The sequence below is a fragment of the Collinsella sp. AM42-18AC genome (assembly GCF_003467965.1).
In the GTDB taxonomy this organism is placed as follows: domain Bacteria; phylum Actinomycetota; class Coriobacteriia; order Coriobacteriales; family Coriobacteriaceae; genus Collinsella.
In genome coordinates this window covers 1-47,302 of the sequence record NZ_QSFY01000017.1, presented here as the reverse complement: position 1 = coordinate 47,302, position 47,302 = coordinate 1, and the positions used below count along the sequence as shown (strand labels likewise).

General features: G+C 59.4%; 32 protein-coding genes and 3 rRNA genes. 4 read left to right on the top strand and 31 right to left on the bottom strand.

The window, feature by feature from the left end:
* Positions 1 to 143: 143 nt before the first annotated feature.
* The 25 genes from DW913_RS09070 to uvrA all read right to left on the bottom strand — a co-directional run bounded on the left by DW913_RS09070 (position 144) and on the right by uvrA (position 31,570).
* A complete protein-coding gene (locus DW913_RS09070; protein WP_117564866.1) occupies positions 144 to 1,172 on the bottom strand; it encodes an ABC transporter ATP-binding protein in 1,029 nt (342 codons plus the stop codon).
* Positions 1,173 to 2,264, bottom strand: a complete 1,092-nt coding sequence (locus DW913_RS09065; protein ID WP_117564867.1) for an ABC transporter ATP-binding protein — start codon at positions 2,262 to 2,264, stop codon at positions 1,173 to 1,175.
* 2 nt (positions 2,265 to 2,266) lie between these two features.
* On the bottom strand, positions 2,267 to 3,202 hold the full coding sequence (locus DW913_RS09060) for an ABC transporter permease (protein WP_117640785.1): 936 nt from the start codon (positions 3,200 to 3,202) through the stop codon (positions 2,267 to 2,269).
* A gap of 14 nt (positions 3,203 to 3,216) precedes the next feature.
* Entirely contained in the window at positions 3,217 to 4,254 is a 1,038-nt protein-coding gene (locus DW913_RS09055) for an ABC transporter permease (RefSeq protein WP_117640784.1), read from the bottom strand.
* 157 nt (positions 4,255 to 4,411) lie between these two features.
* Positions 4,412 to 6,088: an ABC transporter substrate-binding protein gene (locus tag DW913_RS09050; protein WP_117758575.1), complete on the bottom strand. Its 1,677-nt coding sequence runs from the start codon at positions 6,086 to 6,088 to the stop codon at positions 4,412 to 4,414.
* 293 nt (positions 6,089 to 6,381) lie between these two features.
* Positions 6,382 to 6,636 carry a preprotein translocase subunit SecG gene (gene secG / locus DW913_RS09045; RefSeq protein WP_006236144.1) on the bottom strand — a complete coding sequence of 85 codons (255 nt, stop codon included), beginning with the start codon at positions 6,634 to 6,636 and terminating at the stop codon, positions 6,382 to 6,384.
* 165 nt (positions 6,637 to 6,801) lie between these two features.
* Positions 6,802 to 8,355, bottom strand: coding sequence for a 2,3-bisphosphoglycerate-independent phosphoglycerate mutase (gene gpmI / locus DW913_RS09040; RefSeq protein ID WP_117798294.1), 1,554 nt, complete (start codon positions 8,353 to 8,355; stop codon positions 6,802 to 6,804).
* 5 nt (positions 8,356 to 8,360) lie between these two features.
* A complete protein-coding gene (tpiA, locus tag DW913_RS09035) occupies positions 8,361 to 9,128 on the bottom strand; it encodes a triose-phosphate isomerase (protein WP_089572945.1) in 768 nt (255 codons plus the stop codon).
* A complete protein-coding gene (gene pgk, locus DW913_RS09030) occupies positions 9,121 to 10,311 on the bottom strand; it encodes a phosphoglycerate kinase (RefSeq protein ID WP_117564871.1) in 1,191 nt (396 codons plus the stop codon). The genes tpiA and pgk overlap by 8 nt, the downstream gene beginning before the upstream one ends.
* 140 nt (positions 10,312 to 10,451) lie before the next feature.
* Entirely contained in the window at positions 10,452 to 11,477 is a 1,026-nt protein-coding gene (gene gap, locus DW913_RS09025) for a type I glyceraldehyde-3-phosphate dehydrogenase (RefSeq protein WP_099431436.1), read from the bottom strand.
* A 193-nt stretch (positions 11,478 to 11,670) separates the two neighbouring features.
* On the bottom strand, positions 11,671 to 12,600 hold the full coding sequence (gene whiA, locus DW913_RS09020; RefSeq protein WP_117798293.1) for a DNA-binding protein WhiA: 930 nt from the start codon (positions 12,598 to 12,600) through the stop codon (positions 11,671 to 11,673).
* 6 nt (positions 12,601 to 12,606) lie between these two features.
* Positions 12,607 to 13,527: an RNase adapter RapZ gene (gene rapZ, locus DW913_RS09015; RefSeq protein WP_117798292.1), complete on the bottom strand. Its 921-nt coding sequence runs from the start codon at positions 13,525 to 13,527 to the stop codon at positions 12,607 to 12,609.
* Positions 13,528 to 13,628: 101 nt separating this feature from the next.
* Positions 13,629 to 14,315, bottom strand: a complete 687-nt coding sequence (locus DW913_RS09010; protein WP_022094877.1) for an N-acetylmannosamine-6-phosphate 2-epimerase — start codon at positions 14,313 to 14,315, stop codon at positions 13,629 to 13,631.
* Between the two features lie 140 nt (positions 14,316 to 14,455).
* Entirely contained in the window at positions 14,456 to 15,421 is a 966-nt protein-coding gene (locus tag DW913_RS09005; protein ID WP_117798291.1) for an ROK family protein, read from the bottom strand.
* A gap of 172 nt (positions 15,422 to 15,593) precedes the next feature.
* Positions 15,594 to 16,514, bottom strand: coding sequence for a dihydrodipicolinate synthase family protein (locus DW913_RS09000; protein ID WP_117798290.1), 921 nt, complete (start codon positions 16,512 to 16,514; stop codon positions 15,594 to 15,596).
* A gap of 68 nt (positions 16,515 to 16,582) precedes the next feature.
* Entirely contained in the window at positions 16,583 to 17,434 is an 852-nt protein-coding gene (locus DW913_RS08995; RefSeq protein WP_117798289.1) for an acetylxylan esterase, read from the bottom strand.
* Positions 17,427 to 18,404, bottom strand: a complete 978-nt coding sequence (locus tag DW913_RS08990) for an acetylxylan esterase (RefSeq protein WP_117798288.1) — start codon at positions 18,402 to 18,404, stop codon at positions 17,427 to 17,429. The genes DW913_RS08995 and DW913_RS08990 overlap by 8 nt, the downstream gene beginning before the upstream one ends.
* 80 nt (positions 18,405 to 18,484) lie before the next feature.
* Positions 18,485 to 19,312, bottom strand: a complete 828-nt coding sequence (locus tag DW913_RS08985; RefSeq protein ID WP_089573612.1) for an ABC transporter ATP-binding protein — start codon at positions 19,310 to 19,312, stop codon at positions 18,485 to 18,487.
* Positions 19,313 to 21,328, bottom strand: a complete 2,016-nt coding sequence (locus DW913_RS08980; RefSeq protein WP_035138893.1) for a dipeptide/oligopeptide/nickel ABC transporter permease/ATP-binding protein — start codon at positions 21,326 to 21,328, stop codon at positions 19,313 to 19,315. It lies immediately after the preceding gene.
* Between the two features lie 3 nt (positions 21,329 to 21,331).
* The gene (locus DW913_RS08975) at positions 21,332 to 22,288 is read right to left on the bottom strand and encodes an ABC transporter permease (protein WP_055251823.1); all 957 of its coding nucleotides are present in this window, start codon (positions 22,286 to 22,288) and stop codon (positions 21,332 to 21,334) included.
* A gap of 157 nt (positions 22,289 to 22,445) precedes the next feature.
* Positions 22,446 to 24,059: an ABC transporter substrate-binding protein gene (locus DW913_RS08970; protein ID WP_117798287.1), complete on the bottom strand. Its 1,614-nt coding sequence runs from the start codon at positions 24,057 to 24,059 to the stop codon at positions 22,446 to 22,448.
* A gap of 365 nt (positions 24,060 to 24,424) precedes the next feature.
* Positions 24,425 to 26,365, bottom strand: coding sequence for an excinuclease ABC subunit UvrC (uvrC, locus tag DW913_RS08965; RefSeq protein WP_311774759.1), 1,941 nt, complete (start codon positions 26,363 to 26,365; stop codon positions 24,425 to 24,427).
* Positions 26,366 to 26,371: 6 nt separating this feature from the next.
* The gene (gene murJ / locus DW913_RS08960; RefSeq protein ID WP_117564878.1) at positions 26,372 to 27,952 is read right to left on the bottom strand and encodes a murein biosynthesis integral membrane protein MurJ; all 1,581 of its coding nucleotides are present in this window, start codon (positions 27,950 to 27,952) and stop codon (positions 26,372 to 26,374) included.
* Between the two features lie 105 nt (positions 27,953 to 28,057).
* Positions 28,058 to 28,558, bottom strand: coding sequence for a Cys-tRNA(Pro) deacylase (gene ybaK / locus DW913_RS08955; RefSeq protein ID WP_117798286.1), 501 nt, complete (start codon positions 28,556 to 28,558; stop codon positions 28,058 to 28,060).
* A 132-nt stretch (positions 28,559 to 28,690) separates the two neighbouring features.
* A complete protein-coding gene (gene uvrA, locus DW913_RS08950) occupies positions 28,691 to 31,570 on the bottom strand; it encodes an excinuclease ABC subunit UvrA (protein WP_099431427.1) in 2,880 nt (959 codons plus the stop codon).
* 193 nt (positions 31,571 to 31,763) lie between these two features.
* Here uvrA and DW913_RS08945 point away from each other — a divergent pair, with 193 nt between their 5' ends.
* The 4 genes from DW913_RS08945 (at position 31,764) to DW913_RS08930 (ending at position 37,885) form a co-directional block, all read left to right on the top strand.
* Positions 31,764 to 33,917 carry an LTA synthase family protein gene (locus DW913_RS08945; protein ID WP_158566229.1) on the top strand — a complete coding sequence of 718 codons (2,154 nt, stop codon included), beginning with the start codon at positions 31,764 to 31,766 and terminating at the stop codon, positions 33,915 to 33,917.
* 145 nt (positions 33,918 to 34,062) lie between these two features.
* Complete coding sequence (locus tag DW913_RS08940) at positions 34,063 to 34,893, top strand: Mrp/NBP35 family ATP-binding protein (protein ID WP_117798284.1); 831 nt, start codon at positions 34,063 to 34,065, stop codon at positions 34,891 to 34,893.
* Positions 34,894 to 36,165: an NAD(P)/FAD-dependent oxidoreductase gene (locus DW913_RS08935; RefSeq protein ID WP_117798283.1), complete on the top strand. Its 1,272-nt coding sequence runs from the start codon at positions 34,894 to 34,896 to the stop codon at positions 36,163 to 36,165.
* A gap of 79 nt (positions 36,166 to 36,244) precedes the next feature.
* Complete coding sequence (locus DW913_RS08930; RefSeq protein WP_117798282.1) at positions 36,245 to 37,885, top strand: NAD(P)/FAD-dependent oxidoreductase; 1,641 nt, start codon at positions 36,245 to 36,247, stop codon at positions 37,883 to 37,885.
* 65 nt (positions 37,886 to 37,950) lie between these two features.
* Here DW913_RS08930 and uvrB read toward each other — a convergent pair whose 3' ends face one another.
* The 6 genes from uvrB to DW913_RS08900 all read right to left on the bottom strand — a co-directional run bounded on the left by uvrB (position 37,951) and on the right by DW913_RS08900 (position 46,790).
* Complete coding sequence (gene uvrB / locus DW913_RS08925) at positions 37,951 to 40,191, bottom strand: excinuclease ABC subunit UvrB (protein ID WP_117798281.1); 2,241 nt, start codon at positions 40,189 to 40,191, stop codon at positions 37,951 to 37,953.
* A gap of 51 nt (positions 40,192 to 40,242) precedes the next feature.
* Positions 40,243 to 40,824 carry a lytic transglycosylase domain-containing protein gene (locus tag DW913_RS08920; protein ID WP_117798280.1) on the bottom strand — a complete coding sequence of 194 codons (582 nt, stop codon included), beginning with the start codon at positions 40,822 to 40,824 and terminating at the stop codon, positions 40,243 to 40,245.
* Positions 40,817 to 41,650: a dephospho-CoA kinase gene (gene coaE, locus DW913_RS08915; RefSeq protein ID WP_233542043.1), complete on the bottom strand. Its 834-nt coding sequence runs from the start codon at positions 41,648 to 41,650 to the stop codon at positions 40,817 to 40,819. The genes DW913_RS08920 and coaE overlap by 8 nt, the downstream gene beginning before the upstream one ends.
* Before the next feature lies 1 nt (position 41,651).
* A 5S ribosomal RNA gene (gene rrf / locus DW913_RS08910) occupies positions 41,652 to 41,767 on the bottom strand.
* Between the two features lie 145 nt (positions 41,768 to 41,912).
* A 23S ribosomal RNA gene (locus DW913_RS08905) occupies positions 41,913 to 44,887 on the bottom strand.
* Positions 44,888 to 45,284: 397 nt separating this feature from the next.
* Positions 45,285 to 46,790 (bottom strand): 16S ribosomal RNA (locus DW913_RS08900).
* The 16S, 23S and 5S rRNA genes sit together here, the layout of an rRNA operon.
* Positions 46,791 to 47,302 lie beyond the last annotated feature (512 nt).

Here is a 47,302-nt window from a genome sequence, read left to right as displayed (position 1 = left end):
ATTCTAAAAAACACCTTGCCAAATAGGAGCGTCAGACCAGGAAACCCCCTTATCCACAGCTCCGAAGGAGCAGGATAAGGGGGTTTCCATGGTCGAGGACGTTCTGAAAACTAAGTCCAGCACGGGCCCGGACAAACAGCCGACTACAGGTCGATGTGCGATTCCTTAATCGGGAACGGCTCCGCGAAGTGGCACGCGCAGCAGTGGCCCGGGGCAACTTCCTTAAACTCAGGAAGCTTCTCGGAGCAGATGCCCTGCGCGATCGGACAGCGCGTGTGGAAACGGCAGCCGGTCGGCGGATCTAGCGGCGACGGCGGATCGCCAGCGAGGATGATGCGCTTGCGGGTCTTCTGAATATCCGGATCGGGCACCGGCACGGCAGACAGCAGCGACTGCGTGTACGGATGGTGAGGCTCGCTATAGAGCGTCTTCCAATCCGAAACCTCGACCATCTTACCCAGATACATAACGGCAACGCGATCGGAGATGTGCTGCACGACGGACAGGTCGTGGGCGATAAAGAGATACGCCGTACCAAACTTGTCCTGCAGTTCCTTAAGCAGGTTCAGAACCTGGGCCTGAATGGAAACATCCAAAGCGGATACCGGCTCGTCACAGATAATCAGCTTGGGCTTCAGCGCAAAAGCGCGGGCGATGCCGACACGCTGACGCTGGCCGCCCGAGAACTCGTGCGGATAGCGGTTGATGTGCTCGGGGTTCAGACCGACGACATCCAGCAGCTCGCGAACACGCTCGATACGCTCTTCCTTGGTGCCCACACCATGAATGGTCATGGGCTCGGAGACGATCTCACCAATCGTCATACGAGGGTTCAGCGAAGCATAGGGATCCTGGAAGATAAACTGCATCTCGCGACGCATATCCTTGATCTCGTGCTTGCTCATCTCGGCAACATCTTTGCCCTGGAAGAACACCTTACCTGCCGTCGGCTTCGTCAGGCGCATGATGGTGCGGCCCGTGGTGGACTTACCGCAACCAGACTCGCCGACCAGGCCAAAGGTCTCGCCCGGATAAATCTCGAACGAAATGTCATTCACAGCAGAGACGACGCGCTTGGAAAAACGCTTGGCGAACATGCCGGACTCTGCGGGGAACTCCTTAGAAAGATGCTCGACCTTCAGCAGCGGAGTGCGCTCGTTATTGTCTGTCATTTACGCCTCGCCTCCCTTCTTGGAATCCTTGCGCGTGCGGGACGTCTCAGGGGCGTTCTTGAGGAACTCGGGGTCACCGGAATAATGGCACGCAGAATAGTGGCCGGACTCGGTAACAACGCGCTCGGGGCGCTGCTTGCGGCACTTGTCCGTCGCATAGGGGCAGCGAGGAGAGAAGACGCAGCCCTCGGGCAGGTTCATGAGCGAAGGCGGGTTGCCGTGAATCGGCGTCAGCGGCTTCTTCTCATCGATGGCCTGCTCCGGGATGGAGCGAATAAGACCCCAGGTGTAGGGATGGCGGCTCTCGTAGAAGATTTCCTCAGCAGTACCGAACTCGACGGGACGGCCGGCGTACATAACCATGATTTTGTCGGCCATATCGGCGACAACGCCCAGGTCATGGGTAATCATGATAATGGCGTTGCCGTTCTTCTCCTGCATCTCCTGCATAAGCTCAATAATCTGAGCCTGAATGGTAACGTCCAGGGCAGTCGTGGGCTCGTCGGCAATCAGGATATCGGGGTCGCAGGCAAGAGCCATAGCGATCATGACACGCTGACGCATTCCGCCGGAGAACTGGTGCGGATATTCATTGACGCGCTTCTCGGGCTCGGGGATACCCACGAGGTCCAAAAGCTCGGTAGCGCGCTTGAGCGCCTCCTGCTTGGAATAGCCACGGTGCAGACGAAGGCCCTCGCCCACCTGCTTGCCGATCTTATAGACCGGGTTCAAGGAGGTCATAGGATCCTGGAAGATCATCGCGATATCGTTACCGCGAATGTGCTGCATCTCTTCCTCGGTCATTTCGAGGATAGAACGACCGCGATAGCGAACGTCGCCGCCCTCGATCTTTCCCGGAGGCATCGAAATGAGGCCCATGATGGTCATGGCGGTCACGGACTTACCAGAGCCGGACTCACCGACGACACCCAGGGTCTCACCGCGATCGAGCGTGTAGGACACACCGTCGACGGCGCGAACGACGCCATCCTCGGTGTGGAAATACATCTTAAGGTCATCGACCTCGAGCAGATGCTGGCCCTCGGGAACCGGCTGGTCCTTCAGGTCCACATAGTTCTTGTTCTTCTTCATCCTTATGCGTCCTTCATCTTGACGTCGAGGGCGTCGCGCAGACCGTCACCCAGCAGGGTGAAGGCGAGCACCGTCGAGAGAATTGCCAGACCGGGCATGATCATCATCCAGGGAGCAGTCAGAAGATACTGCTGACCGTCCTGAATCATGGAGCCCCACGAAGGCGTAGGCGGGATAACGCCCATGCCGAGGAAGGACAGGGCAGACTCGGTCAGAATAGCGCCGCCAATGTTCATGGTCGCATAGACCACGATAGAAGCAACGGAGTTCGGGAAGATATGGCGCATAACGATACGCGCATCGGATGCACCCATAGCGCGAGCGGCGTCAACATAATCGTTCTCTTTGACCGTTAGGATCGCAGATCGGAAGACACGGGCAATCGAGGGCCAGCCGAGAATGCCGATGGCGATAAAGACATTCTGAAGACCACGACCGATAACGGCAATCATGGCAACAACGAACAGCACGTACGGGAACGCCAGGAAGATGTCCGCACAGCGCATGATGATCGTATCCCAGATGCCGCCATAGAAACCGGCCAGGGCGCCCATGACCAGACCGATCACCGTAGAGATGGCGGTGGCCATAATACCGACGGAAAGCGAAACGCGTGCACCGTAGATAACACGGACGAGAATGTCACGACCAAGAGAGTCGGTGCCAAACGGATGCTCGGCACACGGAGCCAGCAGCGACGTCTCGGCCATGGTGGTCGAGTCGGAAGCCGTCGGCGAACCGAGCCAGGGCTTAGCCCACAGATCGGCGGTCAGGGCGACCACAACAACGATGATGATCCAGCAGACACCGATAACGGCGAGCTTGTTCTTACGAAGACGCTTAAAAGCGTCGCCCCACAGCGTGCGGGACTTGGCGGGAGCAGATGCGGCCTTGGTGGCGGTAGCCTGCTCCTGAGACTGAGAATCAGTTTCCTGCATGAGACGTACCTCCCTTAGGCCTTATCCGACGGACCGCCAAGGCGGATGCGCGGGTCGAGGAATGCATAGCTAATGTCGACGAGCAGGTTGATCACCATAACGACGACAACAATGAGCGTAACGCCGCCCATAACGATGGGCCAGTCGCGCATGCTAATGGCGCGGTAGACCTCGAAGCCGATGCCGGGCCAGTTAAAGACCGTCTCGGTCAGGATGGCGCCCGAAAGCATGCCGCCGAAGTCGACACCAATATAGGTAACGACGGGGATGAGTGCATTCTTAAGCGCATGCTTGATAATGATCGCGCGATTGGAGAGACCCTTGGCCTTTGCCGTACGGATGTAATCCTGGTTCATGACGTCAAGCAGCTGCGAGCGCATAATGCGGGCGGCATAAGCGGTCGAAACCGAAGCCAGCGTAATGGTCGGAAGCACATAGTGCATCCAATCCTGATACTGAGAGCTGGAACCGCCGGCACCCGAGATCGGCATGGAGAATGCACCGCCGGTGGCATCCTTAAGGATGACGCCAAAGAACAGCTGCAGCAACATACCGAGCCAGAAGGCCGGGACGGCAACGAGAATCGACGTGGTGAGCGTTACCAAAATATCCCAGAAGGAATAACGCTTAACCGCCGAAATGATACCCGCACCGATACCCATGATCGCCTCGAGCACGATGGCGCACGCGGCAAGTTTGACCGTATACGGATACTTCTGGGCAAAGATTTCCGTAACCGGCAGCTTGCGCTGGTACGAATTGCCCAGATCGCCATGAAGCAGGCCGTTCATGTAATACAAGTAACGGTCCACGAGCGACGTTTGAACGGGATCGCCGTTCTCGTCAAGGATCGCGTTGCCGTCCTCGTCCGCCTGGACCAGGTGATAGCGCACGCGAAGTTGAAGCTCCACCTCGGGGGACAGAGCCTTGTCTCCACCGATCAGCTTGATCGGATCTCCCGGCACGATGTTCTGGAGGGCGAACAGAATCAGCGTAACGCCCAAAAATACCGGGATGAACTGAAGCACACGTTTAACGATGTACTTACCCATACCACTCCCCTATCTAGGGATTAACCTAAATGGGATGCCGATCGCCAGACCGGCATCCCAAAATTACCATCAGCCAGTTTACCCCAGGTTAGGGAGAACTGTATGTTTCCCATGAGGTCTACGTAAATACTTGACCCTCACGGAAGCTGCAAAACCCTTAGGCGAGCTCGGCGGTACCCAGATCGGCGTGCTTCTGCGGATCAACATAGAGATGCTTGACGCGGTCAGAGCCAGCGATGGTGTGCGTGTAGAACATCACCGGGATAACCGGGCAGTCAGCAGCGACCATGGCGTCGGCCTCCCGCATCTTGGCGATGCGCTCCTCGTCATCAACCGTGGTGCGGGCCTCGTCGACCTTGGCATCGAACTCGGGGTTGCTGTAACCGGAGCGGTTGTCGCCACCGAGGGAGTCGGAGTGGAACAGCGGGTACAGGAAGTTGTCCATGATCGGGTAATCGGCGATCCAGCCCAGACGGCCGAACTGATAGTTGAAGTTCTGATACTGCTCGAGCAGGGCAGACCACTCAGGGGTATCGGAGACAGCGGTAACGCCAACCTTGGCGAGGTCGCCGATGATGGACTCCATGATCTCCTTGTGACCACCGTCCTGGTTGTAGGAAAGGGTCACGCTAATGCCACGATCGCCGTTAGCGCCAGCGGGAGCGACCTTGTCGAGGTACTCGTTAGCCTTGTCGACGTCATAGGCGCAGAACTCCCATGCGCCCTCCTTGTAGCCGGCGATTCCCGGAGGAACAATACCGTCGGCGGGGGTACGGGTACCCTTGAAGATGGTCTTGCAGATGGCCTCACGGTTGATGGCCAGGGAGATGCCCTTGCGCAGGTCGGCGTTATTGAACGGCTCGGCCGTGGTGTTGCAGGTCAGATAGTACGTGGAAGGCTCGGCACCGAGCAGCATATGCTCGCCGTCACCCATGGTGTAGCCGTCCTTGGACTCGCCACGGTCCTTCTTGGCGGCGTCGATCTGAGCAACGGGAACGTCGCAGACATCGAGGTTACCGGCCTGGAACTCCTTGTAAGCGGTCTCCATGTCCTTGATGACCTGGAAGTGGATGCCATCGATCTTGGCCTTGTCGCCATAGTAATCATCGAACTTCTTGAGGTTGATCTCCTGGCCATCCTCCCACTTACCGTCCATCATGAACGGGCCGTTACCGACCGGGGCAAGGTAGAAGCTCTTGACATCGGACTCGGCGCACTCGGGAACCGGGGACAGAGCCGGGTGAGAGGCGACGAAGGGGAAGTCGGCGTAAGCGGAAGACAGCTTGACGACGAGGGTCTCATCGTCGGGGCAAGTAACACCGCTGAGCTCGGTAGCGTTGCCGGCAAGCAGATCGTCATAGCCCTCAACCATGGAAAGGTGATAGGAGACCTCGGAAGGACCATACTCGGTGGCGATGGCCGACTTGGTGTTGACTAGACGCTCCCAACCGAGCTTGAAGGACTTGGAGGTAACGTCGTCACCGTTGTGGAACTTAGCCTTCTTGATCTTGAAGGTGAACTCGGTGGCGTCGTCGTTAGCCTCAAAGGACTCGCAAGCCAGCGGAACGATCTCGCCCTTCTCGGGGTCGTACTCCGTCAGAGCGTCGAAGAGCTGGTACTCGACCTGAGTGCCCTGATCCTCCTGGACGTTGTAGGGGTCGATGCAGACCGGGTTGTTGATGTAGAAGTTCAGCGTCGAACCGGAGTCAGATCCGGAAGCGTCGCCGCCCTTCTTGCCGCACGCGGCAAGAAAAGCCATGGAGCTCGCAGCGAGGGTGCCGCCAACAAAGGCGCGACGACCCATAACGGGCTGGTGGAACATAGAATCAGCCATGCCATCCTCCTTATGAGATAGGACAAAGAAATGTTCAGTCGGACATATGTCGAGACAATCCGATCCGAACCATCAAAACGCCGCCCGCTGCTATGGCTGGTTATGCACAACAGACCAACGTTTTGCAATACAGTAGCGCATTTTATGCACGATTTGGGGCTAATTCCGGTTAACGGTCGAGAATTTCTTTAGTTGGGCGAAGTATGTGGGGATATTTTGACTCTGTTACAAGTCTGTAAACAAAAAGGGCCCCGCACATACGGGACCCTTTACAAACGTATAAACGCCGATGCTTAGTAGCCGACGATGCCCTGCGGGAAGAAGAACATGCACAGAACGACACACACGGCAAAAACGACGGCCATAATTACCGTCAGGCGATCGAGGTTCTGCTCCATGACGCCCGTGGCAGAGCTGGAGTTATACAGCGAGCTAGCGATCATATCCGAAACGCCGGTACCCTTACCGGAATGCATCAGAACGAGAATCGTCAGTGCCACGGCAGAAACAGCCCAAACGACAAACAGAAGAATCTGGAACGGACCCATAGATAAGCTCCTTAATAGAACAATTCAAACTCCAGTACTGTACCACAACCCCCAACACTCCCCCACCTGCCATTTAGGGACGGGGTAGAAATGGCAGAAATACCAAAAAAGGGGGTCGTCCAGTTGTGGACAACCCCCTTACTAGAAAACGATATTTGTTTTCTATTAGGCCTCGGTGGCGAGCACGCGACCCGTCATCTCGGCGGAAGGCTCAATACCAGCCATGGTGAGCATGGTCGGAGCGATATCGGAAAGACGGCCGTCCTCGATACCGGTGAGCTTGGCCTTCTCATCAACGATGATGAACGGCACGCGGTTGGTGGTGTGAGCCGTAAACGGATGCTTGGAACCGTCGGAAGCAACGTCAAACATGTGGTCGGCGTTACCATGGTCGGCGGTAATCAGCGCAAAGCCGCCCTTGGCGAGAATCGCCGGGACAACCTTGGACAAAGCATCGTCAACAGCCTCGACGGCCTTAACGGCCGCGTCGAAGACACCGGTGTGACCAACCATGTCGCAGTTCGCGAAGTTCACGATGTAGAAATCAGCGCGATCCTCGTTGATTGCGGCGACGAGCTTCTCGGTAACCTCGGGAGCGCTCATCTCAGGCTGCAGATCGTAGGTAGCGACCTTGGGGGAAGCGACGAGCACGCGCTCCTCGCCCTCCTTGGGCTCCTCGATGCCGCCGTTGAGGAAGAACGTCACGTGGGCGTACTTCTCGGTCTCGGCGGTGTGCAGCTGCTTGAGGCCATTGGCGGCGATAACGTCGGCCAGAACGTTCTCGGGGAACGTCTTGGGGAAGGCGACCTCGACGTCAAACGTCGGATCGTACTCGGTCATCGTCACAAAGTGCGAAAGCTTGATCTGCTCGCGCTCAAAGCCGTCGAACTCCTTGTCCGTGAACACGCGGGTCATCTGACGAGCGCGGTCGGGACGGAAGTTGAAGAAGATGGCCGCGTCGCCCTCGTGGATACCCTCGTTGTGGGCAGCGAAGGGCTCGACGAACTCGTCGCCGCGCGGATCCTTCTCGTAGTAGGCCTTGATACCGGCAACGGGATCGGTATCGGCATCGGACGCGTTGACCATGACGTCGTAGGCGCGCTGGATGCGCTCCCAACGGTTGTCGCGGTCCATGGCCCAATAGCGGCCCGAAACGGTGGCAACGCGAGCGTCGCAACCGGTCTCCTCGGAGATCTTAGCCAGGAAGGCGCAGAACTCACTCATGTAGCCGGCACCGGACTGCGGGTCGACGTCACGGCCATCCATAAAGGCGTGGACGCGAACGGTCTTGACGCCATGCTGGGCAGCCATCTTGACCAGAGCCTCGACGTGGTTCATGTGAGAATGAACACCGCCAGGGCTCATAAGGCCCATGAGGTGGAGAGTCTTGCCTTCGGCCTTGACATCGTCCATGGCCTTGACGAAGACCTCGTTCTTGGCGATGGAGCCGTCCTTGATGGCATTGTTGATGCGCGAAAGCTCCTGGAACACGATGCGGCCGGCACCGATGTTGAGGTGGCCTACCTCGGAGTTGCCCATCTGACCGTCGGGAAGGCCCACGTCCTCGCCCGAAGCACCGAGCGTGGTGTGGGGATACTGAGCGTACAGGCTATCAAGGAAGGGCGTCTTGGCAGCGGCGACGGCGTTCTCGCCATCGGCCGGAGCAAGGCCGCAGCCATCCATGATGATCAGGAGTGCAGGAAGATGACGCTGTGCCATATGTCCTACTCGCCTGCCTTGACGACCATAGAGGCGAAGTCGGCAGCCTTGAGCGAAGCGCCGCCCACGAGGGCGCCGTCAACGTCGGGCTTGGCGACGAGCTCGGCAATGTTGCCGGGCTTAGCGGAACCACCGTACAGGACGCGGATACCGTCGGCGAGCTCCTCGCCAAACATCTCCTTGAGGGTCTCACGGATAGCGCCGCAGACCTCCTGGGCGTCCTCAGCGGTAGCGGTCTTTCCGGTGCCGATGGCCCAGATGGGCTCGTAGGCGACGACGACCTGCTTGGGGCAGGTGATCTCAAGACCAGCAAGGCCAGCCTTGACCTGGTTCACGACGTGCTCGACATAGGTGCCAGCCTCGCGGACCTCGAGGGACTCGCCGCAGCAGAAGACGGGAACAAGACCGGCGGCAACGAGGGCCTTGGCCTTCTTGTTCTGATCCTCGTCGGTCTCGTGGAAGTAGTCGCGACGCTCGGAGTGACCGATGATGCAGTAGGTGCAGCCAGCGGACTTGAGCATGTCGCAAGAGGACTCACCGGTGAAGGCACCCTTGGCCTCCCAGTACACGTTCTGAGCACCGAGGGCGATGGGGGCAGCCTGAATACGGTCATGAACCGTGGTGATGTCAATGGTCGGAGGGCAGACGAGCACCTCGACGCCAGCCGGAACCTCGGGCAGAGCCTGAGCCAGCTCGTCGGCGAGCTTGGCGGCCTCGGCGACGTCGTTGTTCATCTTCCAGTTACCAGCGATAAGAAGGGTGCGATTAGGCATCGAGAAGCGCCTCCACTCCGGGCAGGGCCTTACCCTCGACGAGCTCCATGGAAGCGCCACCACCGGTGGAGATCCAGCTCATCTTGTCGGCCAGGTTGAACTTGTTGACAGCCGCGACAGAGTCACCACCGCCGATGATCGAGGTGCAGTCGGCCTCGGCGACGGCCTCGGCGATAGCCTGGGTGCCGTGAGCGAAGTTGTCGAACTCGAAGACGCCCATGGGGCCGTTCCAGAACACGGTCTTGGCGCCCTTGACGGCCTCGGCGTAGAGCTCCTCGGTCTTGGGGCCGATGTCCATGCCCTCACGATCGTCGGGGATAGCGTCGGAAGCGACAACCTCGGGGACAGCGTCCTCGCCAAAGTGATCGGCAACGCGGTTGTCGATGGGGAGCAGGATCTTGACGCCCTTCTCCTCGGCCTTCTTGAGCATCTCGCCGGCGCGCTCGACCCAGTCCTCTTCCTTGAGGGACTGACCGACGGTCAGACCCTGAGCCAGGAAGAAGGTGTAGGCCATGCCGCCACCGATGATCAGGGTATCAGCGGAGTCGATGAGGTGATCGAGAACGCCGATCTTGGAGGAAACCTTGGAACCGCCGACGATAGCGACGAAGGGGCGCTCGGGCTCGGCGAAGATGCCGGTCAGCGTGTCGACCTCCTTCTCGAGCAGGAAGCCGGCGACGGCAGGCAGGTAAGCGGCGGGGCCCACGACGGAACCCTGGGCGCGGTGAGCGGTGCCGAAGGCATCGAGAACGAAGACGTCACCATAGGAAGCGAGCTTCTTGGCGATCTCGGGATCGTTCTTCTTCTCACGCTTGTCAAAACGGACGTTCTCGAGAACGAGGACCTTGCCCGGCTCGACGGCGGCAACAGCCTCAGCAGCCTTCTCGCCGTAGGTGTCGGCGACAAAGGCAACATCGAGACCAGAGAGCTCAGCGAGCTTCTTGGCGACGGGCTCGAGGGACAGCTCGGGCTGGAAGCCGGTGCCATCGGGACGGCCGAGGTGGCTCATGAGGATGACGCGAGCGTTGTGCTCAACGAGGTAGTTGATGGTGGGCAGGGCAGCCTTGATGCGGGTGGTATCGCCAACGACGCCATCCTTGATAGGCACGTTGAAGTCAACGCGGACGAGAACGCGCTTGCCGTCGACATCGATGTCGCGGACGGTCTTCTTGGTAAAGGCCATGTTTGCTTCTACCTTTCGTACGTGTCTGCCTCCCATTACGGCAGACGATTTCCTATAAAAAGGGCGCGACCCTAGGGTGTAAGCCCTATGAGGCCGCGCCCTTCTTTAGACGCTCAACGAGCTATTCGCTAAAAGCTAAATTAAGCAACGAACTTCTCGAAGTACTTGATGGTACGGACCATCTGAGAGGTGTAGGAGTTCTCGTTGTCGTACCAAGAGGTGACCTGAACGAGGGTCTGGCCGTTGCCGAGGTCAGAGCACATGGTCTGAGTGGCGTCGAAGATGGAGCCGTGGGTCTCGCCGATGATGTCGGTGGAGACGATATCGTCCTCGTTGTAACCGAAGGTCTCGGAGATGGTGGAAGCGTAGGCCTTCATAGCGGCGTTGACCTCGTCGACGGTGACCTTCTTGTCAACGACAGCGTAGAGGTTGGTGATGGAGCCGGTCGGCGTCGGGACGCGCTGGGCGGCACCGATGAGCTTACCGTTGAGCTCGGGGAGAACCAGGCCGATAGCCTTGGCAGCACCGGTGGTGTTGGGGACGATGTTGACGGCGCAGGCGCGGCTACGACGCTTGTTGCCCTTGCGCTGCGGGCCGTCGAGCGGCATCTGGTCGCCGGTCCAGGCGTGAATGGTGGTCATGATGCCGGACACGATGGGAGCGAAGTCGTTCAGACCCTTGGCCATCGGGGCGAGGCAGTTGGTGGTGCAGGAAGCAGCGGAGATGATGTTGTCCTCAGCGGTCAGCGTCTCGTGGTTGACGTTGTACACGATGGTGGGCAGATCGCTGCCGGCCGGAGCGGAGATGACGACCTTCTTGGCGCCAGCGTTGATGTGGGCCTGAGCCTTAGCCTTGCTGGTGTAGAAGCCGGTGCACTCGAGAACGACGTCGACGTCGAGGTCGCCCCAAGGCAGGTTGTTGGCGTCGGCCTCCTTGTAGATCTTGATCTCCTTGCCGTCAACGGTGATGGAATCCTCGCCAGCAACGACCTCGTGATCGCGAGCGTAGTTGCCCTGCGTGGAGTCGTACTTCAGCAGGTAAGCGAGCATATCGGGAGAGGTGAGGTCGTTGATAGCGACGATCTCGGAGCCCTCATGACCGAACATCTGACGGAAAGCCAGACGACCGATGCGACCGAAGCCGTTAATAGCAACCTTTACTGCCATTGTGTCTCCTTTCGTAAGGCCCCCGCAAGCTACAGCGCCCGCCGTTGAGGCCCACAAACTAACCACTCGCCTAATATACCTTTTTTTTGACTTGAATTTCACGAGAATGCTCGAAATTGAAAATCAAATTTACGTTAAAACGTTTTAAAGAATAAAATAGCAGCTAAATCCGTATATAAGTCGATACTTTAAACTACCTGTTTGCTTCAATGAGCTTTTCAAGTCTCAAAACTCGATGGTAGAGGGCCGACTTCGACAAGGGAGGGTCAGCCATCTCCCCCAAATCGCGCAGTGACAGATCGGGATAGCGCTCGCGCAGGTCGCAAAAGACCGCCAAGGCGTCCGGAAGCGTGTCGCGCAAACCCCGCAGTTCGAGCTCATCGATCAACGCAAGCTGATGCTGGGCGGCACCCGCGCTTCTGGTCTGATTGGCCAGCTCGGCATTCACGCGACGGTTTACGTCGTTCTTAACCAATTTGACCGCGCGCGCTTCCTCGATCTCGGCAACGCTGCGCTTGGCGCCGACCAGCTTTAGGAGCTGCTCGATCTCCTCGGCGCTCTTAATGTACACGGCATAGGATCCGCGCCGCGCGTTAACGCGCGCATGGACCCCAATCTGCTCCAATAGATCGCAAAGTCCCCGGGCATACTGCTCGCCCTGCACCGCGATCTCCAAATGAAAGTCGCCGCGGGGATCGGCCACGAAACCGCCGGCGATGAGCGCGCCGCGGATGTAGGCAAGCCTGCAGCAGGGACGGGCAACGATGTGCCGGGGAACACCGGCGACGAGCCCTCCCCTGCGGTCGAGAATGCCCAGCAGTACCAGAGCCTTGTCCAGGTCGGGTTGATCGGGCAGGGTAATGAGATAGTTACGGACCTTATGCAAGACCGATTTACGAACGGTGAATTCCGTTTTGAGCTTAAGGATGCGATGCGTCAGCGTGATCATCGTGCGCGCGACGGCGCCCGTCTCGGTCGCGACAGTCAAACGATACCGCCCGGAGCCGGCCAGCGAAAGTGTACCGCTCACACGCGTCAGGGCGGCAAGCGTCGACAAATCGCAGTATTCACATTCGGGTTCGCAGCGCGCAAGCTCGTCGCGCACCTCAGCGGTAAACGACATGCAGGCCTATGCTTTCGTGTTCGCGCGCGACAGGTCGCGATGGGAAATGCTCACGTGATACTGGGCGCCTTCCAAATAACGTGCCGTGGCCTCGGCAATGGCGACGCTGCGGTGTTGACCGCCCGTGCAGCCGATGGCGATAGAAAGCTGCGGCTTGCCCTCCGCGATATAGCCTGGCATGACCGTATCGAGCAGCTGTGTCCAAGCCTTCCAAAACTCCTGCGTCTTGGGATGGTCCAGAACAAAATCGGAGACTTTCTTATCGAGACCGGTCATGGTGCGCATCTCGGGATCGTAGAACGGATTGGGCAGGAAGCGGACGTCGATCATAATGTCCGCCTCGACGGGCATGCCGTGCTTAAAGCCAAACGAGAACACATGGACGTCCATGAGCTGTTGGTCGGACAGCTCGGAAAATGCCATACGTAGCTTGTTGCGCAGCGCAGAGGTGTGCAGACGGCTCGTGTCGATAATCATATCGGCTCGATCGCGCACACCCTGCAGCTGCAGGCGCTCCCGCTGAATCGCATCGGCCGTAGTCTCCCCCGGCTTGGCAATGGGATGGCGGCGGCGGTTTTCGCTATAACGACGGATCAGTACCTCGTCAGAGGCCTCGAGAAAAACGATGTCGCAGCTCATCTCGCGCTCCTCGAGTGCGGCAACGGCATCGAGCAGCTCATCGAACAAGCCCTGGCTGCGCAGGTCGCAGGTGACGGCAAGGTGCCTACCCACGCCCGTATTGATGCCGACGAGCTCAGCAAGCTGGGCAATCAGACGCGGGGGCAGGTTATCGATACAAAAATAGCCCATGTCCTCGAACACATGCATGGCCTGCGTTCGGCCCGATCCGGACATTCCGGTGATGATGACGATATCGGGGATGCGCTCCGAGCGCTCCGCCGCATCCATGGCATCTCCCTTTTGCATGTGCTGCCTCCTAAAAACAAGCGCGGGACCCAGCAACCCGGATCCCGCGCGGTCAATTGCCTTTAATGAGTATACCGCCCTGAGCGGATACAAGGTCCGTCTTACGCCTCAAGCGCGGCTTTGAACCAACTCGTAATACTCGTGGGGTGCGTGATGGCAGTGCCCACGACAACTGCCCAAGCGCCCGCATCAATTGCGGCGCGGGCCTCCTCGGGCGTGTGCACGCGGCCCTCGCAGATGATGGGAAGGCCGGGAAACTCCTCGGTCGCCTGGCGCAGGAGCGGCAGATCGGGACCGTCGGCCATGGTGCAATCGATAGCGGCAACACCATGGGAAAGCGTGGTGGACACCAGGTCGAAGCCCATGTCGACAGCACGACGAATATCCTCGATGGTGGCACAGTCGGCCATCAGGAGCACGCCCTCCTCGTGCAGCGGACGGAAGGTGTCCTCGACGGTCTTGCCATCGGGACGCGGGCGATCAGTGGCGTCAATTGCCACGATGTCGGCACCGGCGGCAACGCAGGCGCGAGCATGACGCAGCGTCGGCGTGATGTAGACGCCCTCGTGTCCATCCTTCCACAAGCCGATGACGGGAACCTCGCAGCGGCCCTTAATGGCGGCGATGTCAGCAAGACCCTGGCAGCGAATAGCGGCGGCGCCGCCAAGCTCGCAGGCGCGAGACATCTGAGCCATGGTTTCGGGCGTACGAAGCGGCTCGCCCATATAGGCCTGAACGCTCACGACGAGCTTGCCCTTCAGGGATTGAATCAAAGGATCAACGGTCATGTTCGACTCAACCTTTCTCAAAATAGCCTTCTGAGACACCGCACCTTGACGTTCAAACCGTCGCTCGCGTACCGAAGTACGCTTCGCTCCTCTTTCACGTCAATCTGCGGCACCTCAGAAGGCGCACTTGGTAGTTATGTTTACTTCAACGACGCAAGAAGGTGTTCGGCGGCACCGATGAGCGGCGCGTCGCCCTCCAGAGAACCGATGAGGATCGGCGTGTCCTGAAGCGGGTCGAGCGCCTGGCTGGCATAGCCCTCGTGCACCGAGTCCTTCCACGTCTGCGAGCGCCAATCGGGACCCTGGTGAATCACACCTCCCGAAAGCACGATGACCTCGGGATCCAAGATGTTGGCAAGCGAGCCCAAGCTGGCGCCCAGCGCAAAGCCGGCGTCATGGATGACCTCGGTCGCCTTTGCGTCGCCAGCACGGCACAGGTCGTTCACGTCGCGACCGACCGAAGGACGGCTGGGGTCAACTCGACCGAAGCGCTCGTCGTACATACGGCCAATCGAGGTGCCCGAGGCTACCGACTCAAGATGACCAGAACGCCCGCAGGCGCAGGGAATGCCGGCGGCAGCCGAGCACTCGATGTGGCCCATATGGCCGGCAGCACCATGGAAGCCCTGCATTACGCGGCCGTTCTCGACATATGCGCCGCCAATGCCCGTACCGATGCCAAGACACAAGACGGAGAACTTGCCCTTGCCGACGCCCCAGTGGGCCTCGCCCAGAGCATGAGCCTGCACGTCGCCTACAACGGCAACGGGAAGACCGAGATCCTCGCGCAGACGCGGCCCCAACTGAACGCCGGACCAGCCGGGCATGATCTCATTGGCATACGCGATGGCGCCCGTCTTGGGATCGACGACGCCGGCGGCACCGATACCGACGCCAAGGACCTCGACATCGGGATTCGCCTCGAGAGCAGCCTTGACGGACGCCTCGATACGCTGGAAGACGGCCTCACCGCCCTCTTGGGCCTCGGTGGGAACCTCAGCTTCAAAGACCGGATGGGGCACGCTGCCATCAGCCGGATACTCCATAATGGCAGTCGCAATCTTAGTTCCGCCGATATCGACAGAGCAGACGTACTTGTTCTCCATGTCGCTCTCCTTCGGAGATAAAAACAACTACAGGAAATGCGCCGTCAGGCTAGCCGTCACAGCGCAGTAAAGGTTATCCAGGTGCCCGAGATCGCCGAGAAACCGTGTGGCCATTGACCTAACGGGTCATGGCCACACGGTTGAACGGCGAGGTCGGGTGCCTGGGAAAGCTTTACAGGAGACCGTTGTCCTGGAGGACCTTCTTAATAGCCTCGACGTTCTCGCCGGTCATGGCCTTCACCGGGCGCGGCATGGTCGGGCTGTCGAAGATGCCCATGAGGTTCATAGCGGTCTTGAAGGCGCCGACGCCACCGGCATAGCCCTGGACGCCCGAGGTGACATCCCAGATGTGGGAAATCTCGTTGAGGCGATCCTGCTCGACCTTGACGGTAGCCCAGTCACCGGCCTGAGCGGCCTTCCACTGGCGCACGTAGCCCTCGGGCTCAACGTTGGCAAGGCCCGGGACAGAACCGTCGGCGCCACCGAGGTAAGCGCCGTCGACAACAACCTCGTGACCGGTGAGGATGCTCATCGGATGGCCGTTCTTCTCGTTCTCCTGAACGAGATAGCGGAACGAGATGTCATCACCCGAGGAATCCTTGACGCCAGCAAGGACGCCCTCGGCGCCGAGCTTGGCAAGGAGCTTCCAGGGGAGCTTGGTGTGAACGCACACGGGAATGTCATAGGCAAAGATGGGCAGGTCGAGCTCCTCGTGCAGGATGCGGAAGTGCTCCTCGACCTCGGTCATGCCCTGCAGGGCATAGAACGGGCAGGTGGCGACAAGCGCATCGGCGCCCAGCTCCTGAGCGACCTTACCGTGCTCGATCATGCGCTCGGTCTCGGTATCGATGATGCCGACCAGGACGGGCACGCGGTGGTCGACGATACGAACGGCCTCGGCGATGATCTGGCGACGACGCTCATCGGTGGAGAAAACGACCTCGCCCGAAGAGCCCAGGAAGAACAGGCCATCGACGCCGGCATCGATCATGCGGTTGATGCTGCGCTCAAAGGAGGCAACGTCGAGCTGGTGGTCTTCGGTATCGGGAACAACGACGGGAGGGATAACGCCGGTGAATTTCTGAGTTGCCACAAGAATCTCCTTAGTTGTCTGGCGGGCGGCCCTATGCCACCCACTCTTGTTGGCAGTGTCCAGGCCGTTCAGGCCAAAGAACACGGGTAGAACGTTTGGTTAAAGAAGTCGACGACTTCGTTTTCGAACGCATTGATGCGCTCGTGAGCGTATTTGGCATAGATGATATGCCTCCGGTCACACTCAAAACCGTTGAATACGGCAAACTGGCCTTTGGGATCGCTCACGGCATCCATGAGCGATGTGCCCATGAGCACCGATCCGCGCACCCGAGACGACAGAGCCTCGAGACCGCCGGGCAGCGGGTTGGCAACCGCCGTGCAGGCGAGGCCCCGCTCGTCCAGAGCAGAAACCGCCAGCGCGACTCCGCCGCCAAGACCCTCGCCCCATGCAAAGATGCGGTCGGGGTCCATGCCATCAAGATTGCGCGCCACCTTCGCCATCGCGCAACCCCAACGGACGCGCTTGACAAAAGCGGGCGAAGCAATCCCCCGCTGCAGGTCGTCCGCACCAGCGACATCGTCATCCAGCGCGAGGACGGCATACCCCATGGCGGCAAATCTCGTCATGTGATGCCAGCCGCGCACAGGCCGATCGATGTCGTGGAACATCAGGCACAGCGGCACGCGCTTAGATACTCGGGCACGACCAACAGGCTCAATCAAGCGAGCGTGGACCGCATCGTCACCGAGCTCAAAGGAAATCTCCGAGTAACGAGCGCAGGGGTTAACAAAGTCAATCGCCGTAATGGCCTGGCCTTGAATCTCAAGATTCGAAGCGCATGTCTCTAAATCAGAAACATCTGCTTGGACATCGCCGTGCCAGTCCCGATATTCTGCGAGCCTTGATGAAACCGTTCCGGGAATTCCCACGAGCCCGGGGACTATCAGCTCGTCAACATTGCTCTCGCACTTAGACATGAGCCTCCCCTCCCTCACAGAAAAACGGAATGATCAGATCGTCAAAATCCTGAATCTCCTCGTGGCCAAAGCCCTCAAAGAACTCATGACGCTTATCGCAGGACAGGTTGTTGTACACCGCAAACTGCGTTGCCGGCGGACAGACGGTATCGGCCGTGCCCGTGCCAAACAGCACGGGGCACTTGACCATGGGGGCAAAATTCTTGGAATCGAAGTACGCCAGCTTGGCATAGGCTTCCTCGATACGAGTCGAGTCCTCGTCAAACCAACGCGACCAATAGCGCAGACCCTCGTAGGCAATATCGTCGGCGTCCAAATCCCAGACCAGGCGGAAATCCGACAGGAAGGGATAGAGGATGGCGGCGCGATTGATAAGCTCGCCGTTAAGCGCACAGGTCGCAATGCCCAAACCGCCGCCCTGCGACGCGCCGTTCACAAATACGTGGGCAAGATCGATGCCCTCAAGCTCGCGAACGATGCGGCACAGGATGCGAATATCTTGGTGCAAGCGGACATAGTAGAGATTGGCCGGGTCGCCGTCGATACCGGCGACGATATGGCCCGCGACCGTCGTGCCTTCAAATCCACCAATATCCTCGGAGGGACCACCCTGGCCGGGGCAGTCGAGGGCGATGAGCGCCATGCCCATGCCCGCAAACGACGCCTGCTCAAACCAGCTGCGGCTTGCACCCGGATAGCCATGGAACTGAAGCACCAGCGGCATGGGCTCCTCCGAGACCGGCTTGAGGTACTTAGCATGCAGGCGTGCGCCACACATGCCGGTATACCAGAGGTCGAAAAACCGACAGGTTGCGGAATCCGCAACCGAAGCCGCCTCAATCGCGTAGTCGAGCTCGACGGCGTCGGCCTCGGCCATGCGGTCCTTCCAAAAGAGATCGAAATCCGATGGACGGGGCATGGCGCCTCGATATTCACCAAATTGATGTTGTAGCTCCTGAGCACTTGGCATGGCTCGTGAACCCAACCTTTCGAAATCGCAACGGAGGTGCGCCCGGCAAGGGAACCGGGCGCACGGGAGGGAAAGCGAGGCTACTCGCCGAGCTTGGGATGCAGCAGCGACGGCGCAGCGCCGAGCAGCATCTTGGTGTAGGGGTCCTGGGGGTGCTGGAAGACCTGCTTGGCCTCGCCCTGCTCGACGATCTTGCCGCCATTCATAACGATGATGTCGTCAGAGATATAGCGGACCGTCTGGATGTCATGGCTGATGAACACCATGGCCAGGCCGAGCTCCTTCTTAAGGTCGGTCAGCAGGTTCAGAATCTGCGCGCGGACCGAAACGTCCAGAGCCGAGGTTGGCTCGTCGGCGATGATGGCATCGGGGTTCAGCGACAGGGCACGGGCAATTGCGACGCGCTGGCGCTGGCCGCCCGAAAGCTGGCCGGGAAGAACCTCGGCGGCGGAGCTGGGCAGACCGGTGAGCTCCAAGAGCTCCTTGACGCGCTTCTCCTGCTCGGCCTCGGTACCCAGGTTGTGGACGCGCATGGGGTCGAGCAGTTGCTCGCGAACGACCATGCGGGGATTGAGCGCCGTAGCCGGATTCTGGAACACAACCGAGATGACACGGCCCATGTGGCGACGGTCCTCGGCGGTACGCTTGGTTACGTCCTTGCCCTTAAAGTAGACCTTGCCGCTCGTGGGGGCCTGCAGGCCGCACATGACGTTGGCGGTGGTGGACTTACCGCAACCGGACTCGCCGACGATGCCGATCGTCTGACCGGGCATGAGCCTAATCGTTACACCCTGGACGGCGTGAACCAGGTTGGGGTGCAGAATCGAGCCGGTACGGGTCCTAAAGGTGACGTGGACGTCATCAAGGAAGATGATCGGCTCGACGCCGTTGACTGCGGTCTCGCTCATCTACATCACCTCCGCGTGAGGGGTCAAACCATTTGCCTTGAGCACCTCGTCGGGGAGCTCGGAATAGAAGTGCTCGGTGCCGGGCACGCGCTTGAAGACCGGACGGGTGTCCAGGCCAATGCGCGGATGGCTCGAGCGGGGCGCGAAGCGATCGCCCTTGGGGAAATCGCGCGGGCTCGGAACGGCGCCGGGCACCTGGTGCAGGCGGCCCGAACCGCTCTCGATGGACAGGACGGAACCCAGAAGACCGCGGGTGTACTCGTGGATCGGGTTGGTGAGCAGCTCCTTGGTGGGCGCCTGCTCGATAACCTGACCGGCGTACATCACCGTGATGTTATGGGCGACCTCGGCGACCAGCGCCAGGTCATGCGAGACGAAGATCATGGCAAAGCCGAGCTTGGCCTGAAGATCGTTGAGCAGCTTGATGACCTGCTTCTGGACGGTAACGTCCAGGGCGGTCGTGGGCTCGTCGCAGATGACCAGCTTGGGGTCGCGGGTAAGGGCCATAGCGATCAGAACACGCTGACGCTGGCCACCGGAAAGCTCGTGCGGATAGCTCTCGAGCGTACGCTTGGGGTCGAGGCCCACGAGCTCCAGGAGCTCCTCGGCGCTACGGGTGCCGCCACGCTTGGTGAGCTGCTTCATCTGGGCAGAGATGAGCATGGAGGGATTGAGCGAGGACAGGGCGTCCTGATAGACCATAGCGATATCGGTACCGCGCAGGCCGAACCACTCCTTCTTACTCATCTTGAGCAGGTCGCGGCCCTCCCAGAGGACCTCGCCGGAAAGGTGCTCATCGTCGTCGGTCAGGCCCATGATGGCCAGCGTGGTGATGGACTTACCGCAACCGGACTCGCCCACCAGGCCCATGGTCTGACCAGGACGGACGTCAAAGTTGACATGGTCGACGACGTTGATATCGCCGTGGTGCTCAAACTGGATGCAGAAGTCACGGACCGAAAGGATCGGTTCGACAGACTCGTCGGGCACATGGCGATCGTCACGCTTGAGCTCGACATCGCGCAGGGCTCCAAGGCGAGCGGAGAGGGACTGGGCCTGCTCCTTGTAGGCGCGAACGGGGTCGGAGACCAGCAGGTCGGCCTCGCGGCGCTTGGAGGAATCGGTCGGATCCAGGGCGGCGGAGGGAGCAGCGGCCATGGCGTCGGTAATGCCCTCGGAGAGGATGTTGAGCGCCAGGCAGGTGATCATGATGGCCAGGCCCGGGAACAGCGCCTGCCACCAACGGCCGGCGAGCACGCCGCCGCGGGCGTCGGCTAGGATGTTGCCCCAGGTAGCGGTGGGCTCCTGGATACCAGCGCCGATGAAGGTCAGCGAAGCCTCGAAGATGATGGCGTCGGCGACCAGGGTAACGGTGAAGACCATGATCGGGGCGATGCAGTTACGCAGAACATGCTTGATCAAAATCCACGGAGCCTTGGCGCCGGAAACGATGACCGCGCGGACATAGTCCTCGCCGTACTCGGACACGATGTTGGCGCGCACGATACGGGCAATCTGCGGAGTGTACATAAAGCCGATGGCGAAGATGATCGACGGCACGGAGTTGCCCAGGATGGAGACGAAGACGGCCGCGAGGGCGATGCCCGGGATGGACATGATGATGTCCAAGATACGCATGATCGTCTCGGAGACGGCCTTGCGCGAAACCGCTGCAAGGGCGCCCACGACCGAGCCGCAGACCAGAGCCATGGCAGTGGCGCCAAAGCCGATAATCAGCGAGTAACGACCACCGTAGAGCATACGCGACAGAATATCGCGACCCTTATCGTCGGTCCCGAAGATAAATCCGTTGCCGGGAGCCTGGCGAGCCGTAAAGATCTCGACCGGGCTATAGGGGGCAAGAAGGGGCGCCAGAATCGCAGTCAGGGCGACCAGCACCAGCACGACGGCGGCAATCTTAGAAGACAGCGTCATCTTCTTCCAGCCACCGAGCTTGAGCCCCTTGGAGGCAGCCTTCTCGAGCTGCTCGGTTTGCTTCTCTCGAATCTTTACCATAATCTACACCGTCCTGATGCGCGGGTTGATGAGCAGGTAGAGCATGTCAACCACGATGTTGATGATGATGAAGGCGAGAGCAACGACGATAACGACGCCCTGAACCAGGTTCGCCTCGTTGCCCTGAACGCCCTGCAGAATCGCGGTGCCCATGCCGGGGAGGTTGAAGATAACCTCGATGACGACGGCGCCGCCCATGAGGTAACCGATCTTAAGACCGAGGGTGGTGACCGGGGTGATCAGCGCATTGCGAAGAACGTTGATGCCGACGACGACCTTCTCGGGAACGCCGGCGCCGCGAGCCATACGGACATAATCCTTATCGAGCTCCTCGACCATGGCGGTACGCACGATACGAGTCATCTGGCCCGTCAGCGGAAATGCCAAGGCGATAGCGGGCATGATCATACGTCCCAGATAGCCAGCCGGATTCGTGGTGAAGTGAGGCAGAGCACCCGATGCCGGAAGCACCTTAAGGTAGGAAGAGAACAGCAGGATCAACAGAACGGCAAGCCAGAACGACGGGGTTGCCAAGCCGGCGATGGAAAAGACGCGGATCACTTGGTCCGGCCATTTGTCGCGATACAGTGCCGCGATGACGCCGAGTAAAAACGAAACGACCGCACCGATGGCAAGGCCGATGAAGGTCAGCTGCATCGTGACGGGCAGGGCCGTGGAGATGCGCTTGGCAACGGAGTTGCGAGCAGCACCATAGGTGCCCATGTCGCCATGGATCAAATCGCCCATATAGCGCACGTAGCGCACAGGCCAGGGGTCGTCCAGACCATACTTCTCATGGTACTCGGCAACCGCCTCGGGCGAGGCACCGTCACCCAACGCCGTGTAGGCGGGGTCGGTCTTGGAGAACGACATAAGGAAGAACACCAGGACGGTGACGCCCAATGCCATGATCGGCAGCGCCACAAGACGCCTTCCAATCAAACGTAGCAAGTTGTTCACGTTCTCTCCCCTTTCTTTTGTCGGTAGGACCAACTGGTATATGAGTACGGATACTCATTACAAGACCCGAGCGACATCGAGGTCGCCCGGGTCTTTGTTTCAACTATGAGGATACGGTCCCAACGACCGACATCCTGCATACAGACTCAAGCGAGTCTTACGCCTTGACGGTCGCAACGCCCCTGAAGGACATGCTCGTCGTGCCGATGCCCTTGAAGCCATCGAGGGCCTCGCCGTTGGGCGCAGTGGACGGATCGTCCCAGGAAGCGGAGACGGTCTTGACGTGGACAACGGGGTACAGAACGGCGTTGTCGGCAATGATGTCGAAGCACTCGTTCCACTTCTTCTGCTGCTCATCGCCCTCGGCGGCAAGAGCCTCGTCCATGAGACCGTGGAGCTTCTGCCACTCAGCGGACTCCTTCCACGGGCAACGGGTCTGCATCCAGACGTTGTCGCCGTACCACCAGTTGAGCAGCAGGTCGGGGTCGGCGCCGAAGCAGGAAGGATCGCCAGGGGCAAGGAGGATATCGTAGGCCTCGCCGCCGTCGATGGCAGCGTAGGTGGCCGGCGAGGTATCGGTCTGGATGGTCACATCGAAGCCGAGAGCGTCGAGGTCATTCTTGACCTGGGCGGCCATGCCCTTAATCTGCTCGTTGTCGGTGGTGCGCAGGGTGATGGCACCCGGGGTGATGCCAGACTCCTCGATGAGCTTCTTAGCCTTCTTGGCGTCGGTCTTGTACACCGTGGAAGCCTCATGATAGTTGGTGAAGCTCTTGGGCAGGTAGCAGCTGGCAGCGGTGGCAAGGCCGGCGAAGGTGTTGCTGACCATCTTCTCGGTGTCGAGCGCATACATGACAGCCTGACGGACCTTGACGTTGTTCCAAGGCTCCTTGGCGACGTTGAACATGATGAAGCGGGTGCCGAAACCCTGAACGTTATCGATCTTGCAGCCGGCGCTCTCGAGCTGGTCGACGGCGTCAGCGGTAACGAGCTCCATAACGAGCGTGGAGCCCTCCTGCTGAGCGGTAACGCGAGCGGTGGGGTCGGTCAGGATGCTGTACTGGATCTTCTTATCCTCGGCAGCATACTCACCGTTGTACTCGGGGTTGGGAACCAGGGTGATCTCGGTATCGGAGATAGAGTCGTACATCCAGGGGCCGGAGCCGATCGGCTGCTTGGCGCGATCCTCCTCGGTCTGGGTGGCCGGGGTAACGCGGACGATGGCCAGACGATCCTTGAGCAGGGAGAAGTTGGGGACCTTGGTCTTGACCGTCACGGTGCTGGCGTCCTTGGCCTCGATGGACTCGAAGGGCTGGAAGAACGGAGCATAGGTAGCGGAAGCGGCGCAAGCGATGTAGGAGGCAACGACATCGTCAGCGGTGACCTCGGTGCCATCGGAGAACTTGGCGCCCTTGCGGATGGTGACCTCGAAAGTGGTGTCGTCCACAGACTTGGGATCGTCGGTGGCGAGCTCTTTGAAGGTGCTGTAGTCGTGGTAATCGATGCCGTAGAGGCCCTCGACGACGTGCCAGTTAGCACCCAGGCCCACAGCGGAGCCGGTGCTGGCGGGATCGAAGCTGGACGGAGCGTAAGCGGAACCAGCGGTGATCACGCCGCCGCCACGGTTGGCGGAATCGGTGGAACCGGAAGCGGAACCCTCGTCGCTAGAGCTGCCACCGCAGCCGGTGAGACCAAGCCCTGCGACAGCAGCGACGCTGCCGGTGAGGCCGAGGAACGAACGCCTGGACATACCCTTGTTGATGATGGCCATGTCTTCTCCTATCAATAGAGAATCTTACCCGGGAGCGCCTAGACGTGCCCCCGCGCAACTTGCGGACGATATATACCTTACCTACCGACGAACCCAACTGAGGTGCCGCGCTCGGCGACCGATACATACATACGCTTGAACGGTATTTGCTACCGTTCACCGAATTCATTGACAAACGATTCGCCAGACAGTATGTATCGACGAGGTGAGATATCAGTCTTCGTCAACCCGCAGGATAGCAGGGTTGTTCACCATGGCTAGTCAAACGTTTTAGCGTTAATTAAACCCGAAATCGGCTGGTAATCGCCGTGAAATAAATGATTGAAAATCACGCAATCATGTATATCAGTTGTTTAGAGGCGTGTTTAGTTTTCGGATTGCTTTGCCGCCGCCTCGGCGCGCTCGGCATTCCATGCAACGAGCGCCTCGTGAACCGCTTTGGCGACATCGGCAGGAATGCCTCGAACTTCCGCGATCTCTTGCTCGCTCGCCGCGCGCAAACGCTTCATCGAGCCAAAATGGCGCATAAGGGCACGTTTTCTGGTGGGTCCCACGCCTGGAACGTCATCGAGTACCGAAACCGTCATGGCTTTATCGCGCAATTCGCGATGGAACGTGATGGCAAAACGGTGCGATTCATCGCGCACCTGTTTAATTAGATAGAGCGACGCGGACCCGGTCGGCAGCACGACGGGAGTCTCGTCCCAAGGCACGAAAACCTCCTCATCGGCCTTTGCCAAGCCACAAACTGGTATATCGAGCCCAAGAGCCTCAAGTTGCTTGATCGCAGCGGTCAATTGCGGCTTACCGCCATCGACAACGAGCAAATCGGGGCGCGAGCCAAAGCGCTCGTCGGCCATGCGCTCGGGAGCATAACGTCGTCCCAAAACCTCGGACATCGACACGAAGTCGTTTGCCTCGTCCAATTCGGCCTGAATTTTAAAACGACGATACTGACTCTTGTCGGCGCGCCCGTTGGTAAACACCACCATCGAGGCGACCGTAAAGGTGCCATGCAGTGTAGAGATATCGAAGCACTCGATACGCAACGGCGGCGATGGCAGCGCCAACGCACTTTCGAGCTCCAGGAGCGCTTGATTGGTGCGGTCGTCAGCGTACCCCGTTCGCATCATGTAGCGCATGAGGGCATGGCGCGCATTTTTGGATGCCATATCGAGCAGACGGTGCTTTTCGCCACGCTGCGGCCTATGGAGATGGCAGGAACGCTCACGCTTGCCCGCAAGCCACTCCCCCAGCGCTTCCGCATCCTCAAGCTCGACGGAAAGGTTGACCTCAGCTGGAATATCAGCCGTCTCGTCGTAATAGCGCTTAAGAAAGCCCGACTGGAGCTCTTCCTCGTCAACATCAAGACCCTTGTCGAGAATGAACTCGCAGGTGCGAACTGTTCGGCCCTCGCGAACGACGAAGACGCAAGCGGCGGAGATGGTCTCCTCGCGATAGAAACCGATGACATCTATATCGACACTGGAGGGAAAAACGACTTGCTGACGATCGTCCAGACCCCTGATGACCTCCAAACGACGTTTGACGCGTGCCGCGCGCTCAAAGTCGAGCGCCTCAGCGGCATCCGTCATCTCGGAGGTCAGCTCATCGACGACATCCTTGCGATGGCCCGACAAAAAGCGCTCGACACGCTTGACGTTCTTGGCATAGTCTGCCGGGGAAATCACGCCGACACACGCACCCGGGCCGCGCCCGACATGGTAGTCAAAGCAGGGGCGCCCGTTTTGCGCGCAAATCATATTGACGATGTCTTCCTCGCCCTTGTGGGACTCGACGATACGGCGACAACGACGCCACTCCGCACAGGATGCGGAGCAGATGGGGATAACCTTGCGCAGCGTATCTATCGTCTCACGTGCCGCGCGGCTATCGGTATAAGGTCCAAAATAGCGCGTTCCCGGCTTATGACGCTCACGCGTGTATTTGATAGCGGGATACAGGTCGCCCTTTGTAATGGCGATAAAGGGGTAGCTCTTGTCATCCTTGAGGTCGACGTTAAAGTACGGATGGTACTGACCAATCAAATTGCGCTCGAGCACCAACGCCTCGTGCTCGGTCTCCACCACGATATAGTCAAAGCTCGCCACCAGCTGCATCATCAGCGGGATCTTCTGGCGCTCGTCCTGCAGCGTCACGTACTGACGCATACGGGCGCGCAGGTTTTTCGCCTTGCCCACGTAGATGACATCGCCCTTGGCGTCTTTCCAAAGGTAGCAGCCGGGCTGCGTGGGAACGCGCGAAACCTGCTCGGCAAGCGTTGGAATGTTGTCGTGACCGGCCACGCGCACCTACTTGCGACGAATCAGCGCCGAGACCTCGGGCATCTTAAGGACGACGGCAAGGCCAAAGGTAACAGCAAGCGAGACGACACCCGCAACGCAAACGTAGCCAAGAGTAATCAGAATCGAGCCGCCAAGTGCCCCGACAAAGTGCTCAAGCGCCCACATGACGCCGGCGCCTGCGGCAGCACCCAGGCCACCGAGCAAAAGGCCAAAGAAACCGCCATGCAGGATAGATTTAACCTGAAGACCACGCAGACGACGACGCAGCCACCACAGCGAGCAACCGACCAAGATCACGTAGTCGACGACATACGAAAGCGCGATTGCCGGCATACCGAAGCCCAGCACAACGCCAAACAGCAGAACCGAGCCGGCCTGGCCGATGGCGGAATACAGGCAATAGCGGCTATAGGGCTTCATGTCGAGCAAGGCAGAGAAGCTCTTCTGCATCAGCACGACCACGCCGTAGAGCGGCAGGGAAAGTGCCAGGTAGATAAGGAACTCCGACACCAGCGCCACACCGGACTCATCGAACTTGCCAGCGCAGTAGATCATGTTGAGCGGACGCGCGAAGACAATCAGGTACAGCGCGAATGGAATCAGGAAGAACAGCATCTGGGCGACGCCACGCGAAATGCCCGTGCGGACGCTGTCGTAATCCTTCTCCTGTGCGTCGTGAGAGAGCTCGGTATAGAGCGCCGTCGAAAGCGAGGCGGCAATCAGCGCGTAGGGCAGCGTGTACCACAGGCGCGCATAGGCGATGACGGAAGGACCGGTCTCGGGCTGGACCACCAGCGCGGCAGCGTTCGTGATAGAAGTCGAGACAAACATGCACACCGTAGCGAGCAGCGTCGGGATACCGAGCGCAATCGTCTGGCGCAGTGCGGGGTCCTTAAAGTCGATATGGATATGGGGATGCACGCCGTGCTTGCCAAGCGCGGGGATCTGACATGCCATCTGAACAAAGACACCGAGGGTCGTACCGGCCGCAATCAAGATGATGCCGGCACGTTCGCCAAACTGTGCGGACACGGGCGCAAAGCCCATAAAGCTCGCAATGACGATCACATTGTTGAGGACCGGGGCAAACGTCGACCAGAAGTAGTCGCGGTGTGCGTTGAGGACGCCCGAAAACACCGAGCCCAAACCATAAAACAGAATCTGGATGGCAAAGAAACGGAACATGAACGCAGCGGTATCCATGCTGCCGCCGTCACCCGAAAGGAACGATTGCGTCCAGATAAAGCCCGGGGCGAACACGGTCCCCAGCAACGAAATGCCACCCAGCACCAATAGCAGAATACCGAGCAGGTTGCCCACGTACTCGTTAGAGGCCTCGCGACCCTGCTCACGCCTCACGCCCATGTACACGGGCAAAAACGCCGTCACGAGCATGCCGCCCATCACGAGTTCGTAGAGCATATTGGGCAGGTTGTTGGCGACCTGATAGGAAGACGAGAGCAGCGACATGCCGATAGCGGCCGCCATTGCCCACGTGCGGATAAAACCGGTGACGCGAGACACGATGGTCAGGATGGTCATAAGCCCGGCGGAACGACCAACCGTGGAGTAGTCCGACGAGCCCATGTCGTCAGTGTCGTCTCGCGACGAAGAAGCTTCGGATGAGGGTGTCTGAGGCGCAGATTCTTTTGCAAAATGAGCTCCGCACTTCAATTCTTCCTGCGGCATCGCTCAGTCCTCTCTCGTAATCGGGGCGACCGTCGCCCCGCAAAATGCAATTAAATCATCAGGTGCAAGCTCAAGCTGATAACCACGCTTGCCTCCCGAAATAAAAATGGTATCCCAAAGGACACATGTCTCATCAATGAGCGTCCGGTAGCGTTTTTTCATACCGACCGGACTGCAGCCGCCGCGAACGTAGCCAGTCGCCGCAAGCAAATCCTTCACATGCACCATGGCCAAGGACTTCTCCCCCGCGGCACGCGCGGCGGACTTTAGATCGAGCTCATCGGCAACAGGGATGCAGCACACGACGTGGTCGTTGGACGGCGTCACGCAGACCAAGGTCTTAAATCCTTGTCCGGGCTCCTCGCCAAGCTGCTCCGAAATCGCGACCCCCAGGCCCGCCGACTCATCACCATCGTCTTCGTACGTATGTAGAACATAGGAAATGCCGGCGCTTTCCAGCTCGCGCATCGCATTGGTTTTTGGCGTCTTTACAGCCTTTGCCATGGCATATCCTTTCCCTCGCATTCGGACGCAAGGATTAAGTATATGTCCAATTCGGCTGCATACGTCACTTCGACACAGCAAGCGCCATCGAATCACAAGGAGTCGATGGCGCCCATAAACTGAATCGCCTATTTATTGAGCATCAAGTTGAGCCTGACGCTCCCGGTCACGCCTGAGCAACGGCGCCAAAAACTTGCCCGTATAACTCTGCGGACAGTCCGCAACCTGCTCCGGTGTGCCCGAAACCACGACGGTTCCGCCGCCGTTACCGCCCTCGGGGCCCATATCGATCAGGCGGTCGGCAACCTTGATGACATCAAGGTTGTGTTCAATCACCAGCACCGTGTTGCCCGCATCGACCAAGCGCTGCAGCACATCGAGCAGCTGGCGGACGTCCTCAAAATGAAGGCCGGTCGTCGGCTCATCCAAAATATAGAACGTCTTGCCCGTCTGGCGTCGATGAAGCTCCTTGGCGAGCTTCACACGCTGCGCCTCGCCGCCCGAGAGCGTTGTAGCGGGCTGGCCCAGGCTCACGTAGCCCAAGCCTACATCGTACAGCGTCTGGAGCTTGCGCTTAATCTGCGGGATATTCCCAAAGAAGGCCAGTGCCTCGGTGACGCTCATGTCGAGCACGTCCGAGATGGTCTTACCACGGTAGGTGACCTCAAGCGTCTCGCGGTTATAGCGTTTGCCGCCGCAGACCTCACAGGGGACATAGATATCGGGAAGGAAGTGCATCTCGATCTTAATTTGTCCGTCGCCCTTGCATGCTTCGCAACGACCGCCGCTCACGTTAAAGGAGAAACGTCCCGGCGAGTAGCCGCGCGCCTTCGACTCCGGCGTACTCGCAAACAGCGCGCGAAGATCATCCCACAGGCCAATGTACGTAGCAGGGTTGGAACGCGGCGTGCGGCCAATCGGCGACTGGTCGATATCGATAACCTTATCGATACACTCGATGCCCTCGATTTTCTTATACGGGCCCACAGGGCGCGTCGAACGGTGAATGGCATTCGTAAGGGCAGGTGCGATAGTGTCGGTAACCAGGGAGCTCTTACCCGATCCCGACACGCCGGTAACGACCGTAAGCGTACCAAACTCGATCTTGGCGGTAACGTTTTTGAGGTTGTTGGCGCGGGCGCCCGTGATCTTAAGGCAGCCGCGACCGGGCTTGCGGCGCTCATCGGGAACCCGAATCATTCGCTTGCCGGTCAGGTAGGCGCCCGTCATCGAATCGGGGCACGCCATGATATCGGCAGGCGTTCCCGCGGCGACCACGTGTCCGCCGTTCACGCCCGCGCCGGGGCCCATGTCGATCACATAGTCGGCAGCACGAATCGTATCCTCATCATGCTCGACGACGATGACGGTATTGCCGATATCGCGTAGGCGCTCAAGCGTCTTGATCAGGCGCTCGTTATCACGCTGATGGAGGCCAATCGACGGCTCGTCCAAAATGTACAGGACACCCATGAGGCCGGCGCCGATCTGCGTTGCCAGGCGAATGCGCTGGGCCTCGCCTCCGGAAAGCGTCGCCGAGGCACGATCGAGGGTCAGATAGTCGAGTCCGACATCGACCAGAAAACGCAAGCGCTCCAGGATTTCCTTGACGATGCGCCCGCCGATAAACTGTTGGCGCTCGGTGAGTTCCAAGCCCTCAAAAAACTCGAGCGACTCGCGGCACGATAGGCAACAGACCTCGTAAATGGACTTACCGCCTACGGTAACAGCGAGCATCTCGGGGCGCAAACGAGCGCCGTGGCAGCTCGAGCACGGCTCCTCGCGGATGTACTTCTCCAAGCGCGCCTTGGTGTTCTCATTCGTCGTCTCGGTATAGCGCTCGTACAGGATATTGCGCACGCCCGAGAACTTGGTGTCCCACTGGCTGCGGCGCCCATCGAGCTTTTGATAGTCGACCGAAATCTTCTGGTCGCCCATGCCGTCTAAAAACGCGCGACGCACCCGAGGAGGCAGATCCTCCCACGGCGTATCGACGCTCACCTTAAAGTGTTTGCAGACCGCAGCGAAAATCTGCGGATAGTAGTTAGAGTTGCCAAACAGGCTGCCAAAGACCCCGTCGGCGATCGACTTCGAGGGGTCTTCGATTAGGGCCTCGGCATCGACCGTCTTCTTAAAGCCCAGGCCATCGCACTCTGGGCACGCGCCATAGGGCGCGTTGAACGAGAAATCACGCGGCTGCAGGTCATCGATGGAGTGCCCATGCTCCGGGCACGCTAACGCCAGCGAATACTCCAGCAACTCGCCTTCGGTCCCCTCGGGAGCGTCGCGGTCGGGCAGCAAGTATACGTTCACATTGCCGTGCGCCAGCGCGGTCGCCTGCTCAACAGACTCGGCGATACGGCCCAGAGAGTTCTCACGGATCACGATGCGATCGACCACGACCTCGATATCGTGCTTGAACTTCTTGTCCAGATCGATCGGATCGTCGAGCGAGCGCACTTCACCGTCGACACGCACGCGGCTAAAGCCCTCGGCGCGAAGGTCCTCAAACAGTTTGGTGTACTCGCCTTTTCGCCCGCGTACCACCGGTGCCAGCACAAACGCGCGGCGGCCCTCCCCCGCCGCCAAGACCTTGTCGGCAACCTGATCGGTCGTCTGACGCTCAATGACACGGCCACATTCGGGACAGTGCGGGGTGCCCACACGGGCGAACAGCAGGCGCAGATAGTCATAAATCTCGGTTACGGTGCCAACCGTCGAGCGCGGGTTCTTGGATGTCGTCTTTTGATCAATTGAGACAGCCGGCGAAAGGCCGTCGATTGAATCCAAGTCGGGTTTGTCCATCTGGCCCAAGAACTGGCGCGCATAACTCGAAAGGCTCTCGACGTATCGACGCTGGCCCTCGGCATAGATAGTGTCGAATGCCAGCGAACTCTTGCCCGAGCCAGAAAGACCGGTAATGACCACGAGTTGGTCACGCGGAATGGAAACATCGATATCCCGGAGGTTATGCTCACGAGCGCCGCGAATAACGATAGAAGAATCAGACATGGAAGCTCCTTGCCTCCTATTGCATCGAATCATACTGCCGATGAGTTTAGCGCACTCGACGCGCACAGATGTTCGTAATACAAGATTCGCAGACCTTTAGCTTTGCGTATCGGGCGCTTTGTTTCTCGAAATGCCGTGGAAAGGTTACAGTAATCTAATACTGAACTTAATTTGCTGTACCAGAGGAACGTCCATGACCGAAGATATCCCCCTTGAAATCACTTCGAGCGACATGGCCAATCTGCCCATATTCGTCGCCGTCCTTATCGTGGCCGCCGTCGTCGTGCGCGTGTATTTTTCAATCAAACGCAACGAAAAGCCACCCATTGCCCGCGTCTTTTGGTGCGCGACGCTCCTCATCCCGCTCGGCGTGGTAGCTGCATGGGTTACGAATCAATTGCTCGTAAATGAGGGCAGCTCCCTATGGATCCTTTCTTATTCGGCGCTCGGTGCTGCCGCCGTCATGCTTCTTGTCGAGCCCTTGGTTTCGGGACTTATCGACCAAACCGACCTTGCGACGGGAACAGTTGCCTGTATTTGCCGTGACATCCTTGTCATCGCCGCTGTTTCAGCGCTCTCGTTCGTTTCACTCGAAATTGCCTGCAACGAAACGTTCTATCGCATTCCCGCCAACTCATTCGGGTTTTCCGTCGGGCTGCTCGCGACGGTTCTGCTCTCCCTTTATTTGCTGGGACAGCGTCATGGAGGCGTCATGGCCCTCGTGCCCATCGTCTGTTGCATCCTTGGCATTGCCGAGCACTTCGTCATAACGTTTAAAGGCGAAGCCATCCTGCCAAGCGATATCTTGGCCCTTGGCACCGCAATGGAAGTGAGCGAGGGATACGAGTTTACCTTTACCGCCGGAATCGTAACCTCTCTCGCCCTGCTGGAGATTTCCTTGGGGCTTCTTTCGCTCATCCGACCGCAAAAGCTCCGTACGCCCACCCATGTCTTCCCCGCTATCGCCGCTAACCTCTGTGCTTTTCTGCTAGTGACCGTTGTGGGGCTCTCAGGCTTTTCCAACATCGACTTGGAGCAGGCGCTGGATTTTGGATTTGACCGTTGGCAGCCCATCACCACGTATGCGTCTCAGGGTTTTATCACTTCGTTCACCGAAATGGTCAACGAGTTGCCCATTGAGAAGCCCGAAGACTATACGCCCGATGAGGCACAGAGCATCGAGCAGGAGCTCGCCGCCGTCTACGACAGCACATATGGCTCGAGCGAACAGCGCGCGGCGGCCGTTGCCCAGTTCAATGAAATCAAGCCGACGATTGTTGCCGTCATGAATGAGAGTTTTAGCGACCTTTCGTGCTTTGAGCAGCTCCAGGCGGCCGGGTACACCGGCCCCGCATTCTACAACTCGCTTCCCGACACACTTGTTCGCGGCACCATGCTCGCTTCGGTCGCCGGTGGCGGAACGGCGAACTCCGAATTCGAATTTTTGACCGGAGCGACAACGGCCTTTGTCGGATTAGGCAAGATCCCCTATCAGCTGTATCAGATGAATGGCGTAAACAGCCTGGCAAAAGACCTTAAAGAGCTTGGGTATACCACTACCGCTATGCACCCGCAAAACCCCGTCAACTACCATCGAGATAAAATCTATCAGCAGCTGGGCTTTGGAGACTTTCTTTCAATCGGCGATTTCGAAGGTGCGCCCTATTACCATGCCGGCGTATGCGACTACGCCACCTACGACAAGATACTCGACTTGCTTAGAACCGACGAAGCGCCACAGTTCATCTTTGACGTCACGATGCAAAATCACGGCGGCTACGACTATGGCACCGCTCCCGCCGAAGAGCTGACAAACTATTGGGTCGAGGGAGCCAGCGAAGGCGCCAACAGCGCGCTCAACACCTATCTCACCTGCATCAACGCATCCGACCGGGACCTCGAGTACTTTATCAACGAGCTCCGCAATATCGGCAGACCGGTTGTTCTTGTCTTTTTTGGCGACCATCAGCCGAGCGCCGCAACGACTCTCAACGACGAGCTGTACCCTCAGGAAGATACGGCAAGCCACGCTTTCCGTATCTATCAGTCGACATATCTCGTCTGGGCTAACTATGAGATCGCCGGCAATACCGAGCTCAACGTCTACGACACCGTCGGGGCAAACGAGATTGCAGCCATTACCCTTAATAAGATCGGCGCTCCGCTCACCAATTACCAAAAGGCCCTGCTTGCGACAAGGTCAGATGTACCCACCATCAATGTCGCCGGCTATCTCGGTGCCGATGGGCTGCGCTACGACTTGGAATCGGAAGACAGCCCCTACGCCTCGACGATCGACAAGCTGCAGCGCATGCAGTACCTCGAGTTCGCCAGCAAAGTTCAGTAAGCCCGCCCATTCGCTTGGGCCCATCATATTGCAAGCGCGCTCGGCCCAAATGCATCGCAAATGACTCCCGCTCGCAAACGAGGGTACAATGACGCTCGTGTCACATCGCGGGGCCCCGGCCCCAGCATATACAAAGGAGTCATACATGGGTTGCAAACACGCACAGGCCGCCGGCGGACAAACGTCGCCATCGCAATTTGAGGAGAACACGCTGTCCGAGGTCAAGCGCGTCATCGCCGTGCTTTCCGGCAAGGGCGGTGTCGGCAAGTCGTTTGTCACCGGCGCCATCGCCACCGAGCTTGCCCGTCACGGCCACAAGGTCGGCGTCCTCGATGCCGACATCACCGGTCCCTCTATCCCCAAGATGTTCGGTATGAGCGGACGCCACGTCCATGCCCTTGGCAACCTTATGCTGCCCGAAATCTCCGAGCACGGCGTCAAGGTCATGAGCTCCAACCTGCTGCTCCAAAACGAGACCGACCCCGTCCTTTGGCGCGGTCCGGTCATCGCAGGCGCCATTAGGCAGTTCTGGAGCGAGACCTCGTGGGGCCCCATCGACTACCTGCTGGTCGACATGCCTCCGGGAACAGGCGACGTCGCGCTCACCGTCTTCCAGTCGCTGCCCGTCGACGGCATCGTCATCGTCACGAGCCCGCAGGATCTGGTCTCGATGATCGTCGCCAAGGCGGTCAACATGGCCGAGAAGATGAACGTCCCCATTCTGGGCATTGTCGAGAACATGAGCTATATTGAGTGCCCCGACTGCGGCAAGAAGATCGAGGTCTTTGGCAAGAGCAAGCTCCCCGAGGTCGCAGAGCGCTATAACCTCGACATCTTGGGCCAGCTTCCCATTAATCCGGTACTCGCCGAGGCCTGCGATAAGGGCGAGGTCGAGACCGCGCTGCCCGATGGCATGTTGCCCAAGGCAGTCTCTGCCGTCGAGGCTATTACCCCGCACGAGACCGACGAGGCCTAAGTGAACGCGAGCGCCATCTATGACGTCTTGGTAATCGGCGGCGGGGCTTCAGGCCTCGCCGCCGCCATTACGGCCGCACGCGCTGGCAAAAGCGTCTGCATCGTTGAGCGCGATGTCGCCTGCGGCCTCAAGCTCCTTGCGACCGGTAACGGCCGCTGCAACCTCTCCAACGAATCGATTGATCCTCAGCGGTATAACCACCCCGCATTCGTCGAATCCGTCATGGGCCTCCAGCCCGAACAAGAGCTTATGGGTTTCTTCTCCTCGCTGGGCATCATGACGACCTCCGAGGAGGGCCGGCTGTATCCGCGCTCCCTTCGTGCCGAATCGGTGCGCGATGCGCTTCTCAACGCTTGCAATCGCCTGGGTATCACCTTGATCTGCGGAGCAAACGTTGCCTCGGCATTCAAAGCTCCCGAGGGCTGGGCACTCCAAATAGACCGTCCCGCGCGAGCACTCAAGGCAAAAAAGCACGATGACCGAAAATCGGAACTCCGCTCGCTTCGGAAGGCGCTCGCCGACACCCCTCGCAAGAACGAGACACTGCAGGCAAAGGCCGTAATTATCGCTACGGGCGGCAACCCTGCCGACATCGCAAAGACGTTCGATCTTTCCCTCACCCCGCAGCACCCCGTCCTCTGCCCTGTGTCGGCATCGGTCTTCGGCGACCGGACTGCGCTCAAGACACTGGATGGCCTGCGCGTCCGCGCCCGTTTGACGCTCACCCGCAATCACGAGGGGCTCTGGCGCGAAGACGGCGAAGTGCTCTTCCGAACCTTTGGCATCTCGGGCGTTGCCGCCTTTAACCTCTCCCGTCGCGTCCAGTGCGGCGACACGATTCTGCTCGACGTTTTCCCCGACCTCTCCAAAGACGAGTTGCTCGATATGCTCAACCGGCGCGTTGAGTTGCTCGGCGGCTTTTCACCCCGCGATCCCCGCTGGCTCGACGGCATGCTCGCCCCGCAGTTCTCTCACGTTGTCTGCACCGCATTCGAACAGTGCCACCCCGGGTCGTACGACGCCATCCATCTGGTCTCAATCCTCAAGCATTTTAAGCTGCTCGTCGAGGGAACGACAGAGGAGCGTTCGGCCCAGGTCACGCGCGGCGGCGTGCCCATCGAGAGTGTCTCAGCTCCCAACCTCTGCGTGAGCAACGCGGCAGGCGCCCCACTTTACATCTGTGGCGAGGCGCTCGACATCGATGCCGATTGCGGCGGTTTCAACCTTGCGTGGGCTTGGATCTCGGGTATTCGCGCTGCAAGCAGCCTATAGCCGCGCAGTCTATAATCAAAACGCATTCGGGCCGTCTGGGACACCGAGCGGCCTCTTTTTTGCATCTAAGGAGACCTCGATGATCGAAATCACCCAAGTCCACGCGTCGCTCGATGAGGCCGGCGACGAAAAAGCCTGCCTCATCGTTGGCAAGCGAGTCGTCAAACGCGTCCTGCGTTGCAAAGACTCCGAGATCAAGTCCATCGAGCTCCACCGCAAGTCAATCGACGCTCGCAAAAAACGAGACGTCCATTTTATCCTGAGCTTTCGTGTTGAGCTGACTAGTCCCCACCTCGAGCGAGAAGCGATCGACAGCGTTGCCGAGCGTGACCGCTCGCGCGTACGCGCGATAGAAGACTATGAGCCTTCATTCCCCTCCCCCGCCTCCGACGCACCTCAAGAACGCCCTGTCGTTGTCGGCGCCGGATGCGCCGGCCTTTTCGCTGCGCTTACGCTCGCCGAAGCAGGTCTTAAGCCCTTGCTCATCGAGCGCGGCGACCCGGCATTTCGCCGCTCGCGGGCGATCGACCTCTTTCTAAAGGAGCGCATCCTCGACCCCGAGAGCAATATCCAGTTTGGTCTGGGCGGCGCGGGGACCTTCTCGGACGGCAAGCTCAATACGGGAACAAAAAATCCCGCCCATCGTCTTATCCTCGAAACCTTCGTCGAGGCGGGTGCGCCCCGCGATATTCTGTGGGATGCCAAGCCGCACATTGGCTCCGACATCCTTCCCAAGGTTGTCACCGCTATATCCCAGCGCATCGAGCAGCTCGGAGGTGCCGTCCGTTATCGAACGAAGCTCGTCGACATTCGCATCGACGCGTCTGGCGCCATCACCGGCATTGATGTCCAATCGTCCCAAGACGCCGCTTACGAGTCAATCGAGACAAAGCACCTCATCCTCGCCTGCGGGCATTCTGCTCGCGATATTTTTGAGCTCCTTAAGGACCACAACGTGGCCCTCGCACAAAAGACCTTTGCCATGGGCGTTCGCATCGAGCATCCGCAACGCGACATCGACCGAGCCCAATATGGAGCCTCGGCGGGACATCCAGCGCTCGGGGCGGCCCCCTACAAACTTGTTGCCCATCTTCCCAACGGCCGCAGCGTGTTCTCGTTTTGCATGTGCCCCGGCGGGCAGGTTGTCGCCGCCTCTTCCGAGCAGGGCCATCTGTGCGTCAACGGGGCCAGTCTCAATGCCCGCGACGGACGCAACGCAAATGCCGCCCTGCTCGTTAACGTCACGCCTGAGGACCTTCCCAACAATGACCCGCTCGCCGGCATCGAGCTCCAGCGTGCCTGCGAGGCGGCCGCCTATCGCCTGGGCGGTTCCAACTGGAACGCACCAGCACAGCTCGTCGGAGATTTCCTCGCAGGACGCGCCAGTAAGGCGCCCGGAAAGGTAAAGCCCACCTATCCGCTCGGTGTGACCTGGACGGCAATTGACGAAGCCCTGCCGCAGCATATCATCGAGTCGCTCCGCCTGGGACTTCCCCTACTCGGAAAAAAGCTACGCGGCTACGACTGCCCCGATGCCGTTCTTACCGGCGTGGAGACTCGTTCGAGCTCACCGGTCACTGTCACCCGAGACCGAACGTGCCATGCCGTGTCGACCCCGGGCCTCTACCCTTGTGGTGAGGGAGCTGGATATGCCGGCGGCATCATGAGCGCGGCCACCGACGGCATCCGTTGTGCCGAAGCCCTGATCGCAGACCTCTAACGCACGAATTCCAGCGCGCAAAAGACACAGGCCCCAAGCTCCACAGGGAACTCGGGGCCTGTTCACTATTTCTTAAACCGTGCACCCTGGCGTTTTCTGCCCGATGCGAACGTGGAACCCTTGCGGGCCTGCGAACGTAAGCGCTCGATCGTCTCGTCCTCAGACGCACCCTCGAGCATCGCCCGAATCTGAACGACGGCATCGCGCAGGCGCGCCGCCTCCTCAAAGTCCATGGCGGCAGAAGCGTTACGCATATCCTCTTCCATGGTTTCGACGATCCGCACGAGCTCGTCATGCGGCAGTTCTTCCAACTGCTCCGCAAGTGTCTGCTCGGGCGCCACTGTTTCCGGCACGCCACCCTCGCCCAACTCATCGGGCGTATAGAATGCGCCATGGCCAAGAGAGTCGCCCTTCGAGCGTCCCTTGGAACCCACGGTTTTTTCGGCCTCGGCAATAAAACTTGAGATGTCGTTGATGGCCTTGCGCACCGTCTTGGGCACAATGCCATGTTCTTCGTTATATGCCATCTGAATCTCGCGACGGCGCTGCGTCTCCTCGATGGCCTCTTTCATCGAATCGGTCACAACGTCTGCATACATGATGACTTCGCCATCGGCGTTACGGGCCGCGCGGCCAATCGTCTGAATCAGCGAACGGCGGTTGCGCAAGAAGCCTTCCTTATCGGCATCGAGAATTGCCGCCAGTGAGACCTCGGGGAGATCCAAGCCCTCGCGAAGCAGGTTGATGCCAACGAGAACATCAATCTTTCCCTCGCGCAGCGTTCGCAGGATCTCGACACGGTCCATCGTCGCTGTATCGGAGTGCATGTAATTGACCTTAATGCCGGCATCAAGCAGATGGTCGGTCAGGTCCTCGGCCATGCGCTTGGTGAGCGTGGTCACCAGCACGCGCTCCTTGCGGGCAACGCGCTCGCGAATCTCGTCCTCAAGATCGTCAATCTGCCCACGAACCGGACGCACATCGATCTTGGGGTCGAGCAGACCGGTCGGACGAATAATCTGCTCCACGTCGTTTTGGCTCACCCGCAGCTCGTAGTCGCCCGGTGTGGCCGAAACATAGATAAACTGGGGTATCCTTGCCTCAAACTCATCGAAACGAAGCGGGCGATTATCGAGTGCCGAGGGCAGGCGAAAACCGTGTTCCACCAGCGTTACCTTACGCGAGCGGTCACCTTCGTGCATACCGCGAATCTGCGGCACCGTCACATGGCTCTCATCGATGATGCAGAGCATGTCCTTAGGAAAGTAATCGATCAGGGTAAACGGCGGCTCACCCGGCTTACGCCCGTCCAGATGACGCGAGTAGTTCTCGATGCCGTTGCAAAAGCCCATCGTCTCGAGCATCTCAAGATCATAATCGGTACGCTGCTGCAGACGCTGCGCCTCGAGCAACTTGTCGGTCGCCTTGAGCTCCGCCACGCGCTTCTCGCACTCTTCGCCGATCGATTTCAGAGCCGCCTTGACCTTCGGCTTCTCGGTCACGTAGTGCGATGCCGGCCATACGGGGATGGCCTCGTACTCACGCAGCATCTCACCGGTGACCTCATCGATCTCGGCAATCAGCTCGACCTCGTCGCCAAAGAACTCAAACCGCAACGGATGCTCGGCATAAGGCGGATACACGTCGACAACATCGCCGCGCACGCGGAACGTGCCGCGTGCCAGGTCATAGTCATTGCGATCATATTGAATGTCGATAAGTGCATGGATAAAGTCATCGCGCTCGAGCGGCACCTTCTTGTCGACGTTCGGGGCTAGGCCCGCATAGTCCTCAGGAGAGCCAATGCCATAGATACACGAGACCGATGCGACGACGATCACATCTCGTCGAGAGAGCAGCGATGCGGTCGCCTGATGGCGCAGCATCTCGACCTCTTCGTTAATCGATGAGTCTTTCTCGATATATGTATCGCTTTGCGGCACATACGCCTCGGGCTGATAGTAGTCGTAGTACGAGACGAAGTAGACCACAGCGTTATTGGGAAAGAACTCTTTGAGCTCGCTCGCAAGCTGAGCGGCAAGCGTTTTATTCGGAGCCATGACCAGCGTCGGCTTTCCCAGGGCCTCAATAGTCTTTGCCATCGTGAAGGTCTTGCCCGAACCAGTCACGCCCAGCAAAACCTGATAGCGGTCTCCGTCCCTCACACCCTGCACAAGCGACTCAATGGCTTTAGGCTGAGAGCCTGCAGGGTCATAGGGAGACACGACCTTAAACGGCACGTCAGAGCCTTCAACGCCAAAGCGCTTAAGTTCACCGCCAACGCGTTCTACTTCAAATTCCGCCATGGATACTCCTAACTCATATCTCTGCAGTATACGCAGGCGGCAGGCATAGTCCTATACGAACCGATCGGGATAGAGGGTCTTGTAGCGAACCCAGGCATTATTGATACGAATCAGATACGCCTGCGTCTCGGGAAAGGTGATTGCATTATGAAACGACGTACTCTGCTGCGCCCATCCGTCGACATTGCCCATGCCAGCGTTATAGGCGGCAATGGCACTGTCAGTCGACCCGTTAAAATACGTTAGAAGATACGAAAGATACGCACAGCCAAACTCGATGTTCGTAGCGGGATCGTTAAGGTTGTCGGCTGAATACTCGCTACCATCGACAAGACCTTTGGCAATCATATCCTGGGCAGTCTCGGGCATCAGCTGCATTAATCCCCGAGCGCCTTGATTCGACTCGGCCTCGGGATCCCAATTCGATTCCGACTTTATGACAGCACACACCAGATACGGATCAAGATTGTGCGAAATGCTCGATTGCTTTACGTACGCCTCGTAGTCAATCGGATACAAAGGCTTAAAGAAAGCGGCAGGAGCATACGAGTAGACGAGCGAAATAAGGCCAAAGACGAACACAACGGCAAGTGGCGCCACGCGATACCACGTAAAGAAACGTGTCCTAGGCATCGACCTCCTCCTTATCCACTACATCCCCGAAGCCATGGCGCACAAGCCAAGCGTCCAGTTGTTCAAAGAGCGAGTTATCGCCCGCCGCATTATCGATTACCGTCGAAGCGAGATTGCAAAGCGAAGCCTCATCAGGTTGGCATGCAGAACGCGCATCAAAATCAGAGGGCTCCATACCACGATGAATAGCACGCCCGCGACGAACTGCTAAAGGAGCGCTGATAACCAGAATTTCATCAGCCAGGCCAAAAGCATCCTCAAAACCAGTCGGGGCAGAAACCTCGACAACCGCAAAGGGATAACGGGGGGACGAAACCGTGCAGCAAACCGGATCAAGAATCCTAAGCGAAAGCTGCTCAATGAGAACGGGGTGCACAAGGTCATTGAGCCGTGCGACCGAATCAGGAGAAGCGAAAGCTCGAGAAGCGAGGATGCTGCGGCGAATGCCGCCCTCCTCATCCAAAATATCCCAGCCAAATTCTTCCGCGAGGGCATTGACGATATCGGAGCCTGGCACATACAGCGATTTGGCAAGCTCGTCCAGATCGATAAGCATGGCGCCATGAGATTCGAGATAGCGGCAGGCAGTCGACTTACCCGAAGCAATATTGCCCAAGACAAAAACGGTAAACATCAAGTCCTCCCTAACGCCAATGGGAGTTATTATCGCGCAAATACAAAAGAAGGACTCAAAATACAGCCAAACAGTAAGACAAGCTAAAAGAAGGCGAGTTCTTGTATTACAGCTCTTTATAAAACGCAAAAAAGGGGGAGGCCGCGAGGCCTCCCCCTTCTTCAAGTCATCAGACGGCTCGGTGCCGTCCACCGGTCAGCGGCGCCCTGGCCTCCCACGGGCTGGCCCCGCAGTACTCTCGGCGCGATGGGGCTTAGCTTCCGGGTTCGGAACGGGACCGGGCGTGCCCCCCATGCTCTGGCCGCTGACCGGTGGGCGGCGCCCACCGTTACGGTGTCCGGGTGTCTACTCACGTGCCCTGGGGGCCGCATGGCGCATAGGGGAGGTGACTCGGGGGCATCCTCGTGCCCGGACCGCGCTTCTGAGCGCTTGTCCCGCGGGCCGCGAGGTGCGGTTCCGGAAGAGCTCGGGCGATTAGTGCGGCTCGGCTGAGGACGTCGCCGCCCTTGCACCTGCCGTCTATCGACCAGGTAGTCTACCTGGGCCCTTACCGGAAGGAGAACTAATCCCTGGAACGGCTTCCCGCTTAGATGCCTTCAGCGGTTATCCGCGCCGCACGCGGCTACCCGGCCGTGCCGTTGGTCGACAACCGGTTCACCGGAGGTGCGTCCACCCCGGTCCTCTCGTACTGGGGGCAGCCTCCATCGATTCTCCTGCGCCCACGGAGGATAGGGACCGAACTGTCTCACGACGTTCTGAACCCAGCTCGCGTACCGCTTTAAACGGCGAACAGCCGTACCCTTGGGACCTGCTCCAGCCCCAGGATGCGATGAGCCGACATCGAGGTGCCAAACCTTGCCGTCGATGTGGACTCTTGGGCAAGATCAGCCTGTTATCCCCGGAGTACCTTTTATCCGTTGAGCGACGGCCCACCCACTCGGGGCCGCCGGATCACTAGAGCCTGCTTTCGCACCTGCTCGGCTTGTGGGCCTCGCAGTCAAGCCCGCTTGTACTCTTGCATTCAAAAGGACGGTTGCCGACCGTCCCGAGCGGACCTTCGCGCGCCTCCGTTACCCTTTAGGAGGCGACCGCCCCAGTCAAACTGCCCGCCTGGCACGGTCCCCGAGCCGGTCGACGGCCTCGGGTTAGGACGCCGGTCGCGCGAGGGCAGTATTCCAAGGGCGGCTCCCCGGGGGCTGGCGCCTCCGGATCTGTGCCTCCTGCCTATCCTCTACACGCGGGACCAGCGGCCAATGCCAAGCTGCAGTGAAGGTTCACGGGGTCTTTCCGTCCTTCCGCGGGTAAGTCGCATCTTCACGACCAGTGCAATTTCACCGGGTCCATGGTCGAGACAGCGCCCAAGTCGTTGCGCCTTTCGTGCAGGTCGGAACTTACCCGACAAGGAATTTCGCTACCTTAGGACCGTTATAGTTACGGCCGCCGTTTACCGGGGCTTGGCTTCGGGGCTTCGCCGAAATGGCTAACCCCTCCGCGTGACCTTCCGGCACCGGGCAGGCGTCAGACCCTATACGTCGCCTTGCGGCTTCTGCAGAGTCCTGTGTTTTTGGTAAACAGTCGCTTGGGCCTCTCCACTGCGGCCCGCCTCCGCTCCCCGGGCAAGCCGGTTCACGTACGCGCGGGCACCCCTTCTCCCGAAGTTACGGGGCCATTGTGCCGAGTTCCTTGACCATGGTTGACCCGATCGCCTCGGTATGTTCTACCCACCCACCTGTGTCGGTTTGCGGTACGGGCGCGCACGCGCCTGCCTAGGGGTTTTTCTAGGGACCTCGGGCTCACTCGCTTCGCTCAGTCGCTTCGTCCGGAGCCTCGCCCTTGATGCGGACCGGATTTCCCTGGTCCGCGGGCCGCGCTCCATCACGGGGACGTCCAGAACCCCGCCGAGCCACCCCCATCCGTCGCCCCGTCGGTCGTAGCGCCGCGTGCGCGGTGCAGGAATGTCTGCCTGCTGCGCGTCGGCTACGCCTCCCGGCCTCGCCTTAGCCCCCGACTGACCCTGGGAGGATTAGCCTTGCCCAGGAAACCTCGGGTTCACGGCGGACGAGTTACTCTCTCGTCTCTCGCTACTCATGCCAGCATTCTCACTCCCATGCGCTCCACCGTCGGTCGCCCTCCGGCTTCTCCGCCCATGGGAAGCTCCCCTACCGATTCTAATAAATAAAATCCCGCCGCTTCGGTGTCCAGCTTAGCCCCGTGTATTGTCGGCGCATGTCCACTCGACCAGTGAGCTGTTACGCACTCTTTGAATGCATGGCTGCTTCTAAGCCAACATCCTGGTTGTCTGGGCGGACGCACATCCTTTGCCACTCGGCTGGAACTTGGGGACCTTAGCGGGCGGTCCGGGCTGTTTCCCTCTCGAGCACACAGCTTAGCCCACATGCTCTGACTGCCGCGCTCTGGGCCGCCGGCATTCGGAGTTCGGTTGGATTCGGTAGGCGGCGAAGCCCCCTCGTCCATCCGGTGCTCTACCTCCGGCGGTGAACGCGCGACGCTAGCCCTAAAGCTATTTCGGGGAGAACGAGATATCTCCGGGTTTGATTGGCCTTTCACCCCTATCCGCAGGTCATCGCCGCCGTTTTCAACCGACGTGCGTTCGGCCCTCCACGGGGTCTTACCCCCGCTTCAGCCTGCCCACGGATAGCTCACCCGGCTTCGCGTCCGCGGCGCGGGACTCAAGTCGCCCTGTTAAGGCTCGCTTTCGCTCCGGCTCCCTTTCGGTTAACCTCGCCCCGCGCCAGCGACTCGCTGGCTCATTCTACAAAAGGCACGCCGTCACACCATATAGGTGCTCCGACTGCTCGTGGGCGCACGGTTTCAGGTACTGTTTCACTCCCCTCCCGGGGTGCTTTTCACCTTTCCCTCACGGTACTGGTGCGCTATCGGTCACAGGGTAGTACTCAGGCTTGGATGGTGGTCCACCCAGGTTCGGACCGGGTTTCACGTGCCCGGCCCTACTCAGGGACCGCGTCGCGCCGTCCGGTCTGGGTTCGCGTACGGGGCTGTCACCCGCTGCGGCCGGCCCTCCCATGCCGTTCCGCTCCCCAGCCGGACCTGCGCCCGGGGGCGGCAGCCCCCGGATGCGCGGCCCTGCAACCCCGTCGGCGGAACCCCTGCCGGGTATGCCCGCTCGACGGTTTGGCCATCGGTCCCCTTTCGCTCGCCGCTACTCGGGGAGTCTCGAGATTGATTTCCTCTCCTCCGGGTACTTAGATGTTTCAGTTCCCCGGGTTGTCCTCCCCGGCCCTATGCGTTCGGGCCGGGGATATGCACACTGCTGTGCATGGGTTCGCCCATTCGGAGACCCCCGGGTCGAAGGATGTGTGCTCCTCGCCGGGGATTATCGCAGCTTGCCGCGTCCTTCATCGGCTCCCTGTGCCAAGGCATCCGCCGTGCGCCCGTGGTATCTTGCGGGACCGCACTCGGGCCCGCGGGATATCCACGTGTCGCTAATAAAAATTAATCGATATCATGAATAGCGCTCGTATGTCGCAATTCGGGTATCTCATACCGCGGCACAGTGTCTTCACTGTGCTCGCGATCAGATGCTCCTCACTCATAAATAAGTGAATTCTTCTTGTTTGGATCGGATGAATGATTGCTATCATTCTGTCTTTAAATCGCAGAAAAGAATCGAGTCTGGAAGAATGATCTTCCATCTCTCTCCTATCGCTATGCGGCTCTCAAGGTACGCGGGTGCGACCCCGGGGACCGGGTGCTGCGGGGAATCATCCTGGCGGACATCGACCGGACGGGCTCCTGCCCTCTATTCGAGTTAAAGTGTTTTCTCTCTAAGAATGTATCTCCCTAGAAAGGAGGTGATCCAGCCGCACCTTCCGGTACGGCTACCTTGTTACGACTTCACCCCCCTCGCCCTCCACACCTTCGGCGCCTCCCCCCTTGCGGTTGGGCCGGCGACTTCGGGTGCAGACGACTCGGGTGGTGTGACGGGCGGTGTGTACAAGGCCCGGGAACGCATTCACCGCGGCATGCTGATCCGCGATTACTAGCAACTCCGACTTCATGGGGGCGGGTTGCAGCCCCCAATCCGAACTGGGGCCGGCTTTCCGGGATCCGCTCCCCCTCGCGGGGTGGCATCCCTCTGTACCGGCCATTGTAGCACGTGTGCAGCCCAGGGCATAAGGGGCATGATGACTTGACGTCGTCCCCGCCCTCCTCCGCCTTGACGGCGGCGGTCCCGCGTGGGTTCCCGGCATCACCCGATGGCAACACGCGGCGGGGGTTGCGCTCGTTGCGGGACTTAACCCAACATCTCACGACACGAGCTGACGACAGCCATGCACCACCTGTATGGGCTCCTCTCGGCCACGGGGTCTCCCCCGCTTCACCCATATGTCAAGCCCTGGTAAGGTTCTTCGCGTTGCTTCGAATTAAGCCACATGCTCCGCTGCTTGTGCGGGCCCCCGTCAATTCCTTTGAGTTTTAGCCTTGCGGCCGTACTCCCCAGGCGGGACGCTTAATGCGTTGGCTGCGGCACGGGGGGATCGTCCCCCCACACCTAGCGTCCATCGTTTACGGCTGGGACTACCAGGGTATCTAATCCTGTTCGCTCCCCCAGCTTTCGCGCCTCAGCGTCGGTCTCGGCCCAGAGGGCCGCCTTCGCCACCGGTGTTCCACCCGATATCTGCGCATTCCACCGCTACACCGGGTGTTCCACCCTCCCCTACCGGACCCAAGCCGCGGAGGTTCCGGGGGCTTCGGGGGGTTGAGCCCCCCGCTTCGACCCCCGGCCTGCCGGGCCGCCTACGCGCGCTTTACGCCCAATGAATCCGGATAACGCTCGCCCCCTACGTATTACCGCGGCTGCTGGCACGTAGTTAGCCGGGGCTTCTTCTGCAGGTACAGTCTTGACTCTTCCCTGCTGAAAGCGGTTTACGACCCGAAGGCCTCCGTCCCGCACGCGGCGTCGCTGCGTCAGGGTTCCCCCCATTGCGCAAGATTCCCCACTGCTGCCTCCCGTAGGAGTCTGGGCCGTGTCTCAGTCCCAATCTGGCCGGTCGGTCTCTCAACCCGGCTACCCGTTGTCGGCACGGTGGGCCGTCACCCCGCCGTCTACCTGATGGGCCGCGGAGCCATCCCCTCCCGTCGGGGCTTTAGCCGGGGTGCCATGCGGCACCCCGGGGTATCCGGTATTACCCGTCCTTTCGGGCGGCTATCCCGGGGGAGGGGGCAGGTTCTCCACGTGTTACTCAGCCGTTCGCCACTCGCTTCCACCCGGAGGTGGGTGCCGTTCGACTTGCATGTGTTAGGCGCGCCGCCAGCGTTCATCCTGAGCCAGGATCGAACTCTCCGTCCAAAATATTCTGGGCTTCGAGCCCGTCCGGTCCTCACAACTGTTACGCTGATCGGTTCCGTTCGATTCATATGGTTCTGTATAGGAAAAGGAATTTCTCGGGGCCGCCTCTCGGCGGCCTTGCGAAAAACAAATCCAAGTTAGACCATTTCAAATGGTTCGATGTCTGCCCGGATGCGACACTGAATGTGTCCATCCTCGCAGTATCCGGTTCTCAAGGTGCACGCCTGGCGGCTGATCCGGTCCGACCGGGCCGCGCGGCAAGGAGATATATTGCCAGACCGCGAAGCCCTGTGGGTCGTCAATTCCACTCTTCACAAGTCCTACACAACATATCGCTTTCTATAGGTAATAGAAAGACTGGTGCGGATCTTCCGCACATATCAGATGATGACCCTTTGGTTTAGAAATATATAGAGATCGGTCACCTGTAAGTGTCTATCTACCCGCGCTTTTTGCAATGTAAACCGCGCTTCAGATAATCAAAACCACCCCTAAAAGGGGTGGTTTGCTCT

What these genes read in the sequence shown, in the direction of transcription:
- whiA (WP_117798293.1), bottom strand. Translation starts at nt 12,600, where the DNA reads ATGTCGTTTACCGCTGAGGTGCGCGACGAGCTTGCGCGCTGCGAACCC.
- uvrB (WP_117798281.1), bottom strand. Translation starts at nt 40,191, where the DNA reads ATGGCGGAATTTGAAGTAGAACGCGTTGGCGGTGAACTTAAGCGCTTT.
- DW913_RS08930 (WP_117798282.1), top strand. Translation starts at nt 36,245, where the DNA reads ATGATCGAAATCACCCAAGTCCACGCGTCGCTCGATGAGGCCGGCGAC.
- DW913_RS09010 (WP_022094877.1), bottom strand. Translation starts at nt 14,315, where the DNA reads ATGACCGTTGATCCTTTGATTCAATCCCTGAAGGGCAAGCTCGTCGTG.
- tpiA (WP_089572945.1), bottom strand. Translation starts at nt 9,128, where the DNA reads ATGCCTAATCGCACCCTTCTTATCGCTGGTAACTGGAAGATGAACAAC.
- rapZ (WP_117798292.1), bottom strand. Translation starts at nt 13,527, where the DNA reads ATGCAAAAGGGAGATGCCATGGATGCGGCGGAGCGCTCGGAGCGCATC.
- pgk (WP_117564871.1), bottom strand. Translation starts at nt 10,311, where the DNA reads ATGGCCTTTACCAAGAAGACCGTCCGCGACATCGATGTCGACGGCAAG.
- DW913_RS08985 (WP_089573612.1), bottom strand. Translation starts at nt 19,312, where the DNA reads ATGAGCGAGACCGCAGTCAACGGCGTCGAGCCGATCATCTTCCTTGAT.
- DW913_RS09005 (WP_117798291.1), bottom strand. Translation starts at nt 15,421, where the DNA reads ATGGAGAACAAGTACGTCTGCTCTGTCGATATCGGCGGAACTAAGATT.
- gpmI (WP_117798294.1), bottom strand. Translation starts at nt 8,355, where the DNA reads ATGGCACAGCGTCATCTTCCTGCACTCCTGATCATCATGGATGGCTGC.
- uvrA (WP_099431427.1), bottom strand. Translation starts at nt 31,570, where the DNA reads ATGTCTGATTCTTCTATCGTTATTCGCGGCGCTCGTGAGCATAACCTC.
- ybaK (WP_117798286.1), bottom strand. Translation starts at nt 28,558, where the DNA reads ATGGCAAAGGCTGTAAAGACGCCAAAAACCAATGCGATGCGCGAGCTG.
- DW913_RS08995 (WP_117798289.1), bottom strand. Translation starts at nt 17,434, where the DNA reads ATGTCTAAGTGCGAGAGCAATGTTGACGAGCTGATAGTCCCCGGGCTC.
- DW913_RS08945 (WP_158566229.1), top strand. Translation starts at nt 31,764, where the DNA reads ATGACCGAAGATATCCCCCTTGAAATCACTTCGAGCGACATGGCCAAT.
- DW913_RS09065 (WP_117564867.1), bottom strand. Translation starts at nt 2,264, where the DNA reads ATGAAGAAGAACAAGAACTATGTGGACCTGAAGGACCAGCCGGTTCCC.
- DW913_RS08920 (WP_117798280.1), bottom strand. Translation starts at nt 40,824, where the DNA reads ATGCCTAGGACACGTTTCTTTACGTGGTATCGCGTGGCGCCACTTGCC.
- DW913_RS08940 (WP_117798284.1), top strand. Translation starts at nt 34,063, where the DNA reads ATGGGTTGCAAACACGCACAGGCCGCCGGCGGACAAACGTCGCCATCG.
- DW913_RS09055 (WP_117640784.1), bottom strand. Translation starts at nt 4,254, where the DNA reads ATGGGTAAGTACATCGTTAAACGTGTGCTTCAGTTCATCCCGGTATTT.
- secG (WP_006236144.1), bottom strand. Translation starts at nt 6,636, where the DNA reads ATGGGTCCGTTCCAGATTCTTCTGTTTGTCGTTTGGGCTGTTTCTGCC.
- gap (WP_099431436.1), bottom strand. Translation starts at nt 11,477, where the DNA reads ATGGCAGTAAAGGTTGCTATTAACGGCTTCGGTCGCATCGGTCGTCTG.
- DW913_RS08990 (WP_117798288.1), bottom strand. Translation starts at nt 18,404, where the DNA reads ATGCCAAGTGCTCAGGAGCTACAACATCAATTTGGTGAATATCGAGGC.
- DW913_RS09070 (WP_117564866.1), bottom strand. Translation starts at nt 1,172, where the DNA reads ATGACAGACAATAACGAGCGCACTCCGCTGCTGAAGGTCGAGCATCTT.
- DW913_RS09050 (WP_117758575.1), bottom strand. Translation starts at nt 6,088, where the DNA reads ATGGCTGATTCTATGTTCCACCAGCCCGTTATGGGTCGTCGCGCCTTT.
- DW913_RS08970 (WP_117798287.1), bottom strand. Translation starts at nt 24,059, where the DNA reads ATGGCCATCATCAACAAGGGTATGTCCAGGCGTTCGTTCCTCGGCCTC.
- DW913_RS09060 (WP_117640785.1), bottom strand. Translation starts at nt 3,202, where the DNA reads ATGCAGGAAACTGATTCTCAGTCTCAGGAGCAGGCTACCGCCACCAAG.
- murJ (WP_117564878.1), bottom strand. Translation starts at nt 27,952, where the DNA reads ATGGGCTCGTCGGACTACTCCACGGTTGGTCGTTCCGCCGGGCTTATG.
- DW913_RS08980 (WP_035138893.1), bottom strand. Translation starts at nt 21,328, where the DNA reads ATGGTAAAGATTCGAGAGAAGCAAACCGAGCAGCTCGAGAAGGCTGCC.